We start from the raw sequence: 44,588 nt of genomic DNA, 5'->3' as shown, positions 1-44,588 counted from the left end.
GGGTCAAAAACAAGCCGATTCATCCCCCACCTGCACTCTCACTCCGTGAGCAAGGTGGCTTAGAGGCGGGGGACTTCTCGGCTATTTTAGTTAAAGGAATCATCAAACGCAACACTGCCTTCTATCTGATACCCAATTCCAGGTATAGATGCGTCTGGCACTTCATAAAAAAACCGGAAAAAGAACAGCTCATTGTTTGAGGCCATGCCACTGTTGTCAATTAGGAGTCCACGATCGTATAAAAGCATCTCCCCGTCTTTATACTTCACGTCCAAAACAAAAGAATGCGCCATTAAGTCACCTGTAATAGGCGTTGAAACTTTATAATCCATCTTCAGCATCGTGTTTACGAGATCCGCATTTTCAAAGGACACGTCAAATTGATAAGAGCCCTCTAAAGTTCTCAGCTCCCGCTCTGAAATTTCCCCAAATACAGGTATACTCCCAAAAATTAACACAGCACTTAGAAAAAGCATCAGTATTTTTCTCATTAGCCCCTCCACAAAATATAATTATATACAAATTTATACCCATTCTGTTTCTAATGTCTCTATTGATTTTTATAATAAAAAATCGCAAGCTGGGTCCTGTCTCTTAAGTCCAGTTTTTCCAATATGGTACTGATGTAATTGCGGACAGTTCCTTCACTTAGAAAAAGGGTTTCAGCAATCTCCTTATTGGAAAGGCCCTCAGCCACTTGACACAAAACCTCCTGTTCCCGTTCAGATAAATCTAGGTGCATCTGAGAAACATTTTTTTGTGTAGTCAGTAGCGATGGCAGCTTGGTCATAATTTCTTCACCAAACACAGACTGGCCCAAAAACGCTGTTTTCAACGCCGGTATAATGCTGTCATATTTTTGCTTGAGTATATACCCCTTCGCCCCAATTTTAAGAGCCTTTACAATGTAATCGTCATCCTTAAAAGTCGTTAGGTACAAAATTTTGGCTTCTGGATGGTCCGCCATAATCGCCGTTCCTGCTTCAATGCCATTCATGCCATCCATGCGAATGTCCATTAAAAGAATATCCGGTTTCAGCCGGTTATATAAGTCAATGGCTTCCATCCCATTTTTCCCTGTTCCAATCACTTCAATACCTTCATCTGATTCTAAAATCGTTTGCAGTGACAGTGTTACCAGTTCATCATCATCAATTAATACAACGCGCATACCCTACCCCTTACTTGTTTTTGGAATGGTTATAAACACCTTAAATCCCTGATCCCATGTGGCGTTAAAATGCCCATTTAAAGCTTCCACACGCTGGGAAATATTTTTGAGCCCAATCCCTTCGCCATAGTCTATAGAAGCTTTATCGCCATTGTCCCGAACCACTAATTGATAAAAACCCGGATGCCCCACCAAAGTCACTTCCACCAAACTGGCATTTGAATGCTTCATCACATTGGATAAGGCTTCTTTAATCACCGCTATCAGCGCATACTTTACTTTTGTTTCCGGAACTTCATCCAAAGTTAGGGTCAAATCCACTCTACAAAAGGAAAAGTCTGCCACAAGGTTTTGGAGTTGATCTTCTAAATCGATAGAGGCTTCATACAAATTATGGACACTGTTTCTAATATGGTCCATGGCCAGATTCAAAGTCTTTTTAAGGGTCAAAAGGCTCTTGTTTTCTGGCGCTTTCACCAGCATGGCCCCAACCTGTAAAAGCCCACTTGACAATTGGTGGCCAACATGGTCATGAATTTCCCTTGCAATGCGGTTCCGCTCATTTAAGGTGGCAACATGAAGTTCCCCATCTTGCTTTTCAAGCAAGATCTGATTCTGGCGTCTGGATGTGTGTTCAAGCTCACGCTTGGCGTCTTCCAGTTCTGTATGTTTTTTTACAAGCGCTTCATACTGTAGCGTTCTGACTTTGAGTCCTATTGCCAGCAAACTCAAAAGCAAGTAGGTCACTTGCTCAAGTTCCATTGACACCACAGGTAAAATCAAAAGCAACCACACTGGGCCCAGTCTTTTGGAATAAAGCCCATACACAATAGCTGGAAGGAAGCAAGCAAGCACCGGATAAAACACAACTGCCACTGAATAAGCAAGGCCAATACCAAAGTGCAAAGTGAGCCTTTCAAAATAAGTGACAAGTCCCAAAACAGATACGGATATGAGAATCGGAACCACATCGAATGTGGTTTGATACTGGAATGCAAATAAAACCAGCCCCATGCCATACAATAAGATCTTGTCTATAGAATCTATACGCCGCATCCCCATACAAGTGCCTCCCTTTTAACCAGTTTACCAAACAAATATGACATTTGTCACCTGATTTTAATGATTCATGACACTGTTAGGAAAGGCTCTAGAAAGGTAAACTAAAACCATAATAACACTAAGGAGGTTCTACAATGATTGTAAAAGTGGACAATCTGGTTAAACGATATGGCAATTTAGTGGCTTTAGACCATTTAAACCTACAGGTCAATGCTGGCGAAATATTTGGACTTTTGGGCCCCAATGGCTCTGGTAAAACCACAGCCATCAACTGTATTCTTTCTCTGCTGAAATACGACAAAGGGGACATCCACGTCTTTGACAAACCCATGTCTCCTGAAGCCTACGACATTAAAAAAGACATTGGTGTGGTTATGCAGGATGTGGCCGTTTTTAATGAACTTACTGTTCATGACAACATCGATTATTTCTGTGGCCTTTACATCCCCGACAAAAAAGAACGCAAGAAGCTTGTAGATGAAGCCATTGAATTTGTTGGCCTATCAGACTACCGTAAATTTTATCCTAAAAAACTTTCAGGTGGCTTATTGAGACGCTTAAACATTGCTTGTGGGATTGCACACAAACCCAAACTTATTATTTTGGATGAACCCACAGTGGCAGTTGACCCCCAAAGTCGAAACAAAATTTTAGAAGGCATCGTCGCTTTAAACAAACAAGGGGCAACTGTTATTTATACGTCACATTATATGGAAGAAGTTGAGCAAATCTGTTCTCGGATTATGATTTTAGACAAAGGAAAAACCATTGCCCAAGGCACAAAGGATGAACTGAAAAACATGATTTCTCTGGGTGAGAAAATTACTGTAGAAGTTTTTGATATCACCGAGACACAACTCAAAGAAATTGAAGCCTTGCCCCACATAACTTCAGTAATTTATGACGGCAAACTGGTTGAAATCCGGTCCACTAAAAGCAAAAATAACCTTGAAAAAGTTCTTGAATACATTAAAACAGAAAAAATCAGTTTCGGAAAAATATACTCCGAACTGCCAACTTTAAACGATGTCTTTCTTGAAATTACCGGCAAAGAATTAAGAGATTAGGAGGCTCCTATGTTCGGACACATTTTTGTATATCGGCTCAAAGTGCTTCTCCGGGATAAGAGCATGATCTTTTGGACCATGATTTTCCCCATTGCACTTGCCACTTTTTTCAACTTGGCCTTTGGCGGTTTCAGTTCACAGGGCACTTTTGGTACGATTCCTGTAGCGGTTGTCTTAGAGTCAGATAACATAGCTTTTGCAGACACGCTTGAGAAAATGTCAACCGGAGAATCCCCCATGTTTAAACCTGATTTTGTAACACCAAGTCAGGCAGATGCCCTTCTTTCAGATGGAAAAGTTGCCGGCACAATCACTGTGGCGGATACCATGGCCCTAAAAGTCAACCAATCTGGGATTTCACAAAGCATTCTTAAAATTTTTCTAGACCGATACGCCCACACCACAAGAACTGTTTCTAGAATCGCGGCTATCCATCCAGAATCTTTACAAAACATGGATTTAACACCGGTTACTTTTACCAAAGACGCACCCATTACCACAGGAAATCTCGATATGACCCTCAATTATTTCTACGCCCTCATTGCCATGGCATGTTTTTACGGCAGTTTCTTTGGACTCGAGGAAGTCAGCCTGATTCAAGCCAACCTCTCACGCCGAGGGGCTAGACTCAATATGGCGCCAGTCCATAAATTAAAAGCATTTATCTACAGTTCACTTGCGTCTTATACCATTTTAATTGGAGAAATGATGGTCCTTATGGCTTACCTTATCTTTGTTCTTGGTGTTAATTTTGGAAGTCAAATCGGCCTTATTCTTGTAACCGTTTTTATTGGTTCTCTTGCAGGTCTAACGTTTGGAAGCTTTATTGCAGCCCTTGTCAAAGGAGATGCCAATATGAAAACAGGCCTCTTAATTGGGATTACAATGATTGGCTCTTTTCTTTCAGGGATGATGTTTGCTGAAATGAAATACCTGGTTCAAACCAAATTTCCCCTATTGACCATAATCAATCCGGTAAATCTTTTAGCAGATGCCTTTTACGCACTTTACTTTTTCAGCACCTATAACAGGTACCTTTTAAACATCTCTGGCCTTTTGATCTTCACTGTAATCTTCGCACTGTCCACATACTGGGTAATAAGGAGGCGCAAATATGCAAGTCTTTAAATTATGTCTTAAAATTTTCAAAAAAAATCTACCCGTCATGTCCATCTATTTTGGGGTGTTTATCATGGTTTCCATTATTATGATGTCCAACAACCGACCAACGGAACAAGCCGGTTTTATACAAGCCAAAACTCGCATGGTTGTTTTTTCAGAAGAGTCCTCGCCCCTCATTGACGGGATGAAAGAAGTCCTTTCGGATATAGCCGTTTTCGAAGCTATAGAAGACGATGAAAACCAGTTGCAAGATGCCCTCTATTTCAGAAGAATAAGTTATATTCTAAGGATTCCAGAAAACTTCACAGAAGACTTTTTAGCCGGCAAAAATCCGACCCTTTCAGTCACCAGTGTTCCAGAAGCCACAAGTAAAATTTATATTGACATGCGATTGGACCAATACCTGAACACTGCAAACATCTACGTTAATCAAATTCCTGGAATTGATGCTCAGACCCTAAACACTTACACACTTGAAGACCTAGACTATGAAACCCCTGTTCAAATGCTGGAAGCTGATCAAACTTTTGGTGAGGAAGGCATGATGCCCTATTATTTCAATTACTTGGCCTACACGTTTATGTTTGTGGTCATCATGGGCATCTCCACGATTATGCTGGTGTTCAATGACCTTAACATCAAACGTCGAAACGCTTGCGCCCCAATGAGTTCAACCAGTGTCACCCTCCAGTTTTATCTCGCCACAATGCTGTTTTCCTTACTCAGTTGGGCCCTTCTGGCAGGACTAAGCCTTCTATTTTCAAGAAATGAACTTTCGGATTCTAACACGTTGGCGTTTATCCTTAACTCCTTTGTTTTTGCCCTTAGCAGTTCCAGTATTGCATTTCTCATTGGAAATCTCGTTAAAGGCCGAGAAGCAATCTCTGCCATTGCCAATGTCTTTACCTTAGGGTCATGCTTTATCAGTGGCGTTTTTGTCCCACAAGCCATACTAACTGACAGCGTCCTTAAAATGGCAAGCTTTCTGCCAACCTACTGGTATGTAAGGGGCAACACCTTAATCGCCATATCAGCAGACTTTTCAAAGGCCTTAATGATTCAACTTGCCTTTGCCGTTGCCTTTTTCATCCTTGCCATTGTCGTTGGTAAAAAGAAACGCATGGCAATTGAAGCGTAAAGTTATTTGCCAATTGTTTTATGGATCAGGGTCAGCCCAATCTGAATGGCATTGAGGGCTGCACCTTTTCTAAGATTATCTGAAACAACCCATAAATTTAACCCATTTTCCAAGGTATCATCCCTTCTAATTCTGCCAACAAAGACCTCGTCTTTACCAGCAGCATCGAGGGGCATAGGATACCTATTTTTTTCAGGGGCATCCCACAGGGTAATGCCAGGTGACTTCTCCAAAAGCCTTTTGACTGCTTCTATGTTGAAAGGCTTTTCTGTTTCAACATTAATCGACTCTGCATGCCCTGTGATTACAGGAATCCGTACAGCTGTTGGACTTACCTTAATTGCAGAGTCCAAAATTTTGTGGGTTTCTTGAACCATTTTTAATTCTTCTTTGGTATACCCATTGTTCTGAAAGACATCAATATGGGGAATGGCGTTATAAGCAATCTGATGCGGATACACTTCGACGAGCGGCGCAATCCCTTGAGAAAGATCCTGCGTTTGCATCTGAAGTTCTTCCATGGCTGATTTTCCGGACCCAGAAACCGCTTGATAGGTGGACACCACAATTCGCTTTATGGTATAAACATCGTGAATCGGCTTAAGGGCTACCAGCATTTGAATGGTGGAACAATTGGGATTTGCGATAATGCCATGATGCCAGTCCAAATCGTGTGAATTCACTTCTGGAATAACAAGTGGCACATTTGGATCCATTCGCCATGCACTTGAATTGTCGATTACAACGCAGCCTTCTTCAACCGCTATTGGTGCAAGCTCTAATGATGCCTCTCCACCAGCTGAGAAAAAAGCAAAGTCTATCCCTTCAAAAGCCCCTTTAGTTGCTTCTTTCACTTTAATTTTTTCCCCTCTAAAGACAACCTCTTTTCCCACTTGATCCGCCTGATCTAATGGAATAAATTCTTTCACAGGAAAGTTCTGTTCCTCTAAAATTTCAATCATAGCGCTTCCAACTACGCCAAGCGCACCAACAACTGCCACTGTATAAGTCTTCATCGTAAACCTCCCTTTTTTTTATATTATAGCACACCACTTGTGGGTATATAGCAGGTATGAAAGGTGGTGACCACATGAAAATACTTGTATTAATCTCTTTACCCCTGCAGGCATTACATTTTCCATATGGGGCGTTATTTATTTCTTTTTGGCCGTTTTTGTCATCTATCAATTTAAGCATGACTCAGAGACCCTTCCTGCGATTCGAAAAGCCTTTATTGCATCCGCCATCGCCAATATGCTTTGGCTGACAGCATGGCATACAAATGAGATCCTAGCATCCCTCATTGTCATGATTGGCCTACTCATTTTCCTCATTTGGATTGCTTTCCTTAGAAGCAAGGGCTCCGATTCTTTCTGGGCGGTGCAAGTGCCTTTTGGCCTATATTTTGGTTGGATTACCGTAGCAACCATTGCCAATGTCACGGTTTTCTTAGTGAGTCTTGGACTTGATGTTTCACAACTTGCTCAGGAACGCTTAACGGCTCTAATTCTATTGGTGGGGCTTGCAATAGGCATTAGAACCATGACCAAATTTCGCGACATATCCTATGGTCTCGTTTTCATCTGGGCCAATCTTGGCATTTTACTCAAACAGCTTTCTGAAACAGGCTACCAAGGCCAGTATATTCGCATTATCTTGGCAGCACTTTTTTCAGTCTTAGTTTTCGCGGTTTTCATATACAAAATAATTCATGACGATTTTATTAAAGACACTATTTAGGGTCCCGTGATATAATGAGGCTTGAATGAATACATTATTTTAAGCGAGGGCCTCTATGACATCTTTTTCAAATTATACTGGCGAGTTGGCTGCACTTGCCACCGCACTGTTTTGGGCAATTACGGCAACAAGTTTTGAAAGTGCTGGGAAAAAAATTGGGTCCATGACTCTAAATCTCATGCGTTTGCTTCTTGGAATGCTTTTTCTATCCACTTTTACCTTAATCACCAGAGGCTATCTCTTGCCACTGGATGCGTCTCCAACCGCCTGGTTTTGGCTTATGCTTTCAGGTTTTGTTGGCATTGTCCTTGGCGATTTGCTTCTCTTTGAGGCTTTCGTCCGGATTGGATCAAGAATTTCCATGTTGATTTATGCATCGGTACCGCCTTTGAGTGGCATTATGGCTTATTTTTTCCTTGGTGAATCCATGACCCTTATCCAAATTCTAGGTATGGTTGTTACACTCTCAGGCATTGCCTCAGTCATACTGGTTCCCGATGAAACCAACAAAAAAATGAAATTCGCCCACCCAGTTGCCGGCATCCTCTTGGCTTTTGGAGGCGCCTTGGGCCAAGCAGCGGGTTACATCATTGGAAAGTTTGGAATGGCCAGCTATGATGCGTTCTCCTCAACTCAAATTCGGTTGATTGCAGGCATTATTGGCTTTTCAATTCTTTTTACCATTAGGGGCCACTGGCCGAAATTTATAACGGCATTTAAGCGCAAAGATGCCCTATTGCCACTTACACTCGGCTCATTTTTCGGGCCCTTTCTTGGCATATCATTTTCCCTCTTTGCAGTCCAAAGAATCAACCCTGGTGTTGCCTCTACGCTCACCTCAATAACACCTGTCCTCTTGATCCCAGTCGCATACTTTTGGAAAAAAGAAAAAGTCCATATGCGAGAAGTCATTGGCACATTTGTCACCTTAGGTGGCATTGCAATAATGTTCCTGTAGGGGAAAGCACCGTAGGTGCTGTCGAGTGCTGCTCAAACACAACTTATACCGTGGTGAATAATAAAAAAATCCAATCAAGTCGATTGGATTTTTTTAATTTACTTTTTTCTTATATATTTGATTATTAAATAAAAAATCGTCAACAATAGTACAGTATTAACTAACTGAAAAACAAATGTAAATAGATCTACTCTAATCATAACACACTCCTTAAACATGGCGAAGCCATACTCCACGCAGCTTTAGCTGTACTCAACGCAACGCAGTTGCACTCAACGCAACGCAGTTGCACTCAACGCAACGCAGTTGCACTCAACGCGACGCTAGTCGCACTCATCACAACGCATCTGCCCTCAACGCAACGCAGTTGCCCTTAACGTGGCGAAGGTGCGCCCCTAATACACCACTTTAACTGTAATGATATAACCTACAATATTGGTAAGTACAAGAACACCATAGATAACCTGCATACTTCGTTCATTATAGTTTTTATTATAATGATCTGGATCACCATGCACTTCTGAAAAAGCAGAAGCCTGTACTTCATAACTTCGTGCTGAATTCACTGCACCATCCATACCTTTCGTAAATCGGCTAATTCCAAATGTAGTATTGGCCAAACATGCAGCCCATATAAGCCCCCATGCGAAAAAATAAAGTTCAAAATTTCGAGTCTTAATGGCAAAAATAGCTTGAATCACCAATAAAAACAAAACAGTCCTATAACGTTTCAGGCACCTCATAACACCCTCCTTAAACATGGCGAAGCCATACTCCACGCAGCTTTAGCTGCCCTCAACGCAACGCAGTTGCACTCAACGCAACGCTAGTCGCACTCAACGCAACGCAGTTGCCCTCAACGCAACGCAGTTGCACTCATCACAACGCAGTTGCCCTCAACGCAACGCAGTTGCACTCAACGCGACGCTAGTCGCACTCATCACAACGCATCTGCCCTCAACGCCAATCGTTAAAATTCCATTTCCAAAAATTTTTGTGTGAATTTCCCGTACATGATTTGACGGCTGATGACATACAAGCCTGCCATAATGCCACCATAAATTCCAACAATAAGCTGTGGTGACAAGTCTCCAATCAACAGGTAAACCAAGTAGAATGCACCACCCAAGAGGATTCTTGAAGCCAATGAAATCATGATGTTCATGTTGTTTTTTACGGCTGCTGTTGGATTGGTCCAGTGTATAAAAGGGCGAGATATATTGATAAAAAGATCTAATGTTGCAAGAAGTACAATGGCAACCAGTGAAACAAGAAGTGCCAGTATAATGTCCAATGGGTTTAATGGTAATATCCAGAAAGTGAGTGCAGCCAGTGCCCCTGTGGCAACAATGTTCAATATAATTGTGGTTAAAATACGTGCGCTGATATTGTCTCGCGCTGTAATGGGAAGTGCTCTCGTTTCCCAAAATGCACCACCTTCGCGGGTAATTGCAGTAGCTGATAAGGACCCCATAATGCTTGGTGATACGATAATGCCTATGAAAATGTATAATGCATAAGGCTCAAGCATAGGATTTTGTAACGTTTCTAAGTCCATTATTCCCGTAGCTGTATAGATCACAAACAAAAGAACAGGAATAAACATGGTCATAACTGTATTTAATAGGAACGTTGGGTTGTGAATAATAATTCCTAAGTGTCTTTTAATGAGCAAAGTTTTCTTGGATCTTTGGCTGTAATTTGCTTTTCCATTCTTTACAGTTTGTGTGCTTTGCTGATTGTACTTAATTAGTGCATTGCTGTAAAGCCGATTGGATGAAAACTTAAGCAGAAGAACAAACACCAGATTCATAAGGAGAAACCAAAGGGTGTTTATCAGTGACCCCCGCACCATTTTTGTGAGCCAAATACTTGGCGGAAAGCTCTGCCCAAGCATATGCATGAGTCCATCTTCTTGAGCTAAAATTGACATGAGGTTGCTTGGTTCCATTGCAGCTCTTGAAACCACCATTTGAAACCCAATAATTACGACGATAAAAAGAACATTTCCAATAATAATCATTAAATTGCGTTTGCTTTTGCCACCGACAAATCCCATAAAAGGCATGATTAGAAGCGTTGCAAAAATCATTGGAAATACAGGCAGCATTAGCATGGCAAGAAGTCCCATAATGAGGCGCATCACCATTAGACCTTCACCAAAAGCATAAAAGTAGACTGCCGGTCCGAAAATAAGGGCGGACATGCCCATTAGATACACATAAACCGTTGCCAATTTGGCAAATACAATGGTATCTTTTTTAACCGGTAGGGTGGCAATTAGGCTGAGGTCTTTGGCGTAAAAGAAAATGGAAACAATCAAAGGAATCGCCATAAAAAAGCCCATTAAAGTCCCGCCAACATAGATGTAGGTAATCACAAGTTCTGGCTTTCCAATCATTAAAAAACTGTCGTAAATCACTTTTATCATTTGAATCAAGGGCAATAGAATTACAATTGGCAGCAGAATCATCAATTTGCCCAGCCATTTATTTTTTATATTCATTTGTTGGGTGTATTTACTGAAAAAATCTTTAAGTTGAATGCGCGTCAGCGCTATGAGTTTATTCATCTTTCGTCATCTCCAGGAAAATTTCTTCTAGTGTTGCCGAACTATGGCGTTTTACATTATCAAGCGTGTCACAGGCAATAAGTTTGCCCTTGTGGATAATGGCAACACGGTCACATAAGTTTTCAACAACTTCAAGTACATGCGAGGAAAAAAGAACTGTCCCACCATTGGCACAATGCTCTCGCATTAAATCTTTAAGAATTTTATTGGAATGCGGATCAAGGCCAACATGGGGCTCATCCAAAATAAATAGTTTTGGATTTGGCAATAAGGCCCCACAAATCATAAGCTTTTGCCGCATACCATGGGAATAGGAATTCACAGTCTGGAACAAGGCGTCGTCAATTTGAAATAACTTTGTGTACCGTTCAATCCGATCTTTACGCTCAGCACTAGATACCTCATACATATCCGCTATAAAATTAAGATAGTCAATGCCCTTAATGGCGTCATAAATCTGAGATTGATCTGGGACAAACGTAAACTGTTGTTTGGCCTCTATGGCATCTGTACGGATGCTTTTTCCACCAATTGTCACATCGCCTTCAGATGGGGCGATAATCCCTGTAATCATCCTCAAAGTCGTGGTTTTTCCGGCCCCATTAGGTCCAATAAAGCCAAATATTTCACCTTGTTCAATGCTAAGGTCCAAATGATTTACAGCCACTTTTTCTTTACCAAATACTTTCGTCAATCCTTTTAATTCCAACATAGTGTTCACCTCATTTTATTTTTTCATTTATCCAGTCTGATATGTCTTGAATCACTTCAACACTCACATGTCCCGGAACTGCATACTCTTCAGGCGAAGACTTCCCTTCCCCTGGCATAAACAAATGGTTTAAATCTGGATACAAACCATACGAGGCTTGATCTCCAAGACCGGATTTCCAAAGCTCAAACTCCGACGGTGGTACTTGATAATCTCTTTCACCTTGCAAGATTAAAATGGGAATGTCCAGATCACTTGCAATTTCAGTAGGATTATAATGGATAAGGTCCATCCAATATCGGGCAGGAACGCCCAGGAGTTCTTCTGCCGAAAAATCATCTGGACTTGTGATCGCTTCAATTTTTGAAATTGCATCTGTCACCAGTTCCATCTGAGCCTCAATTGCTTTTTTAGAAGCTTCATCTGTTCCCTGAATTTCAGCTAAATAATGATATTGGTCTAGCATTAGTTTTTGAAGTGGGCTTACATTGCCACCCAGGATTACAATTCCCGCAACTGAATCACTTTGGCTTGCAATTCTAGGGGCTTGATTGCCCCCAAGAGAATGACCCAATACAACAATGCGATTCACATTAATTTGGTCAATGGTTTTTAAATACTCTACCGCATAACCTGCATCGTCTATGGTTTCATCGTAAATGGTGAAATTGTCCATCACTTCAGGATCTGTCAGCTGGCTTGCATGGGTATAAGTTCTTTTGTCGTATCTTAATACGGCAATGCCTCTTTCCACCAGCCCTTCTGCAATATCCTTAAAGGGTTTATTCTGATAAATCGTTTCATCTCGGTCATTGGGGCCTGATCCATGCACCAAAATTACAGCTGGAAAAGGGCCCTGCCCCTCAGGTAACAGAAGAGTCCCTTCAAGTTCATAGGGCGCTTTGCCAAACAAGACAGCTTTGCCATTATCATTCGATTCTGTTGCCGGTTCATTGGTAAAATCGTCAAGTGTGGTGGCTTCGTTAAAGTGAAAGCCTGCAATTTCTCCAGATTCATTAAAAACTACGTTGTAAATCAAATCTTTACTTGTATGATGGGTGCCAATTGAGACGACAATAAATCCTTGAGAATTTGACAAAAGTTCGCCAACACGTTCTTTGTAACCGCCGTATGTTGTTTCAATCTGTGCAAAAACAGATGCCATCGTGTCGGGCTTAAAAGCCGATTTCATGGTTTGATCCAGTCCCGCTTCATATGCCCCTTCAAAATCCTTTTCAATATAAAGGTCAAAAAAAGCAATACCCTTTTCAATAAACACTGAGTCCTCTATTTCAGGATCAGAGGTTTCAACAACCGGCTCTTTAACGTCATCACTTTTGCAGGCCACCAGTATCAAAACCATCATCAAAAGTACGATTCCTATTTTCTTCAAAAGGTCCCCCTCCTCTACTTAATCCATTCTACACCAGTATTTTATCTCTATAATCCTAAATTACCCTAAAGAGAATCTTAAAAATCCCTTAAACAAAAAAAGAACCCAAATTTGGATTCTTCTTCTAAAAAGTTGGGACGTGTATCACCCATATGACGGATTAAATGTCAAAAAAGTTTGTAAATCCTATTAATTTAAGTTAATATATTTAAGTAACTTTTACCCTGAATTACATAGGAGGCACAATGATTGAAATTGAAAATCTTTCAAAAGCATTTCAAGTTGCCAAGCGAAAAAAAGGGGCTTTTAGTAGCCTGTTTTCGCGTGATGTTGAAACCGTTCATGCTTTAAATGACATTTCATTCTCCATTGATCCCGGCGAAATCGTCGGATACATCGGACCCAATGGGGCTGGAAAGTCAACTACGATTAAAATTATGAGCGGTATTTTAGTGCCCTCATCCGGCAAATGTGAAATTATGGGCCATGTTCCTTGGAAGTCACGTATAAGTCATGTTCGCAATATCGGTGTCGTTTTTGGTCAAAGAACACAGCTTTGGTGGGACGTCCCGGTCTTAGATTCTTTTAACCTCTTAAAAGATATCTATAAAGTGTCTGATTCTCACTATGCCCGTTCTCTTGACCAACTCGTCACTTATCTTGACCTTAGCCATTTGCTACAAACACCTGTTAGGCAGCTCAGCCTAGGCCAGCGAATGCGGTGTGAGATTGCAGCGGCCCTAATTCATTCCCCCAAGATTCTATTTCTAGACGAACCCACAATTGGCCTCGATGCCGTTTCAAAAATTGCCGTACGTCAATTTATACAAAAAATTAATGCAGAAAATAAGGTTACTGTGGTCTTGACGACGCATGATATGAGCGATATTGAAGCATTGGCCAATCGCATTATTTTGATTGGTAAAGGGGAAAAACTCTATGACGGCAACTTAGATCACCTCAAAAACACCTATTTAAAGCATAAACGCATCACGGTTGACTTCACCGCGCCCACGACACTTTCAGAAATACCAGGCGTCACAACGCTTCAAACCAAAGGTCAGCGGAGTGTCCTTCTTGTGGACTTAAACGCTACAAATATCCCATCAGTGATGCAGGCACTGACACTTAGACCGGATATTTTGGATATATCCGTTGAAAATCAACCCATTGAAGAAATCATCGTCAATCTCTATGAGGCACATCAACTATGAAACTTTATTTTTCTCTGTTTAAAATCAGAGTATATCACGGCCTGCAATACCGTGTAGCCGCACTTGCCGGCATGGCAACTCAATTTTTTTGGGGTGCAATCTACATTATGATTTTCATGGCTTTTTATGGCGAAAACGATTCCGTCAATGGCTTCACCCTGTCTCAATTGATCTCATATGTCTGGCTTCAACAGGCATTTCTTGCATTTGTAGCCCTATGGGTTCGTGATAATGAGCTCTTTGAGATGATCCGTTCAGGCAACATAGCCTATGAACTTTGCCGGCCTGTAAACATTTATATCTTCTGGTATGCAAAACTTCTCGCTCAAAGGATTTCAAATGCTGCATTAAGATTCATGCCCATTCTTCTGGTGGCATTTCTTATTCCAGAACCTTATAAACTATCACTTCCAGTATCTCTGGATGCATTTGTACTCTTTGTAATCACACTCTTGCTTGGTGTCATTTTAAATGTGATTATTTCAATGTTTATCTATATTTCAGTTTTCGTAACCCTTTCCCCAACTGGGTCTCTTTTGCTTTTCAGTGTGGTCGGTGAATTCCTCTCGGGGCTTGTTATTCCACTCCCCTTAATGCCCGATTGGCTTAGGACTGTTGTTGAAATTCTACCCTTTAGATATGTAGCCGATTTCCCGCTGCGCATCTACTCAGGCAATATTCCCGTCGGTGAAGCAATCCTCAGTGTTGGCATGCAACTTTTCTGGATTGTTGCCCTGGGACTTTTGGGAAATTACCTGATGCAAAAGTCACTCAAACATCTCGTTGTACAAGGGGGCTAACATGAACTTATTTCTAAAATATGCCAAAGTATTTTTTAAGTCACAAATCATCTACAAAAAATCATTTATCCTCCTTTGTATTGGACAATTTTTCTTACCCTTTACGGTTTTTATTGGCCTATTCCTTCTTTTTGAAAGATTTGATGCCATTGATGGCTGGGCATTTAGTGAAGTCGCCCTTCTCTTTGGTGCCATTCACATGTCTTTTTCACTGGCAGAAATGTTGGTGCGTGGTTTTGATGCGTTTTCACAGTTAATTCGAACTGGCGATTTTGACCGTTTGTTGGTTAGGCCTGTCCCTACTGCCCTACAGGTAATGGGGTCAAAATTTGAATTTACAAGAATCGGTCGCCTGCTCCAAGGCACTGTGGTTTTAATGATTGGCCTAACAGGCATAGAGTTGCAATGGACTTTTCTAAAGGCACTTGCACTTGTCTTAATGATTGTCGGGGGGACCTTTATTATGGCCGGTCTTTTTATAATCTTTGCAACCTTATCCTTTTGGACCATCCAAGGTTTAGAACTGGCCAGCATCTTCACCGATGGCGGTAGAGAAATGTCCCAATACCCACTCACCATCTATGCCAAACCCATCCAGAAGTTTTTTACCTACGTCGTCCCCTTTGGCGTGGTCAACTACATGCCACTTATGTATATTTTAAACAAACCCCCTTACACCGCAACCGTGTACGCCTTTGTCCCCCTACTTGGCATTTTATTTATCATCCCAAGCCTACTCTTCTGGGAATTTGGCGTCAAACACTACAAATCCACCGGATCCTGATAAAAGAATGTACCTTTGGTGCATTGAGTATGGCTTCGCCATGAAGTAGCAGCGATTTAGTGATGTTAATCAAAAAACGCTTTATGAAAAGTTAGAGGTCATTAATCTCAAAACTTCATAAAGCGTTTTTCCTATACGCATCGCGACACCAGTCGCACTTAACATGACGCAGCCATAATCCACGTGCCGTTAGGCATACTCAACATGCCGTTAGGCATACTCAACATGCCGTAGGCATACTCAACATGCCGTAGGCATAATCAACATGCCGTTAGGCATACTCAACATGCCGTTAGGCATACTCAACGTGCCGTTAGGCATACTCAACATGCCGTTAGGCACATTCCACGACCTTTAGCCACAATCAACGCAACCTTAGCCGCATTTCAGCAAATCGCCATGAATCTCTAACCATGTCTTCCACAGTGTATTTGGCTTCCCAGCCTAGGTCACGAGCAGCCTTATCAGCATTGGCATAACTGGTGGCTATATCGCCTGAACGTCGAGGCGAAATCTTCTTGGGGATTTTAACGCCATTGATGCGCTCAAATGCTTCTACCAATTCAAGTACTGACGTGCCCTTTCCTGTGCCTAAATTGTAAATTCGCGTGCCCTTCTGACTCTTTTCGAGCGCTTTTACATGACCGTCTGCCAAATCAACAACATGGATATAATCTCTAACCCCGGTCCCATCTATTGTATCGTAATCGTCGCCAAATACATTTAAAATTGGAAGCTCGCCGATGGCAACTTTTGTAATATAGGGCATCAGATTGTTGGGAATACCATTTGGATTTTCACCAATCAAACCACTTTCATGAGCACCAATCGGGTTGAAATAACGTAACAAAGTCACGGAAAAATTTGGATTCGCCTTAGCCGTATCTGTTAAAATCCGTTCACTCATGGCTTTGGTTTCGCCATAAGGATTGGTTGTTTCTAAAAGAGGCAAAGATTCATCATAAGGAATTTTATTGTCACCATAAACGGTTGCTGATGAAGAGAACACAAACCGGTTAACACCATGCTCCAAGCAAAGTTTTGTAAGCACCATGGTACTAACGAGATTGTTGTGATAATACATTAAGGGCTTTTCTACGGATTCTCCAACTGCTTTATAGCCAGCAAAATGAATGACACCATCGAAAGTATACTCAGAAAATAAGTTGCGCATGGCCAATTCATCGGTCACATCCATTTTAAAAAAAGCCACTTCTGATTCTGTTATTTTTTCAATTGCATCAACAACTTCACGGTTGCTATTTGACAGATTATCAACGACCACAACGCTGTGTCCAGCTTTCAAAAGCGCCACACATGTGTGTGATCCAATGTAACCTGCCCCACCTGTTACTAGAATTCTCATTTTTGCCTCCTAACTTGTCTGGTAATCTTATCTCTCAAGTGTATCTCCAAATCTGATTGCGCGTGTAAAGCCTTCATTTGAAATTGACGCATCTCCGATTTTAGGGATTCTCTTTGTGATTCTAATAGGTCTATTGCTTGAATCAACTGTTCTGCTGTCACTTCAGCAAAGTTCTCCAGATATGGCATGCCTACTTGCTTGCAAAAGGCTTTTACCTTTGGGTCATAGGACAAACCTAAAAACGGAACTTGGTAGTTTGCACATAAAATTAGTGCATGGAGTCGCATACCAATGGCCAAAAAAGCATCTGCTACTTCCTGCTCTAAAGCGTCAAGATTACTGTGGATTACAGGTTCCCCTAGTTCTTTTAACACCAGATCGTCATTGCCTTTTTGCATGCCCAAGAACACAATTTCGTATCCTTTTGACTTTAACATCGGTAATGCTTCTTTAAAAGCATTTTGTAGATAGATTACTTCTGGCCACTGCCGTAAATTCACCACTATTTTTCGAGTTGTGGTTACTGGCCCCGCCTCAGGATCAGATTTTAGGGCAAGGTCTGCGCCCAAAATGGTATTGGCTTTTGAATCGCCATCAATCCAATTATAAGAAGCCTCATCTCTTAAATGGACAAGTGAAACCGCTTCAAGGGTTTTTTTTACACAATTCGACTGAATTTTTCCATGGATTGGCCCAATACCATTTCCAAGTAACAATACCCGTTTATGCGTTAGAAGGCCAAATCGAATTAATGTTAAATAATAAAAGAGACTTCTGTTAGATGTAACATTTTGAAGCATACTGCCACCGCCACCAACAATATAATCTGCTTTTAATATTTCTTTTGCTATTGAAAAAAATTTATTGCGGCTAATGCCTCTAACACCGTGCATCTGTTCTGTTTGGTCTACACGATAAGAAAGGGCTGAAATATTTTCTTTTCGAATATAGGGTGTCAAATGGTTTAATGTCTCTTTAAGCAGAAGTTCATCGCCAAGATTGCTTGACCCATAATACCCAATAACAAAAGCCCTATCGGGTTTTGAATAGACCGAAATATAGTCATCTGTCATTCGCTTAACAGAATAATAGTCGATGATGTAACTGCGTTGCCAATTAAAAGTTTCAGGGGGTATACCAACAATGGTTTGGATGTCTTTTTTCAAATCAGATGCGCGCAAAGGTCTTTCAACCCTGGCTGTAAAGTTGGTTTTTTCTGCAAGTGGCAATTTATCTTGCGTCAAAATACCCATATACCCATATTCACCCCCTAGAATTACTGGTAAGGTCATGCTCATCGCTTCAAGTGCTGCCCTACTTATGCCTACAAACAAGTCGCCTTGGTTTAGGACTTCTGGAACCGTCTCTATGGCGCCAGTAAAGGTGACGTTTTTGCAAGCTTTCGCCTTTATTTTTAGGTCTTCAAGTGCACTGCCACCGCCCACGATTACCACTTCTAATGGGAGGTCTGGGGCAATCTCTATTAGGGCATCCGCCATTTTTCTTGTATTATGCTCCAGTCTGCTCACATGCACCAACCGGCGATAGGGGTATTGGCTATTGGACACATAGAATTTATCTGGATTTATGCCATTTAGGGTTCGATGAATATTGCCTTTTATGGTATAGTGTGCCTTTAGGTAATCTTCCACATCTTCACTTACCACGAACAGTTCTTCTCCCCATTGGGTCAACCTTTTCAAGATAAAATTGACCTTAAAATTTCCATGGACTGTTGTCATCATTTTAAACTTGTGAATGCGTTTCATAAGACTCACATAGAGTGCTGGGATCCTCGCATGGGCGTGGATTATATCCGGTTTAAACCTTCTAATTTCACGGTGTAGACCAAGAAGGGACTGAATCACAGATGCTGGGTTCTTAGTGTGCAGAGGAATCGTCAGTAACCGAACGCCTGCTTCTTCCAGTTCGCGCGCATAGACCCCTCCATTTGAGGCGACCACTACTTCATAGCCTTGTTTAACCAAAGCTTTAGAAAGTTCTACAACATGTGTTTCGGCACCACCAATATCCAGCCCCATTAAGCACTGCATAATTTTCTTCATTAAAACTCAATCCCCTCAATACGTCCAGACGTAATCACTTTTTTGGTGTAGATTTTAGTTTCGGAATTTACCTTGATTTCCGTTATACCCTCTGCAAAATACCCAGTTTCACGTTCACTTAGATGAGCGTCTAAAGTCAGCATAACTGTATATTTATCTGGCACAGTTGCCCGAATCAATTGACCATCTGATGTCTCAACCACTTCTTCATAAGGCAAAATTTCGATTTTATCAATGACGCCAATAGCGCTGTTGGTTTCATCTGAAAGGACAGCTTCACCCACTGTCAAGTGTGAGGCCGTATAAGTTCTTACATTCTCTATGCGAATGGTCACTTGAGCAGGTCGCGTTTCTACAGCAGTAATTACGTCATCCGTACCCATTCCAAACACCTTAATGCCAACAACACTTACAGCTGCTAGAATAAATAAGATTAAAACGATGTCAAATTTTTTTAATTTCTTCATTGTCCAATCTCCTCCAATCCAATGACATACCCCATCGTTGCAAACCCTTTACCTTTGATGGGAATCATGGCGCCGACTTTAACATCTTCTTGTGTCACATAATAATGATGGGCATTTTGTGTTGCATTTGCCTCGATAACCAGAGTCACAACGTATTCATCCGGTACAATTGCTTTCTTAAACGTCCCATTCTCACGGTCTTTTACCTCAATTTCTCGAGGGGCACTTTCAAACGCTATAAGTGTTCCAACCTCATGATTTCGGCTAGAGTTAAAGAGTTTCATGCCTTCTTCAAGTTGATTGGCAAAGTTTTCTGTAACGGGGGATGTCTCATAGGTGTATCGAATTCTGATTTCTTCAGCTTCAGCGGTTTCTGTTGGGGATAAAAATGAATAGCCTACAAGGCTAACTGCCACTAATAAAATTAAAATAAGCACATCAATAATACTAATTTTTCCAAATACTTTTCCCTGTCGGTCTATAACTTTCATAGGCCCTCCCTATAGAATTGATCCATTTCTTTCATCATGGTCTCTAAATTAAAATTTGAATGTACACGGGCATTTCCCTTAAGTCCCATGGACTTCATTAAGTTTTCACTTTCCATTAGTGTCTTTAACCGTTTTGCAAACGTGTCTACGTCAAATGGGGGTACCAGGAAGCCTGTGACATCTGGTTGAATGACTTCCCGTATGCTTGGAAGGTCAAAAGCCACAACAGGTCGTCCGGTATTCATCGCTTCAAGTACTGAAAAAGGAAGCGCTTCCGATTCTGATGTATTGACAACGATGTCTGCCATTTGATAGATTGCGTCAATGGCATCCACATGGCCTGTCATTTCAATGGGCAAGTTATTGTCCTGAATCGCACGTCCAATATCTGATTCAAGAGATCCAGCCCCTACAAAATAAACTTTAAAGGGGATGTTGGCATCGCTTTTCAGTCTTTTAACAACTTCTAACATATAATGATGGCCTTTAATGCGTTCTAACCTACCTACAAGAACAATCCGTCTATACGTACACGGCTCAAACTCAAGAGGCGATTTCGGTAAAATACTGTTGTGAATCCGCACAATATGTTCTGCCTTAATGCCTTCCTCTAAAAGATTGCGTTTAACTTCCTCAGAGACGGCAATGACATCTGCTCTGAGCAATTTATTAACACAGTGCTTTATCAACCGTTTTACGCCACTAGACGGCTGGCTCAGTGTATGTTTGGTGTAAATAATCCGGCGGACACCATAAAGTTGTGCTGCGATTCGACCAGATAAGGCCCCATGCGCATGTATAATTTCAGGGCTTTCTCGTTTAATAAGCCTGTACGTCTCAATGATTCCTCGAAGACTAAAAGACCTATCCGCTATGCCGTCAATTTCAAAAATTTGATCCGTAGAAACACGGCTTTTCAATTGGCTGCCTTTGGGAACCACCAACTGGCACTGATATCTCGTCTGAGGCAAGTTGTCTAAAATAGTTTTGACATATTGGCCTGCCCCGCCAAAATTTGTATCCGAAATTATATGCATGAGTTTAATTCTAGACATCTGTATGTTCCTCCCTAGCTGCATAAGCAGAGATAACGCCAATTGTCATCATTAAAATATAAACAAACAAAATGTCGTAATTGTGAAATATGTGGTCTACCATTCCTTGAACCGTACAGCCAACAACACCTGCAAAGGCAGCAAAAGCATAATAAGCGTAGACACTCTTCTTTTTTTGAACAGAAAAAATAGCCCTTGCCCATGTAAAAAAGTAAAAAATATAAGCCAATATACCCACTAAACCAAGCTCAATCATAAGCATTAATAAGGTATTGTGTGCATGGAATGATTTAGCTGCTGAATAGGCATATGCTTTATAAAGCACTTTAAAATTCCCAAGTCCTGTCCCTTGGATAAAATAATCCTCAAGCATGTCAAAAGAGGCACGGTAAATAGATACGCGATAGGACATAGATGTGTCGCCACCCTCAAAAATACTCATGATTCTTCCAATTATAGCCTCAGGAACAAAATAAGGGCTTAAGAGAATACCAACTCCAATAAGGGGTAAATATTTTCGATCTTTAAACAGGACAATTAAAATGAGTGCAATGCCCAAACTCATCATTGACCCCCGTGATAAGGTTAAAACAACATTTAAGCCCCCCAATAAGAAAGCACCTGCAAAAAACAGTTTCATCCATTTGTTTTCGTGTCGGTTAATCCCTGCAAACATTAAAGGGAGTACCAATACCAGAAACTCACCATAAACGTTTGGATTTCCAAACACACTGTACACACGTACGCCAAGTTCTTGAACGTCTTCATCAAGCCAAGCAGGATCAACTGGTACCCCCACACTCTTCTGATAGACGCCATAAACCCCTAATAAAATTACCATAATGCCAATAATGACCATCACTTCACGAACAAACTGCCTGTCTCTGAATGTGCCCAAAATCATAGCTGAGAATGCAAATGTGCTCATATAGATCAGCCAGATCACAAGTCCATCACTTGAAACTGGATTGAAAAGCAAACTCACTGCCATAGTTGCCACAACAATTCCCATGGCAACAGAGATAAGTGGCATTTGGGGTTGATTGGTATCTGTGAGTCGATACAAAATCAAGAGCCCCACAATCCCAATAGATATTACAACACCTATCAAGGTTGGCAATAGAACATAACTAAAGATTTGGACATAAACGAACAGTTTGAGGACTGTTTTGTTTAAAACCAACTTTAAAATCCAACTGGCTTTAAGCCACTCTGATAAACCTGACCCGTTAATTTTTCGAGTTAGTTTTTTGGCATAACTTCCATTAAAGTCTTCTACCATGCCCTCATGCCCAGTAAAAAACTGCCTAAACCAACTTGCTTCAAACCAAAGCTGAAGGTGTTTTTCCAAATTCACGAAAAAGGCATGTGTTGCACTGTCCTGATACGCTTTATAAAAATTTAATAGCCATCCAATTACAATTCCATAGTTCATATCAATACGACTCCATTTGAAGCGAGGGAATCCCCACTTTTAATATTTTTAAAAGTCCAACATGGCAAGCAAAGTATGCTAACGTTATCCCGCCCATTATAACCACCGTTTTTAAAGTACCATACTGTAAGGTGGGCAAAATTCTACTGAGTCCATAAAACAAGACTGTATCTACAAAAAGGATGCTGAGGAATCGTTTTATAAATTCTACCCAATTTGCAATTAATCCTCTCCGGATGCTGATTGCCAGCATAATACCTGAAGAAAAAACCATAGATAAGGTTGCACCAAGTGCCAACCCTTCAAGCCCCATTAACCGTCCAAGTCCAATACTAAGGGGCAAGTTCAAACCTATACCAACAAGGGTAATCCAAAGGGGTAATCGGCTATTGCCCATGGCAAAATACACACGGTTTAAAATTTCTTTGAACCCGAGTCCCATCAAACCCCAGATAAACACGCCCAAAATACGTCCCGCCCTTACAGTTGCAGTTCTATCAAAAAGCCCTCTTTCAAAGAGAACGCGTATCATTTCTTCGCTAAATAGAACTGTAATGAAAACCACTGGAAGGCCAAAGTAAATAAAGAGTTCCAAACTTTTTTCTATAACATGGCCAAAGCCTTTTTTATTCTTCTGCGAAAAGGTTTTCGATAATTTAGGGAATACATAATTTGTTATGGTGTATACCAAAACGCCTGAAATGATAATATACACACGGTTGGCGTATTCCATAAGGGCAACACCACCTGAGTAATAACTGGCTAAGATGGATATAATCATTGCACTTGCAGGCTGTGCCCATGTTGAAAATAGAACAGGGCCCGTCATCCGAATGGTGTCACGCATATCTGATGACCTTAGATTCAGTTGGGGTTTATAAATGTAACCTTCCCTAGCCATCATCGGCATCTGAACCACAGCTTGAACCCCCCAGCCTATTGTGAACGCAACGGCCAAACCCACCAAACCAAAATTAGAATTAAGTGTCATCAAATAGACAATGACTACTGCATTTGAAAAAATACTAATTGCAGATGACATAACATAGTGCCCATAGGACTGCATGAGCCCTACAAATGTAAAGGTAATGGTGGCGAAAATCACAACTGGCGCCATATAACGCGTCAGTTCTGCGGCTAATTTAGAAGCTTCCACCCCTAGACCTGGGCCAAAAATAGATACCAAAGGTTCCGGTAGGATCAAAAGAACGAAAGCAACTGCGCCAGACAGAATTAGAGCAAATGTTAAAAAATGATTGGCATACTGAAATGCCTCTTTTTCACTTTTTTGATGGATGGTTCGATTGAAAATGGGAATAAACGTAGATACCACCGCAGCACTTAAGGCAAAATCAAAAAAGTTATTCGGAATCCTTGAGGCAATAAAAAAGGCATCGGCTTCATACGTTATTCCATAATCGCCAGCAATTAACATGTCCCTAACCATACCCAGCATTTTACTTAACAGGGTTGTCAAAATCATTGCCATTAAGACGATATAGTCTTTGTTTTCTTTTTTCATCATTCTCTTACCTGTTCCAGGAACTCTGGATTCTTAAATAGATTTTTCTTTAAAATTAAATCAGATACTTTTAGGCTATTCTTAGCGGATTCTATTTTAAGTGCCCACTCAGGGGTTATTTCAAGGGGCTCATAAGTAAATCGATTGTAAAGCATGTTGGAATTGTTCTGATAATAGGCCTCTTCAAAGAAGATCGATCCATCTCTTTTTACAGCATGCCCCGGCCCTTCTTTTAGCAAAGACGTGCCAAGTGTAAAGCTCGGATCGAGGTCCACAAGATCGCAAACTGTTGCAAATAAATCAACTTGTCCACCTATTTTTGTCTGAACCCCTTTAAGTTCAGTTCCTGGGGCATAAATCCATAAAGGGATTTTCTGAATAGATTCCCATGCGACTATGTGATCTTCTAAACTTAACAGATTGGAAAGCAGTGCCTTTTGATCTGTATATAATCCCGAATGGTCCCCATAAACCACTACAATGGTGTCTTCAAGATAACCTTCTGCTCCGAGACGGGCAAACACCTCTTCAAGCTGCCCATCTACATACCGCATACTTTTTAGATAATCTCCCACTTGTGTGTTTTCATAGGCACCTGTATCGGGTGCCATCCCTCTAAAGGCATCATAAGGGTGATGGCTGGAAAGCGTGACCATGAAACTGTAAAATGGTGTCTTTGATAGGGAATAATCCAAGCCCTGTCTAAAAAAAGAAGCGTCACTAATGGCCCATCCCAGAATTTCATCAATTGTTAAATCCTCTTTACTTATAAAATCATCAAATCCAAGCGTATTATAGACAACTTCTCGATTCCAAAAACTTGCTTGATACCCATGAAAGCCATAGCGCCCATACCCACGTTCCGAAAGAAGTTTGGGCAAGGACTCATAGATATTGCCCGCATGCAAATAATTTACAGCACCAACTGGGGCGGGGTAAAGGCCAACATTGGTCATAAATTCTGCATCTGATGTATTGCCACCTGCAACTTGATGGTATATATTTTCAAAATAAAGGGCATCATTTTTGAGTTGATTCAAAAATGGCGTCACCTGTTCGCCTTCAATTTCAAGGTCTACAACGAACTCTTGCATGGCTTCAACTTGTATAATAAGAAGATTTGGTGTCCCAGTCACATGAATGCCTGAATCGACTTTGTTGCCTTTTTCTTGTAAGTAGGTGTCTATGAGTTTCACATCAGAATCTGCTAAATCTAAGTCTACAAACCATCTATTTTTTGCAAAATCAACGGCATCATACCCATGAAAATAAAAAACACCAAGATCCTTTGCGATATTCTTTCGCTCATAAGCGTGATGGGTACGGTCAATCTCAATCGCTGCATAAGAAAAATAACCCACAGAGGCAATTATAAGGGCAAACGCGCCAAGTGTTTCAATCAGCTTTCGCTTCTGAATCAGAACCTTCCTGAAAAACCAGGCATACCCAATCATAAATGGATACGGAAGGATGAAAATTAAATCTTTCAGCAATAAAAGTGATTTTGTGCTGTCTGCAACATCATCAACAAATCCAACTTGGTAAAGGATTGGTAAGGTCAATGGAATCCCATAATATCTGCCGTATAGGGCATCGGCAAAAAAAACAAGGGTTACAATCAAATCTGTTGCAATGAGACTGTAAACCGCCCGCTTTTGAAACACAAGTATGTTCAGAGCAATTAATATGAGTGCACTAGGCACCAAAAAGCTGAAAATTTTATCGCTCATCAGGCCAATTGTGACATGGATATAAGCTGCTTTTACAACTAAGGATGACAGCATACCGACTAAAAAAACAAATTTTATAACAAAATTATAATACTGGGTATTTTTCATAGTTATTCTCCGTGAAATTCTGATTTATAAACGTTTCGAGTCTATTTTAACATTCTCTATGCAAACATTCTATCATTATTTTTTTAGTTGACAACACAACTATATCGTTTTAAAATAGTTGTATCAGCAACTATTAGGGACACGAAAGGAATTAAAATGGGATTATCAAATGGATTTAAACTCAGCCGAGACATCTCTATTATCTTTAGGCATGGAAAAGCCTATATTGATGGTGAAATGGCCCAGTATGCCATTGGCAGTGGTCAATATGGTTTTTTATATTACCTTTATGGTCACAATGGCGCAACACAAGATGAAATCAGTCGCGGCCTCGACATGGATAAGGCCACAACTGCACGTGCGATACAAAAACTCGAAGACAACGGCTTTGTCGATAGGGTCCGAAATGAAAAAGACCATCGGGTAAATAACGTCTACCTAACTGAAAAAAGCAGCCGACTTAAAAACGACTTATTTGCCATTGCCCGCAGATGGGATGCCATTTTACTTGAGACTTTTACGGATGTAGAAAAAGAATGCCTTCAAAAGCTCATGTTCAAACTTTCTACAAATGCCAAAGCTCTAAAAACTAACAGCCATCATAAGGAGGACACAAAATGTCACACAACGAACGCTTAAGAACTGAAAGCGTCGGCAAATTACTGCTTCAATTTTCAATCCCTGCAATTGTGGGAATGATGGTGCAAGCGCTCTATAACATTGTCGATAGAATCTATATCGGCATGCTCGGCCCAATGCCAATGACCGGTATTGGACTGTCAATGCCCTTAATGATTCTTTTAATGGGGTTCAGTATGCTGGTTGGCATCGGATCTGCTTCAAGGATCTCAATACGATTGGGTGAGGACAATGAGGCTGAAGCCGAACACATTCTCGGAAATGCTTTTGTTATGCTCATTTTAATTATGGGGGCTGTTTCAATACTTGGCTTGATTTTTAAAACACCCCTCTTATATCTTTTTGGGGCCAGTGATGCCACATTTGGCTATGCCAACGATTATTTAACAATCATTTTAATTGGGGGAATCTTTCAAGGTCTCGGATTTGGTCTGAACAACGCCATCAGAGCAGAAGGCAATCCTCGAATGGCTATGTACACAATGTTGATTGGCGCAATTAGCAACATTATCCTTGACCCAATTTTTATCTTTGTTTTTGATATGGGAATTCAAGGGGCTGCGCTGGCAACAATTATATCTCAACTTTTAAATACAATCTGGGTTATACGCTACTTTAAAAGCGGTAGAAGTCGTCTCTCTTTAAAAATTGAGAACATGAAACTGGATCCAAGGATTATGATCAGCATCGTGACAATTGGAATGTCACCTTTTTTCATGCAAGTAGCTGCCAGTGTTGTAACCACCATATCCAATAATGCACTGGCAACCTATGGTGGTGATATTGCCATTAGTGCTATGACGGTAATCAATTCCTTGGCCATGTTCTTTCTCATGCCAATTTTTGGAATTAATCAAGGGTCACAACCCATTATTGGCTTCAATTATGGGGCGAAAGAATACAAACGCGTAAAAAAAGCGCTAACACTTGCTATTTTAGCGGCAACAAGCATCGCGGTTTTGGGTTTTATACTGACTCAGTTTTTCACGGTTCAAATGATAAAACTTTTTAACTCTGACCCTGAATTAATTGATGTTGCAACTGTGGGCATGCGTACATTCTTAAAAATGCTTCCAATAATCGGTTTCCAAATTGTGAGTTCCAACTATTTTCAAGCTGTTGGTAAAGCACAAAAGTCTATGTTCATGGCCCTTTTAAGACAAGTCTTACTTTTAATTCCTTTATTCCTCATTCTCCCGAAATTCTTTGGCTTGATGGGGGTTTGGTATGCAGGCCCAACTGCCGACTTTATAGCATCCCTTGTGACGGGTACTTTTCTCTTTATAGAGTTACGTCATCTGGACAGTTCGCATAATCTTAAAGCGTCACAAAGTGTTTAAACGTGTGGGGCTAATTTGCCCCACCCATTTCTTCATGAATTTCACTTAAATAAACCCATCTATTCATTAACGATTCCAACTGATCTTCCAGTTGGTTTTTTTCTTTGATTAAACCATCTAATCGGACATAGTCCGTGGCTGTTTTTTGAATTTCACTTTCTAACTGTGAAATGGCTTGTTCTGTTTCGGCAATTTTGCCATCAATTTCTTGCCATTCTTTTTGCTCTGAAAATGTGAATTTGACCTTTTCTGATTTTGGTTTGTTGCGCCCTCCGCTTGGGCTTGGTTCTTTAGCTGGCGCTTTCGCTTGTTGGTTTAAAGTTTCAAAGTAGGCATAATTTCCAGTATGCTCAACGATTTGCTTAGGGCCTTCAAACACCAACAACTTGTCCACCAATTTATCCAAAAGATATCGGTCATGAGACACAATAATTACCGCGCCTGGAAACCCTTCCAAGTATGCTTCAAGAACAGTTAACGTGGTAATGTCTAAATCATTTGTCGGCTCATCCAAAACCAAAATATTTGGGGCCTCCATAAGTACCCTTAATAGCTGAAGGCGTCTTCTTTCACCACCAGATAATTTTTCTATGGGCATCCATTGTAGCGTTTTGTCAAATAGAAATCGCTCCATCATTTGTGCTGCTGTTAGTTGAGTGCCATCTAAAACTTTTACGACCTCTCCACCCTCCTGAATGTACTCAATTGCCCGTTGACTTAAGTCCATATCAGGTGATTCCTGTGTAAAGTATCCAATTCTAACCGTCGTACCCATTTCAACACTGCCCTGATCGGGCTTATTTTTACCTGTCAATAGATTTATAAGGGTAGATTTTCCAATTCCATTTGGTCCCAGTATGCCCAATCGTTCATCTCGAAGTACTGTAAATGAAAAGTCCTCAATGATCGACTCATTGCCATAAGCCTTGTATATGTGTTTGGCTTCAATGGTCTTTCTTCCAAGACGCGTGCCGGCTAAAGCTATTGTCAACGCCTCTTTGCCATCAGTTTCCAAACTGCCTTCAAGGGATTCAAAACGGTCTATTCGGGCTTTTTGCTTTGTTGATCTTGCCCTTGCACCCCGTCTAATCCATGCCAACTCTCTGCGATAAAGATTCTGTTTTTTGATTTCTTCAGATGCAACAAGCGCCATCCGCTCTTGCTTTTTTTCAAGGTAATAACCATAGTTGCCAGGATAACTATAGAGTTTCCCTTGGTCTATTTCCAAAATACGATTCACCACACGTTCAAGAAAATACCGGTCATGGGTAATCATTATTAGAGCCCCTTTGCGTTGTTTTAAATACATCTCCAGCCACAAAATGGTTTCAGCATCTAAATGATTTGTCGGTTCATCCAATATTAGAAGTTGTGACGGTGTGATCAGGGCTGATGCCAAAGCTACTCGCTTTCTATTCCCACCAGATAGGGTGCCAACTTTTTGATCAAAATTGTCAATGCCAAGTTGTGTCAAAACACTTTTCGCTTCATGCTCCAAAGACCAGGCATTGTTTGCATCCATCTCTTGTGTTAGTTTCACCATAAGTTCACTGGGCGTCTCTGGATCCATTACTGCCTTTTCATAAGCCGCAACCCGCTTTAAATTCGGAGAAGTGCCTTTAAAAACAGCTTCTAAAACAGTTAACTCTGGATCATAAGTCACCACTTGGGGTAAATATTCCACATGCACAGCATTTCCTTTTATCACTTTTCCAGTGTCTGGTGTTTCAAGACCGGCTAATAGTTTAATTAATGTTGACTTACCAGTTCCATTCACACCAATAATGCCTATTTTATCTGTGTCTTCAATGCCAAAAGTCACATGGTCTATTAAAATACGTTCTGTATAAGCCTTGCTTAAATTTTCTACGGATAGTATATTCATTTATATCAACCTTTCTAAAGAATCTTAAATGATTATATCACATTTCCAAATAATGGGGTATATACAGACTATAGGATTAAATCCAATATTTAGAGGTGATTCGTATGGACATAACTTCCTATTTAGCACTTGTTGAAGATATACTTACACATGAAGCTGTGCTGAGCATGAGCGCATACATCCAACACAGGGACCTAAGTTGTCTCGAACATTCTATTTACGTGTCTTTCACCAGTTATTGCTTGGCTTATAAACTCAAGATGGACTCAAGACAAATTGCAAGAGCGGCACTCCTCCATGATTTTTTTCTTTATGACTGGCATGTGGGAAGACCAACCCGCCAAATGCACGGATTTGCCCACCCGAAACTGGCCCTTTATAATGCTTAAACGCATTTTAACTTGACTGAGGTGGAAAAAGACATTATTTTAAAACACATGTGGCCCCTTACTTTTAAGCCCCCTGCATATAAGGAATCTCTACTCGTCAATGCTGTTGACAAATACTGTAGTACGCTGGAAATTATTAGCCCTAATCATTGCCACAAAATCAAAACCCTAACAAAAAAACTATTGACCCAGATCGAACTGGACCAATAGTTTTATGTGTTTGGAATAATTTTTGTCAAAAACCAATCTGCAAGTCTTGGATCGAATTGTTTGCCACTTTGTGCCTTAATCTCAGCTTTCGCTTCCTCTATTGTCATCTTACGTTTATAAGGCCTTTCATTGGTCATTGCATCGTAACTGTCTACAATGGCGAGTAGTCTTGATCTAAAAGGAATCGCTTCACCCGCAAGCCCCATCGGGTAACCCTTTCCATCATATCGTTCATGGTGATGCAAGACAACTTCGGCTTCTTCTGCCAAATCATTGACAGAACTTAAAATTCGATAGCCAATTTCAGAATGTTTCTGAATGTCTTCCCTTTCAGATTGTGTTAATGGGCCTGCCTTGTTAAGAATTTCATCCTTAATTGCAATTTTGCCGATATCATGCAATAAGGCAATGGTTTTAATTTCTTCAATCTCATGGTTTGGCAAATCGAGAGATTTTGCAAATGCCTTGCAAAGTCGCGCCACATTTTCTGCGTGTTTCTTTTCAATGTCATTTTTTGCATATATGGTTTCTATGATTTTATCTATGGTCTTGCCCCGCATTGTTGGGCCTTCCACCAATTTTTTACTGTACATTAAATCTTCTGCTTCATTAAAAATTTCATCTATGCTTTGAGAACTCTTTTCTTTCACAGCCCAACCAAAAGAAACTGAAATATCAATAGAATTGACATTCACTGTTTTAGAGATAGCTTTAACTCTGTCAATTAGGACTTCTGCATGTGCGCTTGGCATATTGGGCACCAAAATTACGAACTCATCACCACCAATTCGAGATATAATCTCATCTTCTCTACAAGCTTCCTTCAATACATCTGCCACTTTAATCAGGAGCTCATCTCCAACTGTGTGACCAAAAGAATCATTAATTAGCTTGAGTCCATTTACATCCGCCATAATTAGGCACAATGGGTAGTTTCGCTCTACATCTAACCGCTTTAGTTCTTCTACAAAGAAACGCCTGTTGTAAAGTCCTGTCAACTGGTCATGATAGCTTAAATATTCAACATAGTCACGCCGCTCCTTATCTGCTGTAATATTTCGAGCAATGGCAACGACTTCATCGCCTCTTGATTTTACAAGTCGCATTTCATAATAAAATGGCTTTCCATGATGCTGAATTTCATACTCAAGCGTCTGAACACTTCCAGACCCCAGCGCTAGTTTTATGGCCCGCATACACTGACTTGAATATTTATCTGATAAGAGCACATTGATTTTTTTACCCACCAAATGATCCTCTGGATAATATACCTCATGGGCATCGCTGTTTTTCACATCGATGAATTCTCCTTCCCCATTTATGGTAAATACAATGTCTGGGAGCGCATTGATAATCGCTCGACTTTTGTTTTCACTTTGTATTAGCGTTTGATTCAGCTGATTAACGGCTTTTGTTTTGCGGTTTACAAGAATTCGCATAAAAATATTGTTGATTATGAGAAGTCCAAAAAGACCGATTATGCCTAGAATTACCCACTTATAGCGTTCATAAAAGTATACGATCCCCTTTGCTTCATAGACGCCTAGCCACTTGGTATGAATCACCTCGTATTCTCCAGTGGCCTTTATCAGCCTTAGGCCACCATCGATGGCAAGCCGCATTTCTTCATTGCCTTCTTTTACAGCCATAGCATAGTTGTGGGCAATAAAGCCAAGATTTTGAGCTTTAACGGTCTCATAGCCCAGTTCACTTGCCACATACAGCCCCGGAATTTTAAGGAGTCCTGCGTATTTTACTTCACCTTCTATGAGCAAGTCCAGGGCTTCTTTGACTGTGGGGACTGAAATAAGTTCAAATGCATACCCCGTTGATTGTAGGTATTCTTCCACAACATCGCCCTTTTGAACAGCTATACGCGCACCAGATAAACTTTCCAAAGAATCAATTTGAACACCTGACAAGGTGAAAATATCTCCTGAAAGCACACTATGGGTATTGGTGAAATCATACAGTTCTGCCCGGTCATCTGTATAGAACATGCCCGTTATAATGTCAATTTCCCCTGATTCCAACATAGACCTAACCTTATGCCACTCATCAAGTCGAATCTCATAGTCATATCCCAAGGCCTCAGAGATTGCTTTTGCAAGCTCTACATTGTAGCCTGCAGGTTGGCCATTGGCATCTATATAACTAAATGGTGGGTAATTCAGGTCATCTCCAAAAATAAGTTTTACTGGCGCTTCTTCTGCATAAACAATTGACTGGCTCATCACTATGAAACAGAATAGGTAAAGGATAATGTTTTTTTTAAGGTAAATTATTTTATACATAAGCAGCCTCCACTGTATCAGGTTATTACCCGAATTTGAAGTGCTTGTAACATCTATTTATCGGTTTAGCCTTTCTCGCAATGCCTTAAAAACAAGTGGTAATTTTCGTGTTGTGACATCCGGATAATTTCTATAAAAACGTGCGTATTTTCTGCCGCGTTCCAACATCTTACGAAGCCCAACATGCGCCTCGATTTGTTCCATGAAGTCTCCAATATTTTCCTCAATCATGTCCAAACCTTCATCCACTTGGTCAACAAAGTCATCAAGTAAGGCTTGCATTCTAAGTACAACACTTCTCAAACTAATAAGTTCACGTAAAGTAAAATAGGCATCCACTAAAATCATGCCGTATACCATAACTAAAAAAGTATTCAATAAAATTGGATTTATCATTTGATAAAAGGATTGTATCGGGCCATTGATATAGCGCCAGATCACATACCCACCAATTCCCCAAAAGATGGAGGGGCCCAAAGCGACACGTCCATGCAAGTTGAATTTCCTTTTTGAATAATCCCACCATCTGGCTTTTAAAGCCCATTCCATTAAAAAAGAGGTCCCGTATTCAAGAAACGACGCACAAAGTCCCAAATAGAAAATTGAGAAAGCCAGCGCTACTGTTTTAGATGCGGGTAAATAAGGCAGCAAGGCTTCCATTAACAAAACCATTGCTGTAGCGCCAAATCCATAAATTGGAATAAAGGGGGCTCTTAAAAAGCCACGGTTAACATATTTTTTCTGTTTAAACGAAACATAACTGGTTTCCCAGATCCATCCAATAAAAGCATAGGCTATAAACAATTCGAGTATATTCATCTGTGTCGCCTCCTGTTAAAACTATACCAAAAAACAAATAAAAAGAGTAGAAATAAAATACTCTACTCTTTAATGAATTTCTAAAAATCAACGGGTTTCCACATGCCATTTTGATAAAATTAAACGCAGGCTATGAATTAAGGGCTTAAACAGCACTAGAACAATAATAAAATTTGAAATGCCATGTACAATGTCAAATGGAATTCCACTAATCCAATAGGCAATTCCATAAGAAACCCCATAAAAAATAGACTCAAATATTGCAAAAAAGAATCCAAACAAAAATCCGTAAATTGCCGCTAGTACTGAAAAAACATATTCAGATTCAGTTTGCTTAACGATCGTATGGGTGAGCAAGATCAAAACTGGCCATATGATATAATAGCCCAAAATCCACGTTCCAAATCCATACATTAATACCTCTGTGGTCACAAATACCAGTGCAGCAAGCAAGGCCTTTCGAGCACCGAATAAAATTGTAAAAGCAATCATTAGAAACGTGACAATCTCGATATTCGGTATGGCCATCAAGACGATTTTACCCGCTGTAAGTGATGCTGACAAAATGGCAACAAGGGTAATGTCACGCGCTTTCATTACCAAGTACTCAATTCAAATCGGTATGTTTTACCGTCTTCAACAGGGAGCTCTTTTACACCTACAACTGCATCCTCACCATTTACTTTAATAGAATAGAATTCATTTTTTGTTTCATCTGCTGTATACCCTTCAAGTCCTGTTATATATATTCCAAAACTGGATTCCTGAAATTCCGGCTTTATGGTGGATTCCACTTCCATCATTAACGCATATACAAAGTCTGCATCTGTTTTAAATTCATAAGTTTTTTCAATACCCTCTGGTGCCACCACAATTTCCATTGTCACGGTTTTTGACCCTTCCTGCCCACCTGGCGCAAGATACTGGTTGTACATAAAAAGTGCAACCAAAGCACATAAGACAGCAATCACAATCCACATTACTTTTTTATTCATTATTAAACCTCCAATTTTTAGTGCAATAAAAAACCCATTCTCCAGTAAAATGGAGAATGAGTCAATTTACAATTCATCCCCACCTCACCCCCAGGAGATGTCTGTTACATTTATGGGCAGGTCTACCGGCTAAGCTTCTTCCGCCATTCACCCTTCCCGCATTTGCAGTGGTTTGTGAATTTTGTCAGCCTTACGGTTGCTGGGACAGCTCGAAAAATCGATTCCCTATTAAGTCTAAAGACACCTCATAAATTGAGTATTAAATTGCTTTACAAGTCTATTATAGGTAAATTGAAGGGGTAAATCAACTAAATTTTAAATCTACAGTAGCCATTGAACCATTATCCCCACCAGATTCAAACTGGCAAACACGACAAAGTTTTTAACAGCTAAGATAAATGTCTCCCCTTTTACTTGCTTTTGGTAGAATTTCTTAGTCTGTTTCATGACCATGGGGAATGATAACAAAACAATCAATTGTGTTATAGGAATAAAGCCAAGAATAACGCCTAAAATACTGGATAAATATGAAAATAAAACCAAAAAAACGTAAAGTTTCACAGAGTGCGCCTGACCCATCACAACAGGTAATGTATACCGGTTGTTGACAATATCTTCGTCTCGATCACATATATTGTTGGCAAGCATGATGTTAGAAATCAATGCCACAAGAGGCAAACTTACCCAGATTACAGGCAAGAGAATTTTATAATTAATCGAAAAAATGAATAGCCCCTCCTTAACCGAAAGCGACAGAGGATTTGACGTATACACGTGTATATAAAAAGCAATAAAAGGAATTAATCCACCCATGAAAAGTCCGCTCAAGGTCTCTCCTAAAACTGTCCTAGAGATAGGCAGTGGGCCATACGAGTAGGTGACGCCTATGAAAAAAGCTAACCCGCCCATTAAGAGAACCCAAACATCGGTTCTAAACGCCAAGAAAATGCCGGATAACGCGCCAATTATTAACATCGTAATTAAAGCATACTGCGCCTCGCTTTCTGATAGATCGCCTTTCCCAAGGGGGTTATGAACTTGATAATGGTAGCCTGTCTTTAGGACTGCCCGTTTATAATCCATCAAATGATTGAGTCCTGTCGTCGTAAGGTCAATCATCAACAAGGATAAAAACATCAACATCAGATTAATGGGGTCTAATCTAAATCCCATAAAAATCACCATAGAAGTGCCTGTTACAAATGGAAAAAAACTGGCAACTTTTGTTTGAATTTCAACAAATTTCAGAAAACTCTTTATTTTATACATTTCATATCTCCTTTAAAAATTACTATACCTTTATTCTACATTTAATGCTATAATTTTGTAATGTCAAATACACACAATTGGAGGCACATCATGAATCAAACACTAAAATCTTATCTCTGGATTTCCATTGGATCTTTATTGGTTGCAATTGGCATTAGCTTTTTTTTAATTCCTGCCAATCTTGCAACCGGTGGCATTACAGGTCTCGCTATGATTATAAATGCCCTATTTCCTCAAATTTCAATTGGAAATGCTTTAATTGTTCTCAATATTTTACTCTTTATCATTGGCTTTTTAACCATCGGTAAAGCTTTTGGTGGAAAGACTATTTATGCCAGTTTTTTGTTAACTGGAATCATTTACATTTTTGATACATTCTTCCCGCTAGCCAGTCCACTTGTAACCGATTTAATTGTAAATTTAATTGTTGGTGTTCTCATTTCAGGTATCGGTCTGGGTGTGGTCTTTAACCAAAACGCCTCAACTGGTGGAACCGATATTATTGCGAAAGTTCTAAACAAGTTCTTTAACATAGAAATCGGCAAATCATTGCTGATTGCCGATTTTGTAGTGGTTTCACTTGCCGCATTTAGTTTTGGAATCGAACTTGCTATTTATGCCTTTTTAGGTATCTTTTTCAACGGACTTATTATTGATTCAGTTATTGAAGGCTTCAATCTAAAAATTTCAGTTTCCATCAACTCCGTAAAATCTGAAGAGATTCAAACCTATATTGTCAATCACTTAGACCGCGGTGCCACAATCTACACTGCTAGAGGTGCCTATTCAAAGTCCAATCGTGAAATAGTGAATTCAGTCATGAATAAAAAAGAATTTGTCAAATTGAAAAACCATGTTAAAACAATTGATCCAAACGCTTTTATTATGGTTTCAAGTGTCCGCGAAGTGCTTGGAGAAGGCTTTTATAGTCACTAAAGCAGTTTGAGACTTATTGGTCTCAAACTGTTTTCTTTTTTTGCCTGCCCATGACTAATAGCACACCTGCCGAAGCAAACACAAAACCCAGTACGGCAATTAGGGCTATAGAAACACCCTTTGAATCATTTGAATCTGTTGCAATTCTATTTGTTTGACCTTCAATAAACACATCTTCAGTGGACAAAACAAGTGCCGAATATGAAGGCATCTCTAAACGGCCACCTTTAAATTTCTCAAGCGCTTGTGCTGAGGCTTCCTGACCATTAACCAAAATTTTATACTCAGACCCCGGCAAATTAATTTCTTGCGCCTTATCACGTCCATTAAAAATTACAATTAGGGTCTCTGAAATATCAAGGGCTTCATTTTTAGGAATCATATAGCCAATCATTTGGTCTTTTAGACTTACCACCGACGTTTCTTCACTGGAGAAAAACACAATGCCAGATTCTATAGCGCTCTGTGTCGACAACCTAAATGCTGGATAATTTTTTCTAAGGTCGATTAAACCTTTATGGTAGTCAAAGACGTCATGATACATTGTTTTTCTGTTCCAATCAATTTGATTGATTGAATCTGGTGACATATAGCTGTTATGATCGCCCTCTTTGGTTCTTAAAAAATCAACGCCCAAATGTAAAAACGGCATGCCTTGTGACGTTAATACAATGGCATTGCTTAACATATGCATGCGAATCCGCTCTTCTTCTGAAGCCGCAGGATTTGTTACCTGAAACTTATCCCAAAGGGTAAGATTGTCATGGGCAGAGACATAATTTACAGATTGGGAAGGATTTACAGCCCAAGGGTCATTTGAATAATTCACAGCGTCATAATTTACTTGGGGATGAAAAACCGCACCTACAATTCCAAACTTAACACTTTCTTCAAAACCGGCATAACCACTTGCAAAAGCACCTTCTTCAGCATTAAACACATGACCTTTAATACCATCACGCATGTCATCATTAAATGCGCCAATCGTTGGTGTCGCTGAAAGATTTGCCTTAAGTAACCGCTCACCATCTGGTAAAGTTGATGTTCCGCCAGTCCAACCCTCTCCATATAAAATTATATTGGGGTTGATTTTTTTGAGTTCCTTTTCAATGACTTGCATGGTTTCAATATCATGGACACCCATTAAATCAAATCTAAAACCGTCAATATGATACGTTTCAACCCAATGCTTCAATGAGTCTAAGATTAATTTTCTAACCATTATACGCTCTGAAGCCGTTTCATTTCCTGTCCCTGATGCATTTGAAAACTTCCCATCATCCATTCTATAATAATAACCTGGCATGAGTAAGTTTAAGTTAGAATCTGCGCTTAAAGCTGTATGGTTATAAACCACATCCATAATAACACCAATTCCAGCATCGTGTAAGCCTTTAATCATTTGCTTCATTTCAAGGATTCGACTTTCACCATTATAAGGATCTGTTGCATAGGATCCTTCAGGAACACTATAATTCTTAGGATCATATCCCCAGTTAAATACCCCTTCAGTAAGTTGCCTTTCATCAATACTGTTGAAATCATACATAGGCAAGATTTGAACGTGTGTTACACCGAGTTCCTTTAAGTGGTCAAGCCCGGTCACTGTCCCCGCATCAGTTTGCGTGCCAGATTCTACAACACCCAGATACTTGCCTGCATGCTCAATTCCAGAAGATGGGTGAATCGAAAAATCGCGAATATGCATTTCATATACAATTGCATCATTACTCTTTTCATATACCGGACCACGGTCATTTTGCCAGCCCTCAGGGTGCGTTTGCTCAAAGTCCACTACCATGGACCGATCTCCATTTACACCCGCTGCAACTGCATAGGGATCATACGTTTCTCGGTCTTGGCCATTCATTTTAAAGGCATAGGTGTAATAAAAGCCATGTAGGTCACCTTCTACAGAAACTTCCCATACCCCTTGATCTGACTGACGCATTGGTATTCGTTCAAGTTCAACCGGCCCTAATCCTTCGGCATATAGAACCAGTGTCATATCTTCTGCTAACGGTGACCAAACCCTAAATGTCGTTTTATTTTTAGTGTATGACACCCCAAGCACCCCTGTATAGCCAAAGGTAGATTCAAAAATTTCAGTGCCATAGATTCCTGAAATGTCTATAGGGACTTCAGCATACGTTCCAAACTCAGTGACATAGTCTTTTCCTATGGTTATTGCATCTTCCAAAAGCACAACAAAATTTTGAGCCATATCGCCTGAACCGCCACTTACTGCAGCAGGTTTTAAGTGCGTCCCATCTGAATCTACTAAACTAAACCCACTTCTCATCTCAGAAATAGGTATCGGTTTTGAACTTGTAATTTTTACCGTTTTTTCATCAATCAATTGTGCGCTTAAAAATTTTGGAGAAAGGTCTATTTCAGAGGCATCAAAATAGAAAGTTTCACTGCCCTGAACTACAAATATTTCAAGTTGATTTTTGGCATTTACACGATTAACAGGAATAAATCGATCCTGATCCACATCTTTTGCTTCCCAATCGCCTTTTCGGACGATAAATCCGATTTGATCAACAGATTCAATATTCTCTAGTGGAATAACAGCAACTTTACCAAATTCATCTTCATCTGTAAATTCATAACTTGTTCCTGCCTTGCTTTCAGGCCAAATCCATAAATTCCAATTTTCATATACGCTATCAAAACGATGGTAATGGATGATTAATTCAGTGGGTGCTTCTGCAAACACAACCTGTGGTATAACACTTAAAACCATCACCAAAACCAGTGAAAAACTGATTATTTTTTTCATATGATATATTCCCCCTATTTTTGCGCAACCGCTTGCATTTCCTACTTCATTATATCAAATTCTTATAATTTTCTCAATTGTCCAGTACTTTTATGATAAAATTAAACGAGAGGAGGTTATTTTAAATGGGAAAACTAATTTTAACAAATTTATTTGGCTATGATTTATTGATTGTTTTACTTGCTGTCATTAATGCCTTTGTGGTCTATCCAAGGGCTAAGCGGGCTTCGACACATTTGAAAAATCTCCTTCAACCTAAAATTTACATCCCTATTACACTCTTAATGGCACGAATTAAAGACCCCCATCCTGATAAACTTGACTTGAATTCCATGAAAAGTATGCACGCAGATGAAATTCATTACTACAGCATTTTTACTTCCATAAATTCTGCTTTTCCAATGATGGGTATGCTTGGTACAATTCTCTCCTTGCTTGGACTCTTAAATATGAGTCAAGCACAAGTCACACTGAATTTCACCACAGCCCTAACCTCTACTTTTTGGGGCCTTATTTTTGCTTTGCTTTTTAAGGCTGTTGATGCAACATTATCGCCAGTTGTAGACCAAAACCAAGAGAATCTAAAAATGATTCTAGAGCGTATGGATTTGGCAAGTCGAACCGAGGATGCCTATGCAGAAAAATAAATGGATGGATTTCACACCTCTTCTGGATGTTTTTTTAATTCTTTTATTTGTTATGTTAATCAATACCTCTATTTCAACGGATGCTCTAGAAGCCAATTATAGTAATGAAATTGAAAAATTACACTCAAAAATAAATACGCAAGCAGTGACACTCGCTCAGCTTTCAGAAACGTCTAATTCAGATTTAACAGATCCTAAAGACAGACTTTACGATTTTATTCTGAACCAAACAAAAATTATCTCCGTTGAACTAAAAACACGGAACAACCACCTTTGGGTTGACGGTTCACCCACAGACCTATATTTACTCTACCCAGATCAGAGTACACTGAACAGCCGAATGGCTCAAAAAAATAAAATCAAACAAAAACTAACGCAACTGTTACAATCTCAGAGCGACATCCCACCTATAGTCCTTTTTACTTTAACTGAAGATGGCAGTGTTTTTAGATATGCCTATTTACTTGTTCAGGAAAGTATAAGTGAACTTACAAGGGAACTTGGCGCCGATCGTTTCTTTCTCATCACTAACCCATAATGATTTAGGAGGTTCACATGAAATCTAAACGCAAAAAAAAATCCCGTAGAATACGAAACCTTCTGATTTTGGCTCTGCTTGTTATCCTACTTCTTCTCTTAGATGGCAGATTGGGTCTTGGCGGGCAACTAGGAAATTCTACACCCAATACGACGCCATCAGAAGTGCCAGAAACAACCAATCACACCAGCACCAATCTCAAACAGACGCTTCGCGTTTCAGAAGATTTGATTTTTCTCAATGAAACGTCCATTGAACTCACTGAACTTGGCTCAAGTCTTCAGAAACTACCTAAAGAAACCCTTATTGTCTTAGAAGATGATTTTGCAAATAATCGTATTTTTGAAGCTGTTGAATCTATTCTCATTGAGAACGATTTCGTGTATACAATAAAAGATTAATCAAAAAACCACCCCTTTATGTGTCATGACCATTGATCATAATCGGGGTGGTTTTTCTACATCATAAAATTACTTTTTACAAGAGCTGATACAAAATAGGCCATAAAGGTAAACATTATAAAAAACATTTCCATTCCAAAATAGAACATAAAGTGTAGGAATCGATTGTTATAGTACGGGTGTTCTCTCTTGAACAGATAAAGCATCATCAAGGCATAGGCTGTTGTAAAAATCGAAGTCACACCCATCAAGATGGCATTTCCGAAAAAGAAAGGATAGATATGTGCAAATAATTTAAAATCTAAATTGGATATGCCAAATAGCCAAAGCTTAAATGCTGCAAAAGCAACGACAGACGTCCAAAACAACACTTTTTCTTTATTTAAGGCCTCAAGTGGTGCAAACCGTTTAAACACCATTAAAGCAAGTATAAAGGCAATAATTCCATAATTATAAGGGGCCAGCATAGATAAAAGTGAAACAATTCCTAAAAACAGTGTATTGAACAGTTGAATCAAACTTCCTACCAATAATGACAGATAATTTACTTGATTTCTAGATCTTGCCGACTGAATCCACTCAGAAGTGTTGCCAGCACCTTTTAGCACTGAAGTGTTTTCTTCTTTATCCAGCCAGAATACTTTTGTACTTTCTCCATAATCGACGTAAAAATACGCAATCGGATAATTACGTGTAATTGTCAACCTTGTATTTTCTGTCATTTCATCTTTCTCACGCGTATATTTCGATACATTTGCAAAGGTTCCGCCCGCAGCTTGAGGGTATTTCATAAGTAGGGCTTCGCTACTTCTCTGAGCTTGAAGACTTCCTAACACATAAGTGACTTCATACCGATTCGACCCTACAATAACAGGGTATAAGTCTGTTCCAACATGATAGTAAGGCTGAAAGTAAAATTGATCTAAGTCATCCTTCTCGAACTGCCATACCCCAAGGGCTGTTGCAGATCCCGGATTCATTCGGTCATATTTGTGTGACATTACCGTGACGATGTCATCTGTCAAATATATATCTCTAATATAGCCATATGTCTTCTGAGCCGGCACATCCAACAAGTCCACCCATTCTACCGTGCCATTCTTAAATCTAAAAATTTGACCACCATCAGCTGTATTTAAAGCACCAAAAACCTGATCTTCATAGACTTCTATAACCACACTTTTTACATCTTCATAGCCAGCATAGTCAAATAGTGTTTCTTGCCCTTTAAATAAAGATAACTTGTTGTCATCCGCTGCAAGGGTGTATTCTCCCTCAGAGTCAAATTGTTCAGAATGCGTTGATAAAGTTTGAAGGCCTATAGGCGTCATCGTCTCATTGTCAATTTCAATCACCTCAAGTATCATACGATCACTGACTTTTACAAGGATTAAATCCTCTAGTGCTTCCACTTGAATGAGCTTAAGTGTATCAACTGCATCATGATCAATGGTAGTGGACTGAACAACTTCTCCCATGGCATCCAGTCTATAAAGCTGTATATAATTTTCTTTAATTGCACCCAGCACCATCTCTTCACTGCCTTCAATTACTGCAAGATCGATTTTTCGCTCATCAGTGGGCAGGTCTTCCATTATCCTTACACCCATTGACCAATTTGGTGATGGCTGTTTTTCTTCAATTGCTTTTTCGGATGCGGCAAATGCGAAAACGACAGCTATAACGCTTAAGATAAACCAGAAATTCCATTTTAAAAACCATTTAGTGTGATGTTTTTTCTTCATAATGCCCCCATTTTTTATCTATAAATAGTCTTGTCTTTCGTATGTAAATCCTTTATAATAGTTTAGGACATGCCGTCGTAGCTCAGCAGGTAGAGCAACGCCATGGTAAGGCGTAGGTCGTGAGTTCGAGTCTCATCGTCGGCTCCAGTTATATCAACGTTTCTAGCGTTTGCTAGGAGCGTTTTTTATTTCCATGTTTTAATCATTATACACAACTGATGCTTATAATTGTCTTAATTAAGTATTAATTAAATATGTTTAAAATTAAAGAAGCGACCGATGGCCGCTTCTTTTTTATGCATTTCATTAGAATATGATCCATGTCAATAAACCAAAGAGTGCAAAAATTCCAATTAAAACTGGAAGCATTGTCATAGCCGCTGCAATAAGCAATGCCAAAAAGTCACCTTTTTCAAGTTCTACATCGTATTTTTCAGGATCAAGCTCCTTTTTTTTAAGAATCTCTTTTACTTTATTAAACATGATAGCCTCTTTCCAATGGTCATTTATTTCTTAATAGTATATCAATTTAAATCTCTCCTGCAAAGTGGCATGCTGCAAAATGTCTTGGCCCGACTTCCTTATTCGGTGGCACAATCTCTTTACAAATGTCTTTTGCATACGGACATCTCGTGTGGAATTTACACCCTTTTGGCGTGTTTACGTTACTTGGAATCTCACCAATAATCGGCTCCATCTTCTTAATGCGATTTGGATTTGGCACCGGAATCGCTGAAAGAAGTGCTCTTGTGTATGGGTGCGTTGGGTTGTTATAAAGATCCTTCTTATCTGCCATCTCAACCAAAGATCCCAAATACATAACCCCTATCCTGTCACTAATGTGCTTTACAACACTTAGGTCATGGGAAATAAACAAGTATGATAGGCCCATTTTTTCTTGAAGGTCCATCATCAAGTTCAAGACTTGAGACTGAATCGATACGTCAAGTGCCGATACAGGCTCATCTGCCACAACAAAGTCTGGATTCAGTGCCAGGGCTCGGGCAATCCCAATACGTTGTCTCTGACCACCAGAAAATTGGTGGGGGTATCTGTAAGCATGGTAAGCCGATAAACCACACATTTCGATTACATCTGTTACCTTATCTGCAAGGTCTTGGCCTTTTTTAGCCAGTCCATGTGCCACCATGGCCTCGCCCACAAGGTTCATAACATTAATCCTTGGGTTTAACGATGAGTACGGGTCTTGAAAGATGAGCTGCATCTGCTGTCTCAGGTGTTTAAGGTCCTGGCCTTTAAGCCCTGAAATGTCTTTCCCATTGAATATTATCTCGCCTTCTGTCGGCTCATATAGTCTTACAATGGTTCTGCCCAGTGTCGACTTCCCACAACCAGACTCACCTACCAGACCTATAGTCTCTCCGCGCATAACATCAAAAGACACACCATCTACTGCCTTTACCGCTGCAACTTCCTTTTGAAGAAAGCCACCTTTTATGGGGAAATGTTTTTTTATGTCTCTAACCTCGAGAATTTTATCCTTCATCTATTTCCCCTCCTTTTCATCGTACAAGAAACATTTTACCGTATGCCCCTCGCCTACTGTGTAGTCGCCCGGTTGTTCTTTCTTACAACGCGCCATTGCATGCTTGCAGCGTGGTGCAAAATAGCAACCTTCAGGCAATTCAAATGGATTCGGTACAATCCCGTCTATGCTGTTGAGTCTCTCTCTATCTTCATCTAAGTTCGGGATCGAGTGCAA

General features: G+C 40.0%; 42 protein-coding genes, 1 tRNA gene and 1 riboswitch. Of the genes, 16 read left to right on the top strand and 27 right to left on the bottom strand.

The features are described 5' to 3' along the window. Positions 1–86 precede the first annotated feature (86 nt). From JOC49_RS10170 to JOC49_RS10160, 3 genes are read right to left on the bottom strand one after another with little or no spacing between them, the layout of a single operon-like run. Positions 87–491: a hypothetical protein gene (locus tag JOC49_RS10170; protein WP_204664922.1), complete on the bottom strand. Its 405-nt coding sequence runs from the start codon at positions 489–491 to the stop codon at positions 87–89. A gap of 59 nt (positions 492–550) precedes the next feature. After that, positions 551–1,171, bottom strand: coding sequence for a response regulator transcription factor (locus JOC49_RS10165; RefSeq protein ID WP_204664921.1), 621 nt, complete (start codon positions 1,169–1,171; stop codon positions 551–553). A 3-nt stretch (positions 1,172–1,174) separates the two neighbouring features. Further along, positions 1,175–2,233 (bottom strand): sensor histidine kinase, encoded by a 1,059-nt coding sequence (locus tag JOC49_RS10160; RefSeq protein ID WP_204664920.1) that lies wholly within the window; start codon positions 2,231–2,233, stop codon positions 1,175–1,177. 134 nt (positions 2,234–2,367) lie between these two features. Between JOC49_RS10160 and JOC49_RS10155 the strand changes: the two genes are divergently transcribed. Genes JOC49_RS10155 through JOC49_RS10145 form a run of 3 tightly spaced genes read left to right on the top strand, consistent with a single transcriptional unit; the run spans position 2,368 to position 5,560 of the window. Continuing rightward, on the top strand, positions 2,368–3,300 hold the full coding sequence (locus JOC49_RS10155; RefSeq protein ID WP_204664919.1) for an ABC transporter ATP-binding protein: 933 nt from the start codon (positions 2,368–2,370) through the stop codon (positions 3,298–3,300). A gap of 9 nt (positions 3,301–3,309) precedes the next feature. Beyond that, positions 3,310–4,428 carry an ABC transporter permease gene (locus JOC49_RS10150; protein ID WP_204664918.1) on the top strand — a complete coding sequence of 373 codons (1,119 nt, stop codon included), beginning with the start codon at positions 3,310–3,312 and terminating at the stop codon, positions 4,426–4,428. Beyond that, a complete protein-coding gene (locus tag JOC49_RS10145) occupies positions 4,415–5,560 on the top strand; it encodes an ABC transporter permease (RefSeq protein WP_204664917.1) in 1,146 nt (381 codons plus the stop codon). Before JOC49_RS10150 ends, JOC49_RS10145 begins: the two co-directional genes overlap by 14 nt. A 2-nt stretch (positions 5,561–5,562) precedes the next feature. On the opposite strand, the gene JOC49_RS10140 is transcribed toward JOC49_RS10145, so the two are convergent. Further along, positions 5,563–6,576 carry an aspartate-semialdehyde dehydrogenase gene (locus JOC49_RS10140; protein ID WP_204664916.1) on the bottom strand — a complete coding sequence of 338 codons (1,014 nt, stop codon included), beginning with the start codon at positions 6,574–6,576 and terminating at the stop codon, positions 5,563–5,565. 148 nt (positions 6,577–6,724) lie between these two features. Here JOC49_RS10140 and JOC49_RS10135 point away from each other — a divergent pair, with 148 nt between their 5' ends. Further along, positions 6,725–7,300: a tryptophan-rich sensory protein gene (locus JOC49_RS10135; RefSeq protein WP_204664915.1), complete on the top strand. Its 576-nt coding sequence runs from the start codon at positions 6,725–6,727 to the stop codon at positions 7,298–7,300. A gap of 55 nt (positions 7,301–7,355) precedes the next feature. Beyond that, positions 7,356–8,258, top strand: a complete 903-nt coding sequence (locus tag JOC49_RS10130; protein ID WP_204664914.1) for a DMT family transporter — start codon at positions 7,356–7,358, stop codon at positions 8,256–8,258. 395 nt (positions 8,259–8,653) lie between these two features. Here the strand turns inward: JOC49_RS10130 and JOC49_RS10125 are convergent, their stop codons facing one another. From JOC49_RS10125 to JOC49_RS10110, 4 genes are all read right to left on the bottom strand, one after another. Next, complete coding sequence (locus tag JOC49_RS10125) at positions 8,654–9,001, bottom strand: hypothetical protein (RefSeq protein ID WP_204664913.1); 348 nt, start codon at positions 8,999–9,001, stop codon at positions 8,654–8,656. Positions 9,002–9,228: 227 nt separating this feature from the next. Beyond that, entirely contained in the window at positions 9,229–10,830 is a 1,602-nt protein-coding gene (locus tag JOC49_RS10120; protein ID WP_204664912.1) for a putative ABC transporter permease subunit, read from the bottom strand. Beyond that, positions 10,823–11,542 (bottom strand): ABC transporter ATP-binding protein, encoded by a 720-nt coding sequence (locus JOC49_RS10115; protein ID WP_204664911.1) that lies wholly within the window; start codon positions 11,540–11,542, stop codon positions 10,823–10,825. The genes JOC49_RS10120 and JOC49_RS10115 overlap by 8 nt, the downstream gene beginning before the upstream one ends. Positions 11,543–11,552: 10 nt before the next feature. After that, positions 11,553–12,935, bottom strand: a complete 1,383-nt coding sequence (locus tag JOC49_RS10110) for an alpha/beta fold hydrolase (RefSeq protein ID WP_204664910.1) — start codon at positions 12,933–12,935, stop codon at positions 11,553–11,555. Between the two features lie 245 nt (positions 12,936–13,180). On the opposite strand from JOC49_RS10110, the gene JOC49_RS10105 reads away from it, so the two are divergent. Genes JOC49_RS10105 through JOC49_RS10095 form a run of 3 tightly spaced genes read left to right on the top strand, consistent with a single transcriptional unit; the run spans position 13,181 to position 15,733 of the window. Continuing rightward, entirely contained in the window at positions 13,181–14,149 is a 969-nt protein-coding gene (locus JOC49_RS10105; RefSeq protein WP_204664909.1) for an ABC transporter ATP-binding protein, read from the top strand. Continuing rightward, a complete protein-coding gene (locus JOC49_RS10100) occupies positions 14,146–14,949 on the top strand; it encodes an ABC transporter permease (RefSeq protein ID WP_204664908.1) in 804 nt (267 codons plus the stop codon). The genes JOC49_RS10105 and JOC49_RS10100 overlap by 4 nt, the downstream gene beginning before the upstream one ends. Position 14,950: 1 nt before the next feature. Then, on the top strand, positions 14,951–15,733 hold the full coding sequence (locus JOC49_RS10095) for an ABC transporter permease (RefSeq protein WP_204664907.1): 783 nt from the start codon (positions 14,951–14,953) through the stop codon (positions 15,731–15,733). Between the two features lie 364 nt (positions 15,734–16,097). Here the strand turns inward: JOC49_RS10095 and galE are convergent, their stop codons facing one another. Genes galE through JOC49_RS10055 form a run of 8 tightly spaced genes read right to left on the bottom strand, consistent with a single transcriptional unit; the run spans position 16,098 to position 25,973 of the window. Beyond that, positions 16,098–17,099 carry a UDP-glucose 4-epimerase GalE gene (gene galE, locus JOC49_RS10090; protein WP_204664906.1) on the bottom strand — a complete coding sequence of 334 codons (1,002 nt, stop codon included), beginning with the start codon at positions 17,097–17,099 and terminating at the stop codon, positions 16,098–16,100. Beyond that, positions 17,096–19,165: a polysaccharide pyruvyl transferase CsaB gene (gene csaB, locus JOC49_RS10085; protein ID WP_204664905.1), complete on the bottom strand. Its 2,070-nt coding sequence runs from the start codon at positions 19,163–19,165 to the stop codon at positions 17,096–17,098. Before csaB ends, galE begins: the two co-directional genes overlap by 4 nt. Then, positions 19,165–19,632, bottom strand: coding sequence for a DUF4330 domain-containing protein (locus JOC49_RS10080; protein WP_204664904.1), 468 nt, complete (start codon positions 19,630–19,632; stop codon positions 19,165–19,167). Before JOC49_RS10080 ends, csaB begins: the two co-directional genes overlap by 1 nt. Then, positions 19,629–20,123 carry a DUF4330 domain-containing protein gene (locus tag JOC49_RS10075; protein WP_204664903.1) on the bottom strand — a complete coding sequence of 165 codons (495 nt, stop codon included), beginning with the start codon at positions 20,121–20,123 and terminating at the stop codon, positions 19,629–19,631. The genes JOC49_RS10080 and JOC49_RS10075 overlap by 4 nt, the downstream gene beginning before the upstream one ends. Beyond that, entirely contained in the window at positions 20,120–21,178 is a 1,059-nt protein-coding gene (locus JOC49_RS10070) for a glycosyltransferase (RefSeq protein ID WP_204664902.1), read from the bottom strand. The genes JOC49_RS10075 and JOC49_RS10070 overlap by 4 nt, the downstream gene beginning before the upstream one ends. Continuing rightward, positions 21,171–22,613: an O-antigen ligase family protein gene (locus tag JOC49_RS10065; RefSeq protein ID WP_204664901.1), complete on the bottom strand. Its 1,443-nt coding sequence runs from the start codon at positions 22,611–22,613 to the stop codon at positions 21,171–21,173. Before JOC49_RS10065 ends, JOC49_RS10070 begins: the two co-directional genes overlap by 8 nt. Position 22,614: 1 nt before the next feature. Then, complete coding sequence (gene murJ, locus JOC49_RS10060) at positions 22,615–24,138, bottom strand: murein biosynthesis integral membrane protein MurJ (protein WP_204664900.1); 1,524 nt, start codon at positions 24,136–24,138, stop codon at positions 22,615–22,617. Continuing rightward, positions 24,135–25,973 (bottom strand): LTA synthase family protein, encoded by a 1,839-nt coding sequence (locus JOC49_RS10055; RefSeq protein WP_204664899.1) that lies wholly within the window; start codon positions 25,971–25,973, stop codon positions 24,135–24,137. The genes murJ and JOC49_RS10055 overlap by 4 nt, the downstream gene beginning before the upstream one ends. Before the next feature lie 156 nt (positions 25,974–26,129). On the opposite strand from JOC49_RS10055, the gene JOC49_RS10050 reads away from it, so the two are divergent. Together JOC49_RS10050 and JOC49_RS10045 are read left to right on the top strand one after the other, a co-directional pair. Next, positions 26,130–26,612, top strand: a complete 483-nt coding sequence (locus JOC49_RS10050) for a MarR family winged helix-turn-helix transcriptional regulator (protein ID WP_204664898.1) — start codon at positions 26,130–26,132, stop codon at positions 26,610–26,612. Then, positions 26,591–27,952 carry an MATE family efflux transporter gene (locus tag JOC49_RS10045; protein ID WP_204664897.1) on the top strand — a complete coding sequence of 454 codons (1,362 nt, stop codon included), beginning with the start codon at positions 26,591–26,593 and terminating at the stop codon, positions 27,950–27,952. The genes JOC49_RS10050 and JOC49_RS10045 overlap by 22 nt, the downstream gene beginning before the upstream one ends. Before the next feature lie 10 nt (positions 27,953–27,962). Here JOC49_RS10045 and JOC49_RS10040 read toward each other — a convergent pair whose 3' ends face one another. Continuing rightward, a complete protein-coding gene (locus JOC49_RS10040) occupies positions 27,963–29,837 on the bottom strand; it encodes an ABC-F family ATP-binding cassette domain-containing protein (RefSeq protein WP_204664896.1) in 1,875 nt (624 codons plus the stop codon). Between the two features lie 104 nt (positions 29,838–29,941). Between JOC49_RS10040 and JOC49_RS13290 the strand changes: the two genes are divergently transcribed. Beyond that, complete coding sequence (locus JOC49_RS13290) at positions 29,942–30,226, top strand: HD domain-containing protein (protein ID WP_243423688.1); 285 nt, start codon at positions 29,942–29,944, stop codon at positions 30,224–30,226. A 212-nt stretch (positions 30,227–30,438) separates the two neighbouring features. Here JOC49_RS13290 and JOC49_RS10030 read toward each other — a convergent pair whose 3' ends face one another. From JOC49_RS10030 to JOC49_RS10010, 5 genes are all read right to left on the bottom strand, one after another. Continuing rightward, positions 30,439–32,730 carry an HD domain-containing phosphohydrolase gene (locus JOC49_RS10030; RefSeq protein ID WP_204664895.1) on the bottom strand — a complete coding sequence of 764 codons (2,292 nt, stop codon included), beginning with the start codon at positions 32,728–32,730 and terminating at the stop codon, positions 30,439–30,441. 57 nt (positions 32,731–32,787) lie between these two features. After that, entirely contained in the window at positions 32,788–33,549 is a 762-nt protein-coding gene (locus tag JOC49_RS10025) for a putative ABC transporter permease (protein WP_204664894.1), read from the bottom strand. Between the two features lie 87 nt (positions 33,550–33,636). After that, positions 33,637–34,146 carry a hypothetical protein gene (locus JOC49_RS10020; RefSeq protein ID WP_204664893.1) on the bottom strand — a complete coding sequence of 170 codons (510 nt, stop codon included), beginning with the start codon at positions 34,144–34,146 and terminating at the stop codon, positions 33,637–33,639. Next, a complete protein-coding gene (locus JOC49_RS10015) occupies positions 34,146–34,544 on the bottom strand; it encodes a DUF4430 domain-containing protein (RefSeq protein WP_204664892.1) in 399 nt (132 codons plus the stop codon). The genes JOC49_RS10020 and JOC49_RS10015 overlap by 1 nt, the downstream gene beginning before the upstream one ends. Positions 34,545–34,642: 98 nt before the next feature. Then, positions 34,643–34,808, bottom strand: a riboswitch (cobalamin riboswitch). A gap of 57 nt (positions 34,809–34,865) precedes the next feature. Continuing rightward, on the bottom strand, positions 34,866–35,813 hold the full coding sequence (locus JOC49_RS10010) for a UbiA family prenyltransferase (protein WP_204664891.1): 948 nt from the start codon (positions 35,811–35,813) through the stop codon (positions 34,866–34,868). 90 nt (positions 35,814–35,903) lie between these two features. Here JOC49_RS10010 and JOC49_RS10005 point away from each other — a divergent pair, with 90 nt between their 5' ends. Continuing rightward, positions 35,904–36,749, top strand: coding sequence for a YitT family protein (locus JOC49_RS10005; RefSeq protein WP_204664890.1), 846 nt, complete (start codon positions 35,904–35,906; stop codon positions 36,747–36,749). Positions 36,750–36,771: 22 nt separating this feature from the next. Here JOC49_RS10005 and pulA read toward each other — a convergent pair whose 3' ends face one another. Beyond that, positions 36,772–39,534 carry a type I pullulanase gene (gene pulA, locus JOC49_RS10000; protein WP_204664889.1) on the bottom strand — a complete coding sequence of 921 codons (2,763 nt, stop codon included), beginning with the start codon at positions 39,532–39,534 and terminating at the stop codon, positions 36,772–36,774. Positions 39,535–39,659: 125 nt separating this feature from the next. Here pulA and JOC49_RS09995 point away from each other — a divergent pair, with 125 nt between their 5' ends. Genes JOC49_RS09995 through JOC49_RS09985 form a run of 3 tightly spaced genes read left to right on the top strand, consistent with a single transcriptional unit; the run spans position 39,660 to position 41,120 of the window. Then, complete coding sequence (locus JOC49_RS09995) at positions 39,660–40,181, top strand: MotA/TolQ/ExbB proton channel family protein (RefSeq protein WP_204664888.1); 522 nt, start codon at positions 39,660–39,662, stop codon at positions 40,179–40,181. Further along, positions 40,168–40,719 (top strand): hypothetical protein, encoded by a 552-nt coding sequence (locus JOC49_RS09990; RefSeq protein WP_204664887.1) that lies wholly within the window; start codon positions 40,168–40,170, stop codon positions 40,717–40,719. The genes JOC49_RS09995 and JOC49_RS09990 overlap by 14 nt, the downstream gene beginning before the upstream one ends. Positions 40,720–40,736: 17 nt before the next feature. After that, complete coding sequence (locus JOC49_RS09985; protein WP_204664886.1) at positions 40,737–41,120, top strand: hypothetical protein; 384 nt, start codon at positions 40,737–40,739, stop codon at positions 41,118–41,120. Positions 41,121–41,176: 56 nt separating this feature from the next. Here JOC49_RS09985 and JOC49_RS09980 read toward each other — a convergent pair whose 3' ends face one another. Next, positions 41,177–42,865 (bottom strand): hypothetical protein, encoded by a 1,689-nt coding sequence (locus JOC49_RS09980; protein ID WP_204664885.1) that lies wholly within the window; start codon positions 42,863–42,865, stop codon positions 41,177–41,179. A gap of 71 nt (positions 42,866–42,936) precedes the next feature. On the opposite strand from JOC49_RS09980, the gene JOC49_RS09975 reads away from it, so the two are divergent. Beyond that, positions 42,937–43,012, top strand: a tRNA-Thr gene (locus JOC49_RS09975). A gap of 159 nt (positions 43,013–43,171) precedes the next feature. On the opposite strand, the gene JOC49_RS09970 is transcribed toward JOC49_RS09975, so the two are convergent. The 3 genes from JOC49_RS09970 to JOC49_RS09960 form a co-directional block, all read right to left on the bottom strand. After that, positions 43,172–43,348: a hypothetical protein gene (locus JOC49_RS09970; RefSeq protein WP_204664884.1), complete on the bottom strand. Its 177-nt coding sequence runs from the start codon at positions 43,346–43,348 to the stop codon at positions 43,172–43,174. Positions 43,349–43,394: 46 nt separating this feature from the next. Next, positions 43,395–44,372, bottom strand: a complete 978-nt coding sequence (locus tag JOC49_RS09965; RefSeq protein ID WP_204664883.1) for an ABC transporter ATP-binding protein — start codon at positions 44,370–44,372, stop codon at positions 43,395–43,397. Next, the coding region (locus tag JOC49_RS09960; RefSeq protein WP_341534677.1) for an oligopeptide/dipeptide ABC transporter ATP-binding protein at positions 44,373–44,588 on the bottom strand (216 nt) is incomplete at its 5' end.

The organism is Fusibacter tunisiensis (assembly GCF_016908355.1).
Lineage (GTDB): Bacteria > Bacillota > Clostridia > Peptostreptococcales > Acidaminobacteraceae > Fusibacter_D > Fusibacter_D tunisiensis.
This window is presented reverse-complemented; position numbering and strand designations above follow the sequence as displayed.

What these genes read in the sequence shown, in the direction of transcription:
- JOC49_RS10030 (WP_204664895.1), bottom strand. Translation starts at nt 32,730, where the DNA reads ATGTATAAAATAATTTACCTTAAAAAAAACATTATCCTTTACCTATTC.
- JOC49_RS10105 (WP_204664909.1), top strand. Translation starts at nt 13,181, where the DNA reads ATGATTGAAATTGAAAATCTTTCAAAAGCATTTCAAGTTGCCAAGCGA.
- murJ (WP_204664900.1), bottom strand. Translation starts at nt 24,138, where the DNA reads ATGATGAAAAAAGAAAACAAAGACTATATCGTCTTAATGGCAATGATT.
- JOC49_RS10115 (WP_204664911.1), bottom strand. Translation starts at nt 11,542, where the DNA reads ATGTTGGAATTAAAAGGATTGACGAAAGTATTTGGTAAAGAAAAAGTG.
- JOC49_RS10010 (WP_204664891.1), bottom strand. Translation starts at nt 35,813, where the DNA reads ATGTATAAAATAAAGAGTTTTCTGAAATTTGTTGAAATTCAAACAAAA.
- JOC49_RS10015 (WP_204664892.1), bottom strand. Translation starts at nt 34,544, where the DNA reads ATGAATAAAAAAGTAATGTGGATTGTGATTGCTGTCTTATGTGCTTTG.
- JOC49_RS10075 (WP_204664903.1), bottom strand. Translation starts at nt 20,123, where the DNA reads ATGAAAGTTATAGACCGACAGGGAAAAGTATTTGGAAAAATTAGTATT.
- JOC49_RS09985 (WP_204664886.1), top strand. Translation starts at nt 40,737, where the DNA reads ATGAAATCTAAACGCAAAAAAAAATCCCGTAGAATACGAAACCTTCTG.
- JOC49_RS10125 (WP_204664913.1), bottom strand. Translation starts at nt 9,001, where the DNA reads ATGAGGTGCCTGAAACGTTATAGGACTGTTTTGTTTTTATTGGTGATT.
- csaB (WP_204664905.1), bottom strand. Translation starts at nt 19,165, where the DNA reads ATGAAGAAAATTATGCAGTGCTTAATGGGGCTGGATATTGGTGGTGCC.
- JOC49_RS10095 (WP_204664907.1), top strand. Translation starts at nt 14,951, where the DNA reads ATGAACTTATTTCTAAAATATGCCAAAGTATTTTTTAAGTCACAAATC.
- JOC49_RS10025 (WP_204664894.1), bottom strand. Translation starts at nt 33,549, where the DNA reads ATGAATATACTCGAATTGTTTATAGCCTATGCTTTTATTGGATGGATC.
- JOC49_RS10055 (WP_204664899.1), bottom strand. Translation starts at nt 25,973, where the DNA reads ATGAAAAATACCCAGTATTATAATTTTGTTATAAAATTTGTTTTTTTA.
- JOC49_RS10165 (WP_204664921.1), bottom strand. Translation starts at nt 1,171, where the DNA reads ATGCGCGTTGTATTAATTGATGATGATGAACTGGTAACACTGTCACTG.
- JOC49_RS10040 (WP_204664896.1), bottom strand. Translation starts at nt 29,837, where the DNA reads ATGAATATACTATCCGTAGAAAATTTAAGCAAGGCTTATACAGAACGT.
- JOC49_RS10145 (WP_204664917.1), top strand. Translation starts at nt 4,415, where the DNA reads ATGCAAGTCTTTAAATTATGTCTTAAAATTTTCAAAAAAAATCTACCC.
- JOC49_RS10150 (WP_204664918.1), top strand. Translation starts at nt 3,310, where the DNA reads ATGTTCGGACACATTTTTGTATATCGGCTCAAAGTGCTTCTCCGGGAT.
- JOC49_RS10160 (WP_204664920.1), bottom strand. Translation starts at nt 2,233, where the DNA reads ATGGGGATGCGGCGTATAGATTCTATAGACAAGATCTTATTGTATGGC.
- pulA (WP_204664889.1), bottom strand. Translation starts at nt 39,534, where the DNA reads ATGAAAAAAATAATCAGTTTTTCACTGGTTTTGGTGATGGTTTTAAGT.
- JOC49_RS13290 (WP_243423688.1), top strand. Translation starts at nt 29,942, where the DNA reads ATGGACATAACTTCCTATTTAGCACTTGTTGAAGATATACTTACACAT.
- JOC49_RS10020 (WP_204664893.1), bottom strand. Translation starts at nt 34,146, where the DNA reads ATGAAAGCGCGTGACATTACCCTTGTTGCCATTTTGTCAGCATCACTT.
- JOC49_RS09980 (WP_204664885.1), bottom strand. Translation starts at nt 42,865, where the DNA reads ATGAAGAAAAAACATCACACTAAATGGTTTTTAAAATGGAATTTCTGG.
- JOC49_RS10170 (WP_204664922.1), bottom strand. Translation starts at nt 491, where the DNA reads ATGAGAAAAATACTGATGCTTTTTCTAAGTGCTGTGTTAATTTTTGGG.
- JOC49_RS10130 (WP_204664914.1), top strand. Translation starts at nt 7,356, where the DNA reads ATGACATCTTTTTCAAATTATACTGGCGAGTTGGCTGCACTTGCCACC.
- JOC49_RS10155 (WP_204664919.1), top strand. Translation starts at nt 2,368, where the DNA reads ATGATTGTAAAAGTGGACAATCTGGTTAAACGATATGGCAATTTAGTG.
- JOC49_RS10120 (WP_204664912.1), bottom strand. Translation starts at nt 10,830, where the DNA reads ATGAATAAACTCATAGCGCTGACGCGCATTCAACTTAAAGATTTTTTC.
- JOC49_RS09995 (WP_204664888.1), top strand. Translation starts at nt 39,660, where the DNA reads ATGGGAAAACTAATTTTAACAAATTTATTTGGCTATGATTTATTGATT.
- JOC49_RS09970 (WP_204664884.1), bottom strand. Translation starts at nt 43,348, where the DNA reads ATGTTTAATAAAGTAAAAGAGATTCTTAAAAAAAAGGAGCTTGATCCT.
- JOC49_RS10005 (WP_204664890.1), top strand. Translation starts at nt 35,904, where the DNA reads ATGAATCAAACACTAAAATCTTATCTCTGGATTTCCATTGGATCTTTA.
- JOC49_RS10045 (WP_204664897.1), top strand. Translation starts at nt 26,591, where the DNA reads ATGTCACACAACGAACGCTTAAGAACTGAAAGCGTCGGCAAATTACTG.
- galE (WP_204664906.1), bottom strand. Translation starts at nt 17,099, where the DNA reads ATGAGAATTCTAGTAACAGGTGGGGCAGGTTACATTGGATCACACACA.
- JOC49_RS10080 (WP_204664904.1), bottom strand. Translation starts at nt 19,632, where the DNA reads ATGAAGAAATTAAAAAAATTTGACATCGTTTTAATCTTATTTATTCTA.
- JOC49_RS10100 (WP_204664908.1), top strand. Translation starts at nt 14,146, where the DNA reads ATGAAACTTTATTTTTCTCTGTTTAAAATCAGAGTATATCACGGCCTG.
- JOC49_RS10050 (WP_204664898.1), top strand. Translation starts at nt 26,130, where the DNA reads ATGGGATTATCAAATGGATTTAAACTCAGCCGAGACATCTCTATTATC.
- JOC49_RS09965 (WP_204664883.1), bottom strand. Translation starts at nt 44,372, where the DNA reads ATGAAGGATAAAATTCTCGAGGTTAGAGACATAAAAAAACATTTCCCC.
- JOC49_RS10140 (WP_204664916.1), bottom strand. Translation starts at nt 6,576, where the DNA reads ATGAAGACTTATACAGTGGCAGTTGTTGGTGCGCTTGGCGTAGTTGGA.
- JOC49_RS09990 (WP_204664887.1), top strand. Translation starts at nt 40,168, where the DNA reads ATGCAGAAAAATAAATGGATGGATTTCACACCTCTTCTGGATGTTTTT.
- JOC49_RS10070 (WP_204664902.1), bottom strand. Translation starts at nt 21,178, where the DNA reads ATGTCTAGAATTAAACTCATGCATATAATTTCGGATACAAATTTTGGC.
- JOC49_RS10065 (WP_204664901.1), bottom strand. Translation starts at nt 22,613, where the DNA reads ATGAACTATGGAATTGTAATTGGATGGCTATTAAATTTTTATAAAGCG.